Raw genomic sequence first — 57,671 nt, forward strand, 5'->3', positions numbered from 1 at the left:
TCCCCTTGCTGCCACATGAATCCTTTCATGCGGCATTTCATTCTAATTACTTTCAATAAACAGTCTCATTTTCTATCTTTACCTAAAAGCATATAATAATGATGAGTAGATCGTAATAAAGTGATTATTCAGATGAAAAAGGGCCTTTGGATAATATCGTAGTTTTTAGGATGTTTGATTTATGATTTTTAACCACAGGAACGGATTCGTGTGACAGCGGGAGGGGGTAAATTTGTAGTGTATGAATCAAGGATTCATATTACTAATATTGTATAAAATAGAATTTTAATATTCCCATTGTATTTACTTCAATTTCGTTTTATTTTTACTGAAAATATATTTTTATGAAAGATTATATCATTTTATTTCGTGAGCCTGATGGAAGAATGGATGAGCATGAGTATGAAGATGTACGAGTTCATCAACAACATTGGAGCGAGTGGCTGGAACGGTTAAAAGCTGAAGGCCGTTTAGTCGGGGGAAGTTCTTTAACATTAGAAGGAAGATTGATCACAGGAGATGGAACAATAATCACAAATGCAACCCACAAAGTAGGAATGGAGATCGTAGGAGGATTTCTATTATTAAAGGCAAACAATCTGGATGAAGCTACAGAAATTGTATCATCATGTCCAATTTTTGAATTTGATGGCTATGCGGAAGTTCGTGAATTTAAGAATTGAGGTTGACTACATATTTTTAATATATAAATTGATAGAGAAGGCTTTTTTGCAGTTGATTTATTAGTAGTCAATTTTATGATTAAGTTCAATAGGATTATTTTCCCTTTTTATCCCTTTTTGCACATCACTAATTATTTCTTTGTCGTCTTTAGGATTGCCATCTTTATCCAGAAAAGTAACTTTACCATAACCAAAAGGTTTTTGATAATAGGATTTTGCTAATTCTTCATACTTACTCCAATTAATAGGTAATGCTTTAACCCTTGCATCATATAAATCTTTAAACTTTTTAGTTTGTATTAAATGAAAATTATAATCTCCTGTACTATCTGCAATAGATACTATTAATCCAGGTAAACCATTAAAAATATACGGACCATCATGAATAGAGATATCATTGGTAAACCATGCCGTCCATTCTCTACCCCCATACGTTAAAGTAGCTTTTTGAGCGTTATAAGTACCTATCTTTTTCTTTTCCGATGAAATATTCCATTGTAAGTCATCTTCGATGGGAAGAAGGAAATCATCTTCTCTATTAGAAATTATTTTAGATATTTTATTTTTTGCCAGATCTTTTTTTACATAAAATTGATTCTCGAATCCAGTTTGTAGCCAACGGTTTCCTTTATGTATTCTTGTAGAGTCTGCGGTTCGGCCATGATTTTCTCTGAATATAGAGGTTTTTTCCGCAACATCTAACATCATATAACTGGTTTCAAAATTATTGGGTTTTTCAACATTGATATGATACTTCATTTCATAAACAAATGACATATTTTGAGCTAAACAAAAAGAATTACATAGTATTAAAAATAAAACTTTCATAGGTTGTTTATAATATAACATATACGTTTGATGAAATATTAATTCCAAAGATAAGAATTGATTTTGCTCGAAAATAATATGAATAAGAAATCATAAATATCACACAAGAATCGGATATATAGTTAGTTGGATGTAATCGTTAATCCTCATTCATAAAAATACCCCCGCCTAAATATTTCAGAAAAATGGATAAGTGTAAAGATACAGGTCTCCACGGATGAAGTAGCGAATGTGGGGTTGTTTTGTTTTGTACTCCATCATATAATGAAAATAATTTAAGTTGGGAATAAAGTTTGGAGTGTGGTAAAATAAAAAACACTGTCAATCATTGATTAACAGTGTTTTCAGTACCCAGTGCCGGAATCGAACCGGCACATCTTTCGATACTAGAGTTTGAGTCTAGCGCGTCTACCAATTCCGCCAACTGGGCTTGTTTTAAATTGGTGTGCAAATATAAAAACTTTTCTTACAATCTGAAAGCTTTTTATGAACTTTTCTTTAAAAATTTAATTCCAAACCATCGTAAGCAAGGTGCATTCCGGCTGGAAGTAATTTATCCTCAACGTCATGCAGTCCCAAATGATGACTGATATGTGTTATGAATAATTGTTTAGGCTTCAGTTCTTCATGCAATTGAATAACATCAGGAAGGATAAAATGGGCTGGATGGGGATCAAATTTTCGAATAGCATTTAAGATGAGAATATCCAGATCTTTTAATTTCTCTTTTTCTGTTTCAGAAATAAAGCTGGCATCTGTAATGTAGGCAAGCTTTTTAAACTTATATCCAAAAATAGGAATTTGATGGTGCATCACTTCGATGGGGGTGATTTCTGTGTCTAAAATATGAAAAGGTTTATTTTCGATTTCATGCAGATCAAAGGCAGGAGCGCCAGGATATCTCACATCAGCAAAAGCATAAGGGAAACGTTTTTTAATTTCGTTTCCAACCCTTTTATTGCTGTAAATGGGCATGTTTTCTCCACTTTTGAATATAAGAGGTCGCATATCATCGAGACCGATAACATGATCATTATGTTCGTGCGTGATAAGTGCTATGTCTACTGTATTTTCGTGATTTACCAACATCTGCTGCCTGAAGTCCGGGCCACAGTCGATCAGTATTTTTCGGTTTTCCTCAGTAGAGACCATTACCGAAGATCGTAAACGGTTGTCTTTTGGATTATCCGAAGTACAGACCTCGCAAGTACAGCCAATAACGGGTACGCCTTGGGAAGTACCAGTTCCTAAAAATTTCAACTTCATTTTGTTTTGAGGTTGGTATTATTTTGGTAAATTTACAAAAAATTTCATGTCCTAATGTATCAGAAACTAACTCCTAAACAAAAAGCATTAACAATTAATCTAGATCCTACTATTTATGGTACTTTCGCGGAAATTGGAGCAGGGCAGGAGACTGTTCGACATTTTTTTAGAGCAGGTGGGGCTTCCGGTACAATTGCTAAGGCGATGTCCGCTTACGACAAAGATTTTAGTGATGCGATTTACGGAAAAGAGGCTAAAAACAGATATGTTACTCAAAACCGACTTCGTAAAATGCTTCGATATGAAGTAGCGCTTATCGAAGAAAGGATTTCCAGAGAAAATAGCCCAAATAGAAAGTTTTTTTCCTACGCTAACACAGTAACTACCATTAATTTCGATAAAACCCTTAAAGGGCACGGATGGGTAGGAATTCGTTTTCAGGTAAAAGAAAATGAAGGATACAACGAGATTGTGATCCATGTGAAGTTCAAGGAAAATGATGCTACTTTACAACAAGAAACACTTGGAAACTTAGGGGTAAATCTTATTTTTGGAGCCTTTACTTACTATGACAATCCTCGAACATTAATCGAATCTTTATATGATGATGTAGCAACCGACAATCTTGAAATTGATATGATTGATTTCAGTGGGCCTGCATTTGATTATGTAGACAACAGGTTGATGTCTTTGCAGCTGGTAAAAAATAATATGACGGATGCCGTTATTTTCAATAGCCAGGGGAATAATATGTTACCAGCGGATATTTTGTACAAGAAAAATATCTTTGCGGTGCGAGGAAGCTTCAGACCTGTGACCAAAGTAAATATTGACATGCTGCAAAACGGTATTGACATGTTTATGAAAGACGCAGCCTGTACCCAGGAACAGACAGAGATCCTAATTGAAATTACCATTTCCAACCTTCGGGCTGATGGTGATATTGATGAAAGGGATTTCATGGATAGAGTTGATATCCTTGGTAAACTGGGGTACACTGTAATTGTTTCTAACTTCTCAGAATATTACCGATTGATTGATTATTTTGCTTCCTATACTACAGGAGATATTGGTGTTGCAATGGGAGTGAACAACCTCTTGATGGTATTTGATGAGAAATATTATAAAAATCTTTCTGGTGGAATCTTAGAAGCTTTTGGTAAATTCTTCCGTAATGGGATGAGAGTATATTTATATCCATATAAAGATCCTGAAACCCATGAATTATTAGATTCATCAACACTTAAAGTGGAAGAAAACCTAAAGGAGCTTTATAAATATTTCAAACTGAATAACCGTATCGTAGATATCAAAAATTATAATCCGGAATTCCTGGAAATTTATTCCAGAGAAATATTAAGGAAAATAGCTTGTAATATCAAAGGTTGGGAAAGTCAGGTACCAGAAGGTGTTGCAGAAATGATCAAAGAACGCGGAATGTTCGGTTATAAAGAAGAACTTTCGCTAAAACAATTTTCTTAAAATAATAATATAATGTCAGAATTAAAGAAAAGACTTTCTTCTATTCTTGAAAGTCCAAAACATAATACAGAAGAAAAGCTTCAGAAAGTTTGTCATTTGTTGGATCAGGAAATTTCCTATTTCAACTGGACAGGTTTTTATTTTAAAAATGGGGATAAAGAAGAATTGATATTAGGTCCTTATGTTGGAGCGGAGACCGATCATACTATTATTCCATATGGAAAAGGAATTTGTGGGCAGGTTGCAGTCTCTAATGAAACATTTGTAGTGCCGGATGTTCATCAGGAAAGTAATTATCTAAGCTGTTCTATTGATACCAAAGCGGAAATCGTAGTTCCCATTTTTAAGAATGGAGAAAATATCGGTCAGATCGATATTGATTCACACAAAGTAGACCCATTTACAGATGAAGATCGCGAATTATTGGAATGGCTTTGTAATGAAGTTTCCAAAATTTTGTAATAAAGATATCTTAAAGAAATAAAATCCGACTTTAGTCGGATTTTTTTATTTTACAATGTTGGTGTTTTCTTGCAAGCTCGTGCTGATTTAGCAAATCAATAACAATAAAGATCTACGTAATCTGCAAAATCTGCGAGCAAAAAAAGAAGAGCTGTTATTTAATCGGAATAAACTTCAGCTTGTTTGTAAAAATGTTTCAATCAATTTTTTCTCTTGCAGATCAAGCTGATTTAGCAGATAAATGAGCATAGAAAAACGCACTATCAAGCAAACATAAAACATTTCATCTATTCAATAGAAACGGGCTTTAGCCTGTTTAATAAAGAAGTTATACAATTGGCTTTAGCCAAAACTTATGGATTAGAATTTACATCACCTATCAAACTCCTAAAATAATTTTCACATTTCGCAATATGGGTTCCATACCAGGAAAAAGCCTCTCCATCAACGATCATAATTTTTTTATCAGGATAATATTCTTTTAACTCTGCAATATGCTTTTCCTTAAATGGGAAGGGTTCCGAGGAAAGCATGATAATATCTGTATCAGCAAGATCTCCAATGGTGATTTCCGGATAACGGGTTTTGTTTTTAAAACTATTTTCAAAACCTATTTCCTTTAAAATTTGATGGATAAAAGTATCAGATCCTATGGTCATATATGGATTTTTCCAGATCAGGTAAGCCACCTTGATTTTTGAATTAATCTTTGCCTGGTTCAGTACCTCATAAATCTTTAGATTGTATGCTTTTGCTTTTTCCTCTTCGTGAAAGATATTGCCCAGATTTTTTAATAGATAGTAATTGTCTTCAATCGTTTCTATGTTCGTTACAATTACTTTGAAATCTGTCATTAACGCTTCTACCTGTTCTTTAATATTCTCTTCTTTGTTGGCTAGAATAAGATCAGGCTGAAGACTTTTAATTTTTTCAATATTTAGATTTTTTGTTCCACCTATAATAGGAATGTTTTTTACTTTTTCTTGAGGGTGAATACAAAATTTCGTTCTTCCAATAACCTCATTTTCCGTTAAACCCAAATCAAATAAAGCCTCCGTAATAGAAGGTACCAGAGAAATAACTTTCATTGTTAGACTTTGTCTAAAATTACAAAAGTTTACCGGTTAAGAAAAGTCCGGCTACGGAAAAGTAAATAATTAATCCCGTAACATCCACTAAAGTAGCTACAAAAGGAGCGGATGAAGTAGCGGGGTCAAGCTTTAATTTTTTCAATATAAATGGAACCATAGAACCTGAAAGCGTTCCCCAAAGTACAATTAATACAAGAGATACGGCGACGCTTAAACCTACATATACCCAGTGGGCACCATAACTAAAGAAGCCTGCTTCATGCCAGATCATAATTCTTAAAAAACCTATCAGACCGAGTATTCCTCCCAGGAATAGTCCGGTGAAGATTTCTTTTCTCATTACGTACCACCAGTCTTTTAAACCTATTTCCTGAAGGGCCATGGCTCTAATAATAAGCGTTGCTGCCTGAGAACCCGAATTTCCCCCACTGGAAATAATTAAAGGGACAAATAGGGCTAATACCACGGCTTTTTGGATTTCATCTTCGAAATATCCCATTGCTGAGGCGGTAAGCATTTCAGAAAAGAATAATATGATCAACCACATTCCTCTCTTTTTTACCATCTCAATAAGAGAAGTTTGTGTGTAGGGCAAATCTAATGCTTCAAGACCCCCGAATTTTTGGATGTCTTCGGTATTTTGTTGCTCAATCTGGTCAAGAATATCATCAATCGTTACAATCCCTACAAGGACTCCTGATTCAGTAATAATGGGAAGTGCAGTACGGTCATATTTTTCAAAGTAGGTAACAGCATCCTCTTTCGAGGTCATTGTGGTGATGGCAACGAAATGGTTATCGGTGAGTTCAGAAACCAGAGTGTCCTCTTCTGCTAATAATAAACTTCCTAATGCTAAGTCATCAATAAGGCGATTTCTTTCATCCACCACATACAGATGGTTCATCGTCTCCACTCGCTTTCCTACTTTCTTGATCTGTTGCAAACATTTTTTTACAGTCCATTCCTTACGGATCTGAATGTAATATGGAGTCATCAGACGGGCAATGGAATCAGAATGATATCCCAAAAGTTTCAATGCAATCCTCCTTTCCTGTGGATTAAGATGATTGATAGAGTATTTAATAAGCTCATCCGGGAAATCTTCAAACAAAGCCGTTCTGTCATCCGGAGTCATCGCATTCAGGATTTCGGAAACCTCGTCACTTCCAATACTTCTAATGGTTTCTTCCTGGAAATCAGGATCGAGATGTGAAAAAACCTCTGCTTTATATTCTTTGGGAACCTTCAAAAACGCCAGGAGCCTCTCATCAGCAGGAAGGTTGCTAAGAGTTTCGGCAATGTCGGCAGGATTTAAGATAAGTTCGTCAGTATAATTCAAAGCGTGAGATTTTAGGATATGCAAAAATAATTCAATTTTTTAAAATTGACCAATGAAGTGGCAAAATTAAGGATTTATTAAAGTTTTATTCTTGCAAAGATTGTTAATTGATATGTGTTTATTGGGATAGATCAATAACAAAAAACATCCGCAGAAGCGGATGTTTGAGTAGTTTTAAAGTTTCTGTTTATTATTCAATAGGTTCGCAAACCGGAAAAGGAGAAGCGATGCACATTCCTCCGCTACAGCATTCTCCAGCCCAGCACTGGGTTGAATCTTTGCATTTTCTGATAGGTCCGCTACCATTGATTTCTTTTTGCATCGACCTGCTCAGTTTCTTTAAATTTAGATTTTTCATGTATTTCAATTGTAGGGGTTAATCTTCAATACAAGCCTGAGGTACACAGATTCCATTACAACACCATGCTCCAAAGCATTGTGAGTGGCTGGTGCATCTTTTAAGGGCCCCGCCATTAATTGCTTTTTGTTCTTGTCTGTTAAGTCTTTTTAAATTTTTCATAATATCTGGTTTTAGGTTGTACAGTTAATAAAGGATAGGGTTAAACTTCGATGCATGCATCTATCATGCAGAATCTGTTGCAGCAAAATCCGCCAAAACATTGTGAATTTTCTGTACATCTGATAATTCCACCACCACTAATTGATTTTTGTTCCTGTCTGTTGAGCTTTTTTAAATTTTTCATAGGGTAAAGTATTTAGGTTTTAATGTGTAACTAAAATAATGAAAAATATTAATATAAATCACATGTTTGTAGAATTAATTACTCATTATCAGTGTTTTAAAGGGTGGTAGGCAGATGTCAAAGAACAGCTGCAAACAAAACACCTGCATAAAATATGCAGGTGTAATAATGAATTTAAAAAATGAAGAGATTTATTTGTATTGGATTATACTTTAAGGGTGGGTTGGAGTAGGTTTACTCGCTGAAAACAAATCCGTTATGAAACTCTAAATGTTCAGGATATCTGAAAAATGAATTCAATTTGGTTTGTTTTGCTCATTTGATGAGACTTTTGATTCTTTTTATTGGTTGTTAGTTTTTTTAAGTTTTAACTAAATTAACAAAATTATTTGAATTATTCACAAGTAATTTTCATTTTTTTTACAAAATAATATGCATATCTTGATTTTTTGTAATTGTTTGGAAAATGAAAATATGTGTATTTGCCTTTAAGTGAGCGATTTATCAGGATTAAAAACCAGTCTCAGCAGAATGCTTTATTTTTCTTAATTTTTTAAGAATAGCTTTAATAGCTCCGTTAGTTCCAATTTTAATAGAATTTTCTGCAGAACCTAAAAGACGCATATTTTTACGATAAGTATCATAATCTGATTCGGTAATAAAATTTCCTGAAGCATCAAAGAGTTTCATGCTTACAATCACCTGATTAGAGAAAACATATTTTCCTATACCTACTTTGAAATACTTTACTTTGGGAACAATAGCAAAATCTGCATCGTTATTAACGCAATAATCTGCAATAGTTTGTGTATCTACACTGTCAAAAGGAATTTGAACTTCAGTACGAAGCATTTTATTTTTCGAATAACCACTTAAATTATCTGAAACAGCACTAAAAAATGCATGATTGGTAGGCTCCTTTATTTCTTCAATATCAGGCTCTACCTCAGGATTGAAGTAGAGGATCTTTTTTATTTTATCTTCTGAAGCACCTTTTTGTGCTTTTATTGAAGTGATACCGATCAATAAAAAAGTAGAAAACGTAGTAAAAAGTAAAATTTTTCTCATTTGTATTCGTTTGCAAAATTACTGTCTTTTAATGGGATTGCATAAAATTTATTAAGAAATTTTTAACATTTTTTTCTATCAATTTTGATACATGAAATCAATAATGTTTTGCTAACTTAAAAAATAGTCGTACTTTTGCACCCGTTACATAATAATCATTAAACAATATTGGAATGTACTTAACAACAGAAAAAAAGCAGGAAATTTTCTCAAAACACGGAAAATCTGCACAAGACACAGGAAGTGCTGAAGGACAAGTAGCTCTTTTCACTTTCAGAATCAATCACTTATCTCAACATTTAAAGGCTAACCGTCACGATTTTGCAACGGAAAGATCTTTGGTGAAATTAGTAGGTAAAAGAAAAAGTTTACTAGATTACCTTAAAAATAAAGATATCGAAAGATATAGAGCAATTATTGCTGAACTAGGTTTAAGAAAATAGTCTACAAAGATTTTCAAAATAAAAAGCAACTTCGAAAGAGGTTGCTTTTTTTATGGACTTTACTAAGTTACTTGTAAACTCACCAAATCAATTAGCAAGTAAGGCTACATAATCATTTCTGTAAATTCCTAATTGCCATGATAATAGATCAAAAAAATGAGATACATACAGCATCTCATTTTTTAATATTTTGAATATCTGGGACAATCCAGGTAATTAATGTCCCGACTTTGTTTCAGTACTACTTTCTACATGGCCGAGATATTTGGTACAATAAGCTCCGAAGATCAGAATAATAAGGTAGCAGAATACAGGAATAATAAAAGAATGTTGCACACCAAACTGATCCGCAAGATATCCCTGAAAAATTGGAACAATAGCACCTCCTAAAATCGCCATTACCACTAAAGACGATCCTTGACTTGTATATTTTCCTAATCCTGAAATGGCCAGTGTGTAAATATTTGAGAACATGATTGAATTGAAGATTCCGATTCCCAAAATACTATACATAGCTAGTTCACCGTGGTTTACCATTGCTGAAATTAATAAGGCAACATTCACAGCAGCGAAAATAGACAGGGTTCTTGCAGGAGCAGCTTTACCAACAAAGAATGCGATAAAATTGAGGACAATGAAAACAAGGAAAAAGCTAACCTGAGAGAAAGTAAGGTTGACGATACTGAAGATAACAAGGAAGACAACACTTGCAGCACCCAGCATATAAATAGCTTTCTTTCCTTGGCTGATGGATTGATTTAATGAAATAGCCCCTAAAAAGCGTCCGATCATAGCACCTCCCCAATATAAAGCAAGGTAGTTCTTACTGATGATCTCGTTGAAACCCATCACTTGTGGTTGCTCCAGAAAACTGATGATAAAACTACCAACAGCTACCTCACCACCTACATAACAGAACATCGCAAAAACTCCGAATTTCAGATGGCTGAATTCCAATGCTCCCCAACCTTTTACAATTTCCTCTTCTTCAGTCTGAAATGATGGAAGCTTTACTCTGGAGATCAATAAAGCGACTAATAAAAGGATAGCGGCAAAGATCAAATAAGGAATCCTTGTTGCTACAGCACTGAATGATCCATCAGGAGATGAGAAGAATTCAAAGATCAAATGACCTCCTAATACCGGAGCGATTGTGGTTCCGAAAGCATTAAATGCCTGGGTCATATTTAAACGGCTTGAAGCAGATTCTTCACTTCCTAATAAAGAAACATAGGCATTGGCTGTAATTTGCAATACGGTAAAACCCAGTCCCAGGATAAATAAAGCTCCCAAAAATAAAGGATAGTATGAGAAAGTAGCAGCAGGGTAGAACAAAATGCATCCAAAGGCTGCCAGAAAAATACCAAATATAATTCCCTTTTTATATCCTACTTTATTAATAGGATCCCCTTTAGAAATTGAGATAAAGAAATAAATTAATGAACCAATAAAGTACGCTCCGAAAAAACAGAACTGAACCAACATAGATTCAAAGAAAGTAAGATTAAAAAGCTGTTTCAGATAAGGAATTAAAATATCATTCATACAGGTAATAAATCCCCACATAAAAAACAGTAAAGTAATGGTAATCAAAGGAACTGTATAATTTCTGTTTTGTGTCTTTACTTCTTTATTAATCATATACATTTATTTAAAGGAAAGAGATCAATATCCCTCTTTCAACAGGTTGTAAAATTTGAGAGCTTTTGAACTATTGTGTTCTGTACAAAATAGATTTTAAAAAGCAGGGCAAATATAGGGGAACAACTTTTTTTTCTGCAAGCTTTTTATGTTAATTTTACCTTTAAATACAATTATTATCTCTAATTGAGACAAAAAAACAACAAAAAAGATATTGTCTGTTAAAATAAAAGTCAAAAAAGTGGAGATATCCTAAATTATATACTTCATATTACATTTCTTATTTCTTTTATATTTTACATATGTAATCCAAAATTGAACATGTTTTAAAAAAGAAGAAATAAGTGATTGATGGATAGTTGTTTAATAGCTAAATGTCTTTTCTTTTTTAAAATGGTAGTTACCAAGAAAATAGTTTATCTTTGCAAACAAAATTTAGACGAATTTATATCAATCACACTCAATACGGAGTGTTTAAACAAAAATTATTTATGAGTATACCTCAAGCGTTTACAGAAACGATTACTCTTGCAGACGGCAGAGAAATCACAATTGAAACAGGTAAATTAGCAAAACAGGCTGATGGTTCTGTAGTAGTAAAAATGGGTGGAACAATGCTTTTAGCAACTGTTGTAGCCAATAAAGAAGCTAATCCTGGTGTAGATTTCTTACCATTAACAGTAGATTACAGAGAAAAATTCTATGCAGGAGGAAAGATTCCTGGAAATTTTTTCCGTAGAGAAGCAAGACCTTCAGATCAGGAGATTTTAACAATGCGTTTGGTGGACAGAGTTCTTCGTCCGCTTTTCCCTGAAGATTTTCATGCTGAAGTTCAGGTGATGATTTCCCTTATTTCATATGATGGACAATCTATTCCTGATGATTTAGCTGGTTTAGCTGCTTCAGCTGCAATCGCTATTACAGATATTCCTTTCAACGGACCAATGTCTGAGGTGAGAGTAGTAAGATTCGATGGAAAACTTGCTATAAACCCAAGTTATGAAGATCTTAAGAACTCTGAACTTGATATCATGGTTGGAGCGACTAAAGATTCAATCGTAATGGTAGAAGGAGAGATGAAAGAGATCTCTGAGCAGGAAATGTTGGAAGCAATTATCTTCGGACATGCTGAAATTAAAAAACAAATCGAAGCTCAGGAAAGATTAGCTGAAAAAGTAGGTAAAGCTTTCCCGAAAAGAGAATATAGCCACGAAAATCACGATGAAGCTATCCGTGAGAAAGTGTGGAAAGAAACTTACGATAAAGTATATGAAGTTGCTAAGCAACCTTCAGGAAAAGAAGAAAGAGGAGAGAAGTTCAAGGCAGTTCTTGATGAGTTTTTAGCTCAATATGTTGATAATGCAGAAGAACTGGAAAGAGTAACTCCTTTCGTAAAAGTATATTATCATGACGTAGAAAAAGAAGCGATGCGTCAGATGATCTTAGAAGACAATATCCGTCTAGATGGTCGTGATCCTAAGACGATCCGTCCGATCTGGTCAGAAATTGATTATCTTCCGGGAGCACACGGCTCAGCAGTTTTCACCAGAGGGGAAACTCAATCATTAACAGCTGTTACTTTAGGATCTGTAAAAGATGCTAACATGGTAGACAGTGTTATGGCAAACTATGATGAAAAATTCTTTTTACATTATAATTTCCCTCCATTCTCAACAGGTGAAGCAAGACCTTTAAGAGGAACTTCAAGAAGAGAGGTTGGACACGGAAACTTAGCTCAAAGAGCTCTACAGGCTGTTATTCCTGAAGAAAATCCATACACGATCAGAATTGTTTCTGATATTTTAGAATCTAACGGTTCTTCTTCTATGGCAACTGTTTGTGCCGGAACATTAGCATTAATGGATGCTGGGGTACAGATTACAAAACCGGTTTCTGGTATTGCAATGGGTCTTATCACTGATACTAAATCTGGAAAATTCACAGTACTTTCCGATATCTTAGGAGATGAAGATCACTTAGGAGATATGGACTTTAAAGTAACAGGAACTGCAGATGGTATTACAGCTTGTCAAATGGATATTAAAATCCAGGGACTTTCTATGGATATCATGGAGCAGGCTTTAATGCAAGCTAAAGACGGAAGATTACACATCCTTAATAAAATCACTGAAACAATTGCTACACCAAGAGCAGATGTGAAACCTCATGCACCTAAAATGGTGGTTATGGAGATTGCTAAAGACTTTATTGGTGCAGTAATCGGACCTGGTGGAAAAATCATTCAGCAGTTACAGAAAGATACAGATACCGTTATCGCTATTGAAGAAGTAGGAGAAATCGGACGTATCGAGATTGCAGGAACAGACAGAGAGAAAATCAATGCTGCTGTTGCTAAGATCAACGAGATTACTTTTGTACCTGTAGTAGGTGAAGTATACAAAGGAAAAGTAGTGAAAGTAATGGACTTCGGAGCTTTTGTTGCTATTGCGAAAGGTACTGAGGGTCTTCTTCACATTTCTGAGATTGAATGGTCTCGTTTAGATAAAGTTCCTTACGCAGAAGGTGATGAAGTAGAAGTGAAGTTTATGGGTTATGATGATCGTAAGAAAATGAAGTTATCCCGTAAAGTTTTGTTGCCAAGACCTCCAAGACCGGAGCAAAAGCCAAGACAAGAAAGACCAGAAGGTGAAAGACCTGCAGCTCAGGCTCCACAGGAAAATCAAAATCCTTCAACTGAAGCTTAAGATTTGAACCTTAATGATAAAAAAATCCCTCTTTTTGAGGGATTTTTTGTTATATGGTTTTGAATAACCGATCCACTTCCTTTTTAGCAGCATCATTTGGACATACTTTATAGAATTCTAAAAGTAAGTCAAGACTTGTTGGTTTTTTAGGATACTGATTATTCAGAAGGAAATTTTTCAAAGCTGTGTTTACTTTTTCTTCTCCAAGTATATCACTTAGTTTTACCATTGCAACAGCTCCTTTGGAATAGGAGATATGTGTATTGTCATTTGTTACTCTATAAATGGGTTCATTTTCCGATAACCCTTTCTCATTATCATAAATCTGTTGATGCATTGTTATTCGGTCCATCATTTTTTCTTTTCCGTGCATTTTCTTATACAACATCATTTCTGTATACATTGCCAACGTTTCGGTAAGCATCACTGAGCCCTGTCTATCATCGGGATTGATTTGGCTGTTTCCCCACCAGAGATGGGACAGTTCATGACCGGCGAGTTCATTGATCACATCCTGCTTTTTATCTGCGTAAATATTGGCATGAAAAATCATATCCTCAGGCATAAATATCGCTGAAGGATATGCGGTAGCAGCAAAGCCTTTTGTGAACGAAGAAATTTCAGCAAAATTGATAGATTGAAACGGATATTTTCCAAAATTGTGAATACAATAATCTAAAGTATTTTTAGCATTTTGAATAAGATGGTCTACATTTTCATTATGTTTTTGATGGTAAAATACATTGATAGAAATGCCTTTGTAATGAATGCTTTTATGAGCATATTCTGCAGAGGAAACAGCAAAGCGAAACGGAATCTGACTCACTTTATATTTAAAATAAGATCTGTTATCTGTATCCCAATTACTCACAAGATCTCCTGTTCCAATTGCTGTTTGCCCCTTTTCGGTCGAAACAGTCATATCAAGATTAATAAAATCTTTCTGGAATACTTCTGGTGCTTCCAGTTTTTTAAGTTCTGATGCTTTTCCCAGGTTGAACTCTTTTCTTTTTTCCTCATCCTCAATCTCTCTATTTTTTTGATATCCAATAGTAGGATAGTATCGACTGATTCTCATAAAAGAACCATTTTTAATAATGGCATTGAAAGATTCATGACCATTTACGGCATACCATTGATAGGATAATGTGAAAGCTAAAGTAGCTGTTGTATGAGGTTGTAGAGGTTGTTTTAAGCGGATCTCATTTGTATCATTGTTGATTTTTTTTGATTCTGAAGAAACCGTAAAAACAGCAGATTGTATTTTTAGGTTAGGATCAAAATTTAATAGAACCTTATCAATAGGTTTATCAGTGTCATTAATAAGCGTATATTTCCCCTCGATTATATAAGAACTTGTTGAAGGATATAATGTAATTTCGGTTACAACATCAGTTATACTAGGTTGGGGAATATTTTCGTAAACCCTGAATTTTTTTTCATATTCGGCCGCTTTTGCAATAGCCAGGTCTTCATTTTGAGGTATATATCCTTTCATAAAAAGAGACCCGGTAAAAACTCCCAAGGCTAATAAGGTAAGTGTGAAAAATGACTTTTTGATCTCCCACTTTTTAGTGTTAATTAATGTATTGATCATCCATAAAAAAGCAATTAAACCTACACCCAATAAAAGTCTTTCCAGAAATGGCATGATATAAATCCCATACCCATTGAAATCACTGTAAACTCCTTTGAAATCCGAAAATATTCTCAACATAGGATACGGAATAATTTTCTTTGAAGCAGGACCAGCTAGGATAAAAACGGATAAAACAGAAACACCCAATGCGATAAATCTATTTTTAATAAAGTTATTGACCAATAAAAGAAAAGCCGAAAACAGGATCAATGGAAAAGTATTGAAAAGAATTGTTCCCCAATAGGCATTCCAATCGATATGAAAATAACCATACCCTAATTGAAAAATAATTCCTTCAAGAATAAGAATTCCGGTAAAATATAATAATAGAATAGCTGATGAAAAAAGATGTCCTGTTAGTTTATTCCCGGAAAAGAAGGTGCTTTTTTCAATCAGGGAAAATCCTGACAAATGGCTTCTCCAATAAAGATCATTCACGAAGTAACACATCACAAGTAATCCGATCAGGTGAAAATTCTCAGAGATGGTGGTGGCCATCAATCCTGAACTTGCATACTTCTGTGGTAAACGGATCCCCTTTTCAATTTCGGCATACATTTCCATACCTACCGCAAATAATAAAAGGATGGAAACGGCTATAATTGTAATGCTCTTAAATAAGTAAATAAGATCAATTTTGGCAAAAGAGAGAATAGATTTGAAAGAAGTTAGATGGGTAAAACTTGATGGTGTAATATGATAATCTGATTGGGTGTGTGAATTAGTAGTAAACGATTCGTTTCCCTTTTTAATTCTTTTATTTGAAATGGTAGTGAATGAAAATAAACGATAGGAAAGGAACAAGAATAATCCGGAAATCAGTATGAAAATAAGCCTGTTCATCAGTAGGTATCCTGAAAAAGGTACCAGGAGTTTATTTTTTTGATGAATGGAATAGTCTTTGGCCTCCAGGAAATAAGCTGATATTCCAAAAGGATCCAACAAAGCGGATAGTTGTTGGGTATCTGTAGATTGAGGTAAACTGCCGGCCATAAAAGGGGAATTGGAGAATAATAAAACAATCATGTAGAGGACGTACAACAATAAACCACCGATTACTACCAATAATTTTCTCTTTGTGCTGAAAGAAATAAAGAATAGAAAACTACATACTACAAGACAATTGAGAAAGCCAAAAATAAAAAGCGAATATATATAATACCAAAGATTGTAATAAGGTTGAATTTCACTTCCGGTTCTCATATTCTGACCTACGGCAAAACCGCCTATTAATAGTATAAAACTAATAAAGGTTTGTAGTAAATAGATGGTAAATTTGCCTTTTAAATAACTCCATTTGGAGAATGGAAATGAAAAAAGAATGCTGTCAAATTTCGAATCCCAATCTTTAAAAAGCTGTTTTCCAGCATAAATAATGGCAAAAAATATGATAGATAAGCTCAGTATTCCGATCATAAAACCAATCGTATAAGGTGAGTTAAGGAAAATGCCTTCACCAACACTAAGGTTGAACTGGTTTCCACAAAAAATTCCAAGAAATAGCAGGATTAAGCCAATAAGATAACTTGGCCAATGCTTACTGCTGCGTTTGGCTTCAAATAAAAATATAGTATTCATGATTATGGTTTTTGAGAGAGAGTATGAAAGTAAACATGTTCCAGAAGAGGGGAAACAGGAGTGAAGTCTTCTGGCTGCTTTTCAGAAAATGTAGTAATGTACAATTCTCTTTCGATCAGTTGTTGGCTGATGATCTGATAGTTTGATTGACAGGATTCCCATTCATCTTTACGAATAGGTTTGGACCAGATTCTGTTTTGTAACTCAGCAATAAGTTCATTCGGTTTTCCTTTTCGGAGAAGCTGACCTTTGTGCATAATAGCCATTTCTGAGCATAAATTTCTAACATCTTCCACAAGATGGGTAGAAAGGATGACAATAACATCTTTACTGATATCATTCAATAAAGAATTGAAACGGTTACGCTCTTCAGGATCCAGACCAGCTGTCGGCTCATCTACTATAATGATCTTTGGATTTCCCAATAAAGCCTGAGCAACTCCAAAACGTTGCTTCATACCACCAGAAAAAGTATGAACTTCCTTATTCCTGAAATCAAGTAAATTCACCTTTTCCAATAAATTCAGGATCTGATTTTTACGTTCAGAATGCTCTTTTATTCCTTTTAAAACAGCAATATGATTCAATAGATCATAAGCTGAGACTTTTGGGTAAACTCCGAAGTCCTGTGGCAGGAATCCAAGGTTTTGTTTGATAAAATTGGGATCCTTGGAAATATCAACACCATTAAAAATGATGTTTCCTGAACTGGGTTTCTGTAATCCAACAATTGTTTTCATTAAAGAAGATTTCCCAGCTCCGTTAGGCCCCAGTAAGCCGAACATCCCGTTTCCGATTTCCAATGATAGGTCTTTAATAGCCTGAAAACCATTTTTATAGGTAAGGCTAAGATTGTTAATAGATAGTGTATTCATAATCTTGAGTTTGGGTAATAGAATAACCGGCAATGTTTCCATTGCTTTGTAAATGTTGAAAATTAATGTGTTGATGTATTTATGTATTCATGAGAATGGGGAATTGAAAAATGGAAAGTTGAAAGTTGAAAGTGAAAAGATGGGTTTGAGTTATGAATTATAAGTTATAAGTTATGAATTATGAATTATGAATTATGAATTATGAATTATGAATTATGAATTATTTTTGCTAAACCCTAAACCCTAAACCCTAAACCCTAAACCCTAATCTCATACCTCTCACCCCGAACCTCCCAACTCGAACCCCGCATCCCTACTCCCTATACTCCAGAATATCCCCAGGTTGGCATTCCAGGATTTTGCAAATTGCCTCCAGGGTATCAAAACGGACACCTTTGGCTTTCCCTGTTTTTAGGATGGATAAATTGACGGGAGTGATTCCTAATTTTTCTGCCAATTCTTTACTCTGCATTTTTCGTTTGGCAAGCATCACATCTAAGTTGACTATAATTGGCATATTATATAAATAAGTCTTGTTCGTTTTGCAAATGTAGTCCTTGCTTAAAGATATTAGCAAGAAACAGACAGAAAATTCCTAACATGAAATGGATAAAAACCAATCCCCATATCATACTTTCCACCTCTACAAAAAAACTTGCTATAATGACAATAGGAAGAGGAAAGAAGATATTATATATGTAAAATCTTTTAAGTTGAAGAATATTTTTCTCATTGAATAATTTTGCTTGAAAAAATACCTTGAAAACACTCGCCGAAAACCAGAAAAAGATACCGTAGGTCACTAAAACAGTCATAAATGAAAAGAAAATATACGGATAATTATTTTCAATATTCAGAAAAGGCTGGTTTGTAAAAGGAAAATTAATGTGAAGAAATTTATTTTCTTTATAAGGAGTGATGGCAATGCCAGTCATCAGGCAGAAGACAGAATAAATTGCCGTTAGCAGGTAGCCCGCCGATAAAACAAGACAGAGATAATAAAGAATTCTTGAAATAATTTTAGTCTGGTTCATAACATGATGATTAATTAATAATGCAAATGTATAATTAATTATCGTAAAACAATAATTAATTTAAATTTTATTTTAAAAAATTAATAAATAAAAAGCCTCCGACAACTCGAAGGCTTTGTTAATAGGCGTAAAGTATTGCTTTTTCCTATTTACTATCATGAACAATTGTTATCTGAAATAACCCAAAGTAAATAAAAACAGAATATGTCGCTAAACAACTATTTTTTGAGCAGTTACTTTGGGTATAATAATCAAATAATCGTAACCACTCAATAAATTTTTAAGCGTGGACGATTTTACTGAAGTTTTTTGTTTTTTGATCTCTTCATTGATCTTGGTGAGATCAAATAAAAGCCATTGATTTTCTTTATTCACCAATCTATAAAACGGTCTTAAGAAAAGAACATATTCAGCATCATTGCTATCGGAGAAAAAAGAACCGGTCTTTCCTGATTTTTGTATAATAGCGATATGCAAAGATTTTTCCTTTTCCGATCCGGCTAAAGAAGATGCGAGATTTCCAATATCAGAACTATTTTGTAATAAGCTTTTATCTCGGGCTGCATGGTTAGCTCCAAACTTAAATAAGTTTCTTTTTCCTTTAATTTTATCAAGGTTTTCCAGAAAATTCTCCTTCATTGAGGAGGTTCTCAAAAAATTGGATTCGGCTTCTTTTTCATTATTTTCGAGAACATATATTTCGTTGCTTATTTTCAGTTTATTGATGGCACGGTATTCATAGTCAGATAATTCTAATTTTTGAAGCTGCATAAGATTCTTACCCAGATCATTAGAAAATAGATAAGGACGATTGGAGCCATCTTCAAGCGGAGACTGATTCACTTCTTTTTTATAACGATCCCATCGGGCCGTGGATTCCTTTAATAAAGCCTCATATTTTGCTTTTGCTAATGGATTGGATGTTCTTTTAATTAATTCCTGGAAAATAACCGCATCAGAATTATAATAAACCTGATCAAGACCTATAACGGTCTTATTGTTCTGGAAAAAATAATCTAAGAGGTCATGATCTTTATCAAATGAAAAAAATGAAAATTTACCATTCGAGTTAGAAACAATAGATTGGTATTCTCTATTTTTCTCACAATCCTTTTTAAGGATGTCAATAGTAAACTGGTCAGTTTCTGTAATGTAATTATCAAAGTTGATATGATTAGTAAGATAGCTTGTGAAATCTAGAACTTCATTGTTAAGATGGTCCTCACCAATTAAAACATATTTATGTTGTGCAATGGTCTCAGTCAGGTTACGAATTCCTTCACCCGAGAAATGATTATTCTCGAAATTGATGATTTGATAGTGTTGTGAAGCAATTTTAGTAACTAAAGAATCTTGAGCCTGAACAGTACAGGCTAACAAGAAAATCGTTATAAAATAGATAACCTTCATTATTTTTCTTACAAATTTAAATTTCTACGCAGCGCAAAAATTGTAAAAATGTAAAGGGAAATATCATTGCAAGGAACACACAACGAAGCAGTCTCTAAATTAACCTCAAATGGTTAATTTATGGTATAACTGTTCCCTTATTTCAACCAGGATTTTCGTAGTCCTTTTCAAATCCGGTTCTGCTGGTAGAGTAGAGATTGAATAATAATGCTCTATAGACTTGATAAGATCTTCAGCCTTTTTCATAACATGATCATAAGACCAGTTCCCGGCTTTGATATCCAGTAATTCATCTCGATTTTCAACACGGATCTGCATTGAACCTGTTTTAAAGATATGCTCACAAGACTGTAATAGACGAATGGTATGCATCATGTTTTTGCTATCATAATTTTGTCCATGATTTTGATTCACATTGTAACGATCTTCATTTCGCTCAGAAACCCATTTCCAATATTCTTTATAATCCTTGCAATAGGTAGAATAAGCATCCAGATTACAAAATAAATATGCTACAGACTTTTCCTCTTTTGGAATTGAAGATACTGAAACCTGGTTAGCTTCTTCATTTTGAATAATTCCTTTATAACCTAATGAATAATTTTCATCGTAGAATAAAGCAAACATACCTTTCGTATGATCAATGGCAGATAGTCCACATTTTTCCTGAGTTTTATGAGCTCTCGAAAGCCATTCTTTTAGAGGTAGTGAACTGCTATTCTCAAGAATAAAACAGAAATCAAGTATAGATTTCCTTTCCTTTTCTACTGGATTCAGGATTTTCTTATTGAGACCCTTCGCTTTTTTAATCTGCGAAATGGCATATCCTGCAAAAGTATCTTTACATAATTTGGAAAGAAAATCTTCAGGTTTTAAAAGATCTATTAAAGAATGTTTCTTTTGTATACAATCTTCAGGACTTGCCAAAATCTCCAGAATATTGGGGTTATTCTTTTGCAGCAACTCTATCAGCCTTCCAATTTCATAATAGGTAATATCATCCGTTTCATTGGAAATCTGCGGAATATAATTGAGTCCGAAAAAATCTTCTTTTGGTATGTAGTATATCCCCCGGATATCAGTATCTGAATTTTCCGTTGCCAATCCGAAAGCACGGCTTCCGGAAATGGCTTCGAAAAGGATGAGGTTTTGGGTTGTAAGATCCTTGATTGTCATGATGATTTGTTATTATTAATGTGTTTTTTCAGCGCTTTAATATATTGAAATACCTGCAGCTTTTTTCTATTTTGCTAGTATTTCCCTAAAGACGCTCTCCATTTCTGCTTTATCTGCTTTTCCTCCCACTAAAGTTTTTGCTTTTTCCTCAGTTTCATTAACTACATTTTCTAAGAATCCAAATAGTTCCCAATCATTAGTGTGATAATAAGATTCTCCTTTGGTAGCCTTTAAAGCAACAAGGTTCTCTATTTTCGTTCTTGTAAAATGATCTACTAAAACCAATAGATCACTAAACAATACGGGCGGAACCGTCCCTTTTTCCAATATCCATTTTCCTGTAAGTGCTGTCCTAAGACAATAGAAATAACTTTTTAGTTTCACTTCATCATGTCTGCAGGCCTCCAGATATTTCTTACTCATGCTTAAATAATGATAGGAAACTGCTATCGGAGAAAAACAGGAATCTGCTATAGGTTTAAATAATTCTGTAAAACTCTTATTTTCCATATAAACGATAGGAGAGTAGAACCAGCTTAATAAAGCGGCGTTGGATTTAAGTAAAAGATGAAAAGTCTTTCGTAGATCCCAACCGGAACCATCCAGATCATCTTCTGTCATAAATTCTATCGTTTCATCTTTATCCCAGGGAGAAAGATACCAGTCTTTTTCGTGTCTGTATATAAAGCGTATATCATAATCACTGTCAGGAGATGCAAAACCCCAGGCTCTGCTTCCGGACTCTACAGCAAGAAGTATTTCTATGCTGTTCTTTTTCTCAACTTCTTTTAGTTTTTCTAATATTCTCTTTTCCATTGCTGTTATTTTTTGATGATACAAAATAACATGTCAATTACGCAGTCTTTTTGCGTATCTTTTTTATAGATGAAAAAATTGTTTGATTATAAAAATTGGGGTCTTCAGAAATAGGTAAATCACTTATAATAATTAATCTCTCGCTGATTAAACGGATTAACAAATGATAAAAATCTGCGTTATCTGCTAAATCAGCGAGAGAAAAATATTTACTATTGCATTTATTTTGAGGAGGTGAAAATCCTGATGAAACTATCTTTATCCAGAGTTTCCAGAGAGAAATCAAAATCGGCTTCTTCTTTATCCGTGGTGATCGTTGCTCCAAGCTCTTCTGCAAGAATATTGAAAGATAATGGCTCATACCATTGTTGATAAAGAGCATCTGTTGCCATTTTCGATACTTCTGAGTTTCCAGAAACATGAGAATGCCCGGCCCCGAAATTCAATAATGTAAAACATTGCTTTCCTCCTTTTAATAAAAGCATTCCTAATATGGTTTGTTTTTGTGGAGATGTACATTTAATTTCAGCAAATAAATTGTTAGGATTCATCATATAATCACGTGAAATGTCATCTCCGTTTCCAATTACAATTTTATAACCACAATTACTATCTCCATTATAAACGTTATTCATAATAAGAGTGGGGGTATTAAATCCTTTATTAGCATAAAGATATTCTACAGCACCTTTAGGAGCAGAAGTCATATCTCCGGAGTACATAAGTTGTCCGTTATCAAGATTATAAGATGCATTCCATCCAATTTTCCCTGCGATATTCAGTCCGGAAAGGTCCAGATCGAAAGCACCCCAGGCGTCTTCCCAATAAATGCCAACAGCTAATCTATCTCCATAGAACCTTGTTCCTGTTGGAATATTCCCTACAAACATTTTTTCAGAAGTAGGTAATCCATATTCTACATTAGCAGGGAAATAGATGGTCTTTCCTGAAAGATTATATTTTGATTGTAAGAAATCCAAAATGAATTCATAATTCAATTCATTGACATCCGTACTTTTCCCCTTTTTAACCCAGGATTTTCCATTTCGGACTCTATATACAAAAGTATTCTGACCATACATTCTTGAATAACAGGCTGATAAGGCCTTAAACAATGCAAATGGTGTAGCATTTTCCAGCCAGTGCAAATCACCTTCCTCCAGTAAATGATGGGTTGCATCATTCAATGGGTTTGAAATCAAAGGCTGATGATAAATTTTTGAGAGTTTGGAAATCTTGTTGATCGTTTTTGGAGACTTCTTTTTATAAGCCAGAAACAAAGGTTTGAACCTATTGAAAATCTCTGCAAGTCTTTCCAATCCAAAATTCTCAAATAATTGAGTTGCATTGAATTTACTTTCTTTAATGGCAGTAATCAGTTCATCATTTTTGATTAAAAGAGTTGTATCTGTAGTTTTATAGATTACATATCGGAAAAACTCTACTGGACTTTCTGGATAGACATTAAATAAATCAGCAATTTTTACAATGGCTTCTTTATTTCTTATGTTTTCTTTTCCGGTGAAAATATATCCCAGTTCATCATGCAGAATATCCAGAAGATCATCGATCGTTTCTTCTTTTAAAGCAATCCCTGATCTCAATAAAGAAAGACATTTTTCCTGCATTTCTTCTTTGGTATAGGCTTTAATTATCTTGAATGTTAGCTTTAGACCTGGAATATTGAGTACTTCATCCGGCAGATAAACTTCTTCCTGGAAATCACTTCCATAAGTAGAAAAATAATGCTCAATTTGCTCAAGCAGTAAATCAAACCGACTGGTTTCTTTGATTTTTATCCAGGATTTATGAAAGGTTTTGTTTAGATCATAACCATTCAGTCTTTCCTTTGAATAATAATCAATAATTCTTTGCTTTGCCCATATTGCAGAAGGTTCAATGATATAACCATCATTTGAAATAAATGGGTTTTCTGTAGATTCCTGGGCTAGTACAGCGTTAAATAATTTAAGTGTTTTCATTGTTGTAATAAAAAATAATAAGTGAGGAGTAATGCTGTGTAATCTTTATAGGAACTCCTTTTACCTATGATTTTAAAAGAGCGGGGAGTAAATTTCTTAAAAAAAGTATAGGAACTCCCTTTGCTCAAAATTTTTTTTAAAAGCGGAAAGTAATAACCAAAATATAGGAACTTTCTTTGCCTTTGTTTTTTTAATCATAAAAAGCAAATGATAGTTAAATATAAATGTTTTTTATCATTTTGTAGAGTAGCCAGTAATCGAACCTGTGACACACGCTATAGGAACTTTTTATGCCAATAGCGGAAAGTTATTGTTGCTCTACCCACTGAGCTACTGCTTCTGATTTATTTCATTTCTCGCAGATCTTACTGATAAAATGTTTAATCCGCGAGATTAAAAATAGATAAGTAATCAATTCAATTTAGCATTATGCCTTTTTGAATTTTCTTTTCTTTTTCCATGGTGCATTTTTTCCTACATCACCTGCCATAATACATCCATAAGGCATTACCTCATCCAATACCTCACATAATCCATATTCCTCAATTTGAGCTCGTACATTTTTAGCACTTTTATAGGCAGTGGGTAATTCAGAAATATCAATTTCATTGGAGAAGAACCGGATATCCAATCCTTCTGTTTCCTCAGCGAAAACTTCTTCAATGGTTTTATGAGCCAGGGATTTTTTATGTTGAGTTCTGCTGAAATTTCTTCCTGCTCCGTGAGGGGCAAATCCTAAGTTTCTTTCATTGGTCTTTCCCTGAACGATTAAAACGGGCTCTGCCATGTTTAATGGAATCAATCTTGGTCCTGTAATATCAGGCATAAATTTATCATCCAATGGAGTAGCTCCTTTTGCATGGTAGAATAAATCTCCATCTTTAAATACGAAGTTGTGTTCGTTCCAGTATCTATTCTCTTTTTCAATTTCCATTTTATGTAAAACAGCATCATGAATAGAAGTATGATTTTCTTTCGTCCATGTTCTTATCAATTGAAGGGCTTCCCAATAAGACTTTCCTTCTTCAGTATCATAAGGGATCCAGGCATTTTCTTTCAATGTTTCCGGGGAAATATCTTGTCTGAAACGATTGGCTACTTTCATTCCTTTATCATATAATGCGGCACCAGGAGCTCTTGATCCATGATGAGTTACCAGCATTGTATTTCCTGTGTTTTTAGAAATACCAACGAATAAGAAATGATTTCCATCCCCCTGAGTTCCCATATGAGAACGGGCAATACTGATCAGCTTTTCATCATTCAGGAAATAATTTTCTCTAAATGCATCCATTAATTCCTGAGACATTGGCATTTGCTCTCCTCTTGCTCTTCCTCCGTATCCAAAATGGGTTATAGAATGAGCAGTATCCAATACTTTCTTAGGATCAGCTTTCCCAAAATCTGTCAACATCACAGAACAGCAGATATCTGCGCTATGAAATCCCGGGTGAATAGCATTTTTAGCGACTACAACTCCTCCCACGGGAATATGACCTTCCGGACCTGTTGGACAGGCATCAGGCATTAAGGCTCCATCAACCAGAGTTGGTGTTCTCATTAAAACCCGCATCGTTCTGATCACCTTTTCTACATTATCATTTTCACTTTCGTTTTCAGCTCTGATGTTAATGATGAAATCCTTTGGAGTTTCACGCAAAGGAATGATCTCTGCTTGCTTAAATTGCTCCAGATATATTTTGATTTCAGATTCATCCAGTTTATTTTCATTGATATATTCGATGGCTTCCTTAAACCATTTTGCTGGTCTATATCCTAATTCAATTAAGTGATTTCCATTAAATTCCATGTGTTCTCTCATTTTGTTGATGCAAAGTAATGAAGCAAGTGTGCAATCTTTTTGCGTAGATAATATTTTTTTTAATTATTTTTACAAAAGCGGAAAGCAAAAAAGCAGAAAGGCTGAAAGGCGAAATTGCAAAATCGCGGAATCGTCAAATCGTGAATTGAGGTTGCAGTTTAACGATTCTGCGATTTAACGATTTCACGGCTTAACAAATTCGCTTATTCGCTTATTTGCCTATTCGCCCTTTTGCCTAAAAATAAACAAATATGCTATTAGAACAATTAAAAAACTCTCCCGAAACTATTCAATTCAAAGAAGTTATTGCCTATATTGACGGGAATTACGACTTTACACCTACAAAATTTAAAAATGGAAATACGGTAAATGAAGCTGATCAAAATAACGGTTCATGTAAAGTATTTAGTTTTGCAAAACTGAATAATTTATCCAAAGATGAAGTGTTACATCTTTTCGGAGAGTTCTATAGAGAGGATGTTCTTAACAATCCTGAAGGAACAGATCATCAGAATATCAGAAATTTCATTGAGTTCGGATGGGATGGGATTGCCTTTGAGGGTGAGGCATTAAGAAAAAAGTAATTTTAGTTAATCGCTAAGACGCAAAGTGAATTCTGTCATTGCGAGGAGTAAAGCGACGAAGCAATCTTTAGATCATTATGGAGATTGCTTCACCTTCTGTTCGCAATGACTATGTAACCTAAACAAGTACAAAGCAAATACGAAAATATGTCATCCAATAAAAATGCACTGATCCGCTACAAGACATTGGACAAATGTCTAAAAAACAAATACCGCCAATATACATTAGAAGACCTGATCGATGAGTGTTCTGAAGCGTTGTTTGAATTTGAAGGCAAAGAATCCTTTGTCAGTAAAAGAACTGTGCAATTGGACCTGCAGAATATGCGAAGTGAAAAGTTTGGTTATGAGGCTCCTATTGAAGTCTATGACAGGAAATATTACAGATATAGCGATCCCGAATACAGTATTCATAATATTTCTGTGAACGAAAGCGATCTGAAGGCGATGAATAATGCTGTTCAGATCCTAAAACAATTCAAAGATTTTTCGATGTTTAAAGATATGAATGGGGTCATTCAGAAACTAGAAGATTCTATTCATTCTACGAATCAGAAATCCATTATACATCTGGACAAAAATGAAAGGCTAAAAGGGTTGGAGCATATTGACATTTTGTATGAAAGTATTTTAAACAGGAATGTGTTAAAAATTCTCTATAAGAGCTTTAAGGCAAAAGAATCAGATAGCTATATCGTTCATCCGCAATTGTTAAAAGAGTACAACAACCGTTGGTTTCTTATTTGCTGGCACAAGAACAAAATGTACAATCTGGCATTAGACAGGATGGAAGAAATTTCTATTGAAGCAAAGATCACCTACATTGATAAAGAGTTTGATTCTGACCAATATTTTAAAGAGGTAATTGGCGTTACTGTTTCAGAAAATCTGCGTGCGCAGAATGTTATTTTTAAAATTAATTCAAAGCATGCTCCCTATGTAAAAACAAAACCCTTTCATCACTCACAGGAAATTATAAAAGAGGACGAAAGTGGAACTACATTTAAAATATATGTTCAGTTAAATTTCGAATTGGAAAGAATGATCCTGGGATTAGGAGAGTTTATAACGGTTTTAAAACCTAATATACTTAAGAAAAGGATTCAGGCCAGTTTACAAGAAGCCTTTCAGAATTATCAGCATCTTAATGAGAGGGAAGATGCCTGATTGTATGAATGGCTCAAAAATTGTAATTATTAATCAAAATAAATAAATATGAAATCAAGAATTCTTAAAGCAGTCATTGCTATAGTTGCACCACTAGTTATTGAATATATCGTAAAAAAAGTGAGTGAGAAATTAGATAAGAAAGAAGAAGAAAAGAAACAAATTACAGCTTAATAGAGCTTAATTTATGATGATAAGAAGAGGCTGCTTGTTAAAAGCAGTCTTTTTTTATGCTTGCTGTTTTTCGAGAGCCTCTGCCAGTAAGCGATAATGATAGGAGACGAAATAATTTGTTCTTATTTAAGTGTCAGAAAAATCATCATTAATTTTAAACAAAAATAAAATATCTCTGGTGGCTGAAGCTCCCGAAGCCGCCTTGGATATTTTTCATCCCTTTGGGTCGGGTTTTGAAATTTTTTCACATTTTTAACTTCTTTTTGTTAATGTTAATTAAACATTTATTTAAATTTTAACAAAAATTAACTATTTGATTTTCATTGATTTGTGTATTTTGTTGATGTTAAAACGATGAAAAAGTGCCTGCTTGGCATGATTTTTACATCATACAGAATAGTAAAATTTAAAGATCAGAAATTATGAAAATGTTTAAACAAGCAGTTTTATTGGCTGGAATTTTAACAGCAGGTGTAGCAAGTGCACAGAGCGTACAGATGAACAATATGCTTAAAGTAGGAGCTAACGTTGGATTAGCTGTTCCATCTGATAATCTTTCTGCGGCTGTAGGAGTAGATGTAGCTTATCAAAATCTGATTACTCCGGGATTCGGATTAGGTATCGCAACGGGTTATTCCCATTATTTTGGAAAAGAAAACAATGGATATAAAAATAATGATGTAGGGGTAATTCCTGTAGCAGCATTAATCAGAATTTATCCTAAACAAACAGGTTTCTATTTTGGAACTGACTTAGGTTATGGATTCTTGGTAGGAGATGATAAAGTAGCTTCAAATACTTTGGTTGACAGACCAAGTGGAGGTTTTTATATCAAACCGGAAATCGGATACCATAACAAAGACTGGAATTTCTTCGTACAATATCAGAAGGTATTTACTGGAAGTAAAGGTGATTTAGTAAATCAGGACTACAATGTGGGTAACATTGGTGTCGGATTTTCTTACAATATTGCACTAGGAAAGTAGTTAGATTTATATATAAACAATTATTAGCCAAAACCTTTTCATCTTTTTGAAAAGGTTTTTTATTACCCTACAGGATTTCCGAAAACTATTATTATATTTGATAAAATTTGTGATTATGAACTTAAATCCAAAATTTCCCCTTTATTTACCGGGCGTAAAAGACAGTAATAATAATGATGTCTCTATCATTGGGGCAAACTTGCGTGAAGATGTTACTACATTAGGTTACTATATGTCTGGTAACGGAGGGCTCGATATAAAACTACAAACCAGCTATCCTACAAAAGAATTTTCTTCTTTCTCGGAAATCCTGAAAAAATTTATTCAGGAAAATCAGCTAAGTAATGTAAAGCGTTTAGGAATAGCGGTTCCAGGACCGGTTCTTAACGGGAAAAGTAGTCCTGTCAGAATAGGATGGAATTTCGATGTTGAAGAATTTAAAAATGAATTCGGATTCGAAATGGTAGGGATGATTAATGATTTGGAGGCTTCTGCTTATGGAATGGGGCTTTTAGAAGATAGCGATTTAGATCCTATTTATACCAGCGGACACCTGGAAAAAGGAAATGTTGCTATTCTTGCACCTGGAAATGGGTTGGGAGAAGCAGGGTATTTCTTTGATGGGAAATATTTGAGACCTTTTGCAACAGAAGGAGGGCACTCTGAATTTTCACCGAGAACCAACGTTGAAGTAGAGTTCTATCAGTTCCTGAATAACATCTATGGAATTGTAAGTTGGGAGAATGTTCTTTCTAAAACAGGACTCTTTAATATTTACAGATTTTTAAGAGACGTTAAAAGACATCCGGAGCCTGAATGGTTAGCCGATCGTCTTGCTAACGGTAACTTTTCAAAGGAAATTTACAGAGCAGCTGTAGAAGATGATGTATTGATCTGTAAAATTGCTTTGGATACTTTCCTTGAGTTTCTTGCAAGAGAAGCCAATAACCTTACATTGAAACTTAAAGCTACTGGAGGTTTGCTGATTTCAGGAGACATTCCTCAGATGCTGAATGATTATATGGATAAAGGTAAATTCTATGAAAAATTTAAGATAAGTGATAAAATGGAGGATATGCTAAGAAACATTCCGATCTATCTGATCAAGAATAATCTTACAGGCCTTCATGGCGCCGCACTCTATACAGCTTATTATCAATAACAAATATCAACTCCGGAAATTCCGGAGTTTTTTTATGCCTGATATTATTCATGAAAATAATTGATTTTATTGATGTACATCAATAAAATCTATCAAATAAGATAGCTACATTTGTGTCGTTAAATAAACAATTAAATAACTTTATTTCAATGAAAAAAATATTATTACTAGCAGTATTGGCTAGCGGTTTAGTTTTCGGTCAGTCAAAAAAAGTAGTAGCATCTGATGTTCACTGGTGGGGATACAAAGTAGCAAAATCTGAGGCAAGTTCTCACGATGGTACTGTAAAAGTAAAGTCTGGAAACCTTGTAATGAAAGGGAATGACCTTGTAGGTGGATCTTTCGTTCTTGATATGACTTCTATTACATCTACAGACCTTTCCGGAGAATATCAGACAAAATTAAACGGTCACTTGAAAAACGGAGATTTCTTCGAAGTTGAGAAATATCCTACAGCTGCTTTTAAAATCACTTCTGTAAAGAAAAACGATGATAAGGTATATAACTCTTTAGTAACCGGAGATCTTACTGTAAAAGGAAAAACAAACAGTATTTCCTTCCCTGCAAAAATCGCATACAGCAAAGGAGTTGCAAGTTTAGTATCTAACAAGTTCTCTTTCGACAGACAGAAATTTGATGTTGCTTACAAATCAACTATGCAAGACGTTTTTGTGAAAGATGATATCGATATGCTTGTAAAAGTGACTGCTAAATAATTTAATCAAAAAAAGATTGTTAAAAGTGTAGAAGTTCTACACTTTTTTTTATTTTTGTTGAATTGTAAATAAAAAAGAATGAAAAGACTACTATTGTTTGCTATGATGTGTATAAGCATATCATTTGTTTCTGCTCAGAGAAAATTTGATAAGGTTTCTAAAGTGACTTCTTCCGAGATCAGATGGTGGGGATATAAGGTTGTAAAAACCGTGGCTTCATCACATTCCGGTACAGTAAAACTGAAAAGTGGGAAGTTCAATTTTGATAAAACGGTTTTGGTAGATGGTGAATTCACAATTGACATGAGAAGTCTAATGGCAGGAGATGTTTCTGATGAAGATCAGATTAAGCTAACAAACGACCTTAAGAGCACTAATTTCTTTGAAGTTAAAAAGTTTCCGATTGCGATCTTCCACTTAACTAAGATTATTCCTTTGGCAAACAGTGAGTACAATTCAACAGTATATGGTGATGTTACGATAAAAGGGGTTAGAAAAACAATTACTTTCCCTGCTAATGTATATGTTACTCAATTTACAGTAGTCGTAGAGTCTGCTAAATTCTCATTGAACAGAAGAGACTTCAAAGTATTCTACCAGTCTTCATTGAAAGATTACTTCATTAAGGATGAAATGGATATTCAGTTCAAAGTTTCTACAGAAAAGTTAGATAACGATAACAGGGTTCCTGTAAAGAAAAAATAAAAGGGACTACTTTTAACAATAAATTAGATATGGATAACTTTAAATAGTTATCCATATTTTTTATTTTAGCATTATGAAAATCTATATAGTAAGCGGACTTGGCGCAGATTTTAAAGTATTAGAGAAGTTGCAGTTTCCTGCACATCTCGAAGTGGTATTTATAGATTGGCTCATTCCGGGACTGAAGGAAAGTTTCCCCCAGTATATTGAAAGGATGTCTGCTAAAATTGATGATTCAGAACCGTTTTATCTTTTGGGATATTCTTTTGGAGGAATCATGGTGCAGGAAATTAATAAAATAAAACCGGCTGCAAAGGTCGTGATCCTGGGAAGCATAAAGTCTGATAAAGAAAAATCGAAATTAATAAAGGCGGGACAGATTACCGGAATTCCCAAAATGTTACCGACTCGTTTTTTTAATGAGAAGAGTGCTACAGCCTATTCTGTTATGAGAAAATTCTTTGATCCAAAGAATCCGAAGGTTTTACAATATTTCAGAGTGAAAGATCCTTATTATCTGAAATGGTCTATAGAACAGATTTCTGATTGGAGATTTGAAGAAAACCCTGATGTGATTCAGATATTGGGGGATAGGGATATCGTATTTCCTTTGAAAAACTCAAAGCCTGATTATATTATTAAAGGTGGCACCCATCTTTTTCCAGCCACAAAACATAAAGAAGTTTCCAGAATTCTGGATGAAATATTTTCGTAAAATATACATTATTATAATTTTTGATTAAAAATTTATGGGTATTTTGTTTTGAAAGTATGTTTTTATAAAATTTATATCTATTTTTGATAGGGTTAAAATTAAATTTTATGAAAATAGGATTGAAGTGGATGGTCTCCTTTACTATAATTTCAATAGTTGCCATTGGTGGTTTATTCTGGACTCCCACAACTGATTTACCTAATTCTGGTGAGTTTTTAAGTGAAGACAAAATTATAGGAGCTGACGTCGCATGGATTTTAGCAGCGGCAGGTCTTGTGTTGTTAATGACTCCCGGACTGTCATTTTTCTATGGTGGAATGGTAGGTAAGAAGAATGTAATTTCCACGATGCTGCAAAGCTTTATTGCCTTAGGAGTTATTTCTATCTTGTGGGTTGTAGTTGGTTTTTCTCTATCATTCGGTGATTCTCTCGGTTTTGAAATAAATGGTGAGCATTACGGATTGATTGGTAATCCTTTGAGTTATCCTTTTTTCAATCATGTAGGTGTTTTGCCTCATAAGACAATGGCTTCTACCATCCCCTTTATTTTATTTGCTCTTTTTCAAATGAAATTTGCCGTTATTACTCCCGCATTGATTACCGGTTCTTTTGCAGAAAGGGTTCGGTTTATTTCTTATTTGTTATTCATGGTACTTTTCAGTATCTGTATTTATACTCCTCTTTGTCATATGGTGTGGCATCCCGACGGTCTTTTAAACAAATACTTTGGGGTGAAAGATTTTGCTGGCGGAACAGTAGTGCATATGAGTGCGGGATTTGCGGCTCTTGCCGGAGCGATGGTTGTTGGAAACAGAAAAAATCCACACCATGAACCGTCTAATATTCCTTTTGTTCTTTTGGGAACGGGTATGCTTTGGTTTGGATGGTTCGGCTTCAATGCTGGATCTGCTCTGGGAGCTAATGCTACTGCGGCCACAGCTTTTGGAACCACTACGATTGCCTCAGCCTCTGCAATGATGAGCTGGATATTTTTTGACCGTATCAACGGAAGAAGTGTATCGGCATTAGGAGCCTGTATTGGTGCAGTCGTAGGATTGGTTGCCATTACTCCGGGATGCGGATTTGTTTCTATTCCGGAAAGCTTATTTATCGGGTTCATTTCAGCTATTGTTTCTAATATACTAATGAATTGGAAAAAGCTGAAGAAAATTGATGATACACTGGATGTTTTTGCCTGCCACGGAGTAGGAGGAATTATGGGAATGATATTGACTGCTATTTTTGCACATGGTGAAAAGGCAAGTCTTTTACACGGTGGAGTTGAGGTTTTTGCTCATCATATGATCGCCTTAATTTTAGTCTCTCTATTTGCTTTCTTCGGATCTTTGATTTTGTACAAACTGACCAATAAAATCATCACTTTAAGAGTGTCAGAAGAGTCAGAAAATATAGGCTTGGATATGTCGCAGCATGAAGAAAGTCTGAAGTGGTAGCACTTGTTTAAATATTTATTCAATCCTAATATTAAGAGAAGCATAATAACGATTTATCATGTATCTTTGTTATGAGGAAAAATGATGAATCTTTTATGGAATCAATATCAGTATTTGAAATTATTAAAGTAGGGATCGGTCCCTCCAGTTCGCACACAATGGGGCCTTGGAATGCAGCTTCTGCATTTATTAGAATTATAAAAAGGGAAAGATCCATCGCAGAGGTGAAGGAAGTTTTCCTGGAATTTTTCGGTTCATTAGCTAAAACGGGAATTGGGCACGGTACAGATATTGCCGGAATGCTTGGGTTGAATGGTGAAGATTTTAAAACGATCAACACTTCAAAAATTGATGAAAAAATTGAGAAAATAAAAAAAGATCAAATCATTAACCTGGGTGGAGAAAAAGAAATTCCTTTTATCTACGGATATCATTTGGTTTTAAATATGCAAAAATCACTTGATTTTCATCCCAATGGAATGATTTTCAGAGCTGTATTTGAAGATGGTACCGAGCTTGTTCAGGACTTTTATTCTGTAGGAGGTGGGTTCATTGCAAGCCAGGAGAAAAATTCTATAGAGAAGCAATGTGTCAGAACATTGTACCCTTGTCATCACGGGTCGGATATTGTAAAATATTGCGAAAAGTTAGGATTCAAAAAGTTTTCAGATCTGATCCTGATCAATGAAGAAAGCTGGAGAACTCAGGAAGAAACCAGACAGGAAGCACTGAACATCTGGAACCAGATTAAAGAGTGTATCTATAAAGGTGTTAATAAAGAGGGAATTCTGCCTGGAGGCTTAAATGTTACCAGGAGAGCAGCCGGAATCAACAGAAAACTTTTAGGAGATAAAATTTATAAAAATATCGATGAATGGTTTCAGCAGGTGGTTGATGCCGAAGAAAACTTTACCAATATCAATAAATGGATCGCATGTTTTGCCTTGGCTGTAAATGAAGAGAATGCGAGTTTTGGAAGAATCATTACTGCTCCTACAAACGGAGCAAGTGGTGTTATTCCTGCCGTTTTAATGTATGCTCAGGCTTTCACTCCTTTTACAAGCGAAGATGATATTGTAAGATTCTTATTGGTTGCCGGAGAAATCGGGACCTTGTTTAAAAAGAATGCTACCATTTCCGCTGCAATGGGTGGATGTCAGGCTGAGGTAGGTGTTTCTTCTGCAATGGCAGCGGCTGGTCTTACTGAGATTTTAGGTGGAAGTGTAGGTCAGGTACTCATGGCAGCTGAAATAGCAATGGAGCATCATTTAGGTTTAACCTGTGACCCTATCAAAGGATTAGTACAGATCCCATGTATTGAAAGAAATACAATGGGTGCTATGAAAGCCATTACAGCAGCGAATATCGCTCTTGAAAGTGATCCTACAAAAGCAAGAGTGACACTTGATGAGGTTATTCAGACCATGTGGGAAACAGCACAATCGATGAGTGACCGTTTTAAGGAAACTTCTGAAGGGGGATTGGCTATTGCGGTGAATGTTCCGGAGTGCTAGAAATGATGATATGATCTTGTTGATTTTTTAACCACAAAAGTCACAAAAGCTTTAAAACACTTTGTCATTGCGAACGAATGTGAAGCAATCTCAGTTTACAACATTAATTATAAAAATTTTTAAACACTTAAGTATTTTAAGTACCAAAATACGGTATAAGAAATACACTTAAGTTTCTAAAAAATCTTTGATTTTTGTTGATCATTTTAATTTTCCATCCTTGTCATTCTGAATGAAGCGAAAGCGAAGTGAAGAATCTCAATATAGCAGACTACGTAAGTTTTAAAACACTTTAGAACACGTAAGAAAGTTTATAGTATTACTGCATAATGAAGAGCACATAAGCTTCTTAAAAATCTTTGATTTTTATTTAATGTAACCTTTATAAGCGAAGCAATTCTTTGCCATCTTAATATCATACAGTGGTATTATAAAATCTTTGCGTCTGAAAATTAATTGTAAAGACGTGCTTAATTCGTTAGAGATAAATAGAGCAAATCTATATGAGTTTTTTGAACCACAAAAGTCACAAAAGTTTTTAAACACTTTGTCATTGCGAACGAATGTGAAGCAATCTCCAGTTTACGACATTAATTACAAAAATTTTAAACACTTTAGCTATTCTAAGTTTAAAATATACCGCATAAGAAGTACACATAAGCTTACAAAAAATCGTAGATTTTTATTAATGACTTAGGAACCGGAGGCGTTAAAAAAATGAATTCTGTGAACGTTAAAAAAATTCTACTGTTTGAGTGCGAGTTGAATAGTAAATAATAAACATACTTCAAATCCGCACGAGTTTTAGAATTTTTAGAGAACAGGATTTATTTTTAGCTGAGGATTCCAGTCTTGAATTTTTGTTTCTTTTGTTTTAAGACAAAAGAAAAGGTACAATCAATTTTTAAAGTAACCAAGAGATTTCTCCTTCGTCGAAATGACAGAGAAAAAAAATTCAATAAGAGGGTGCTTTATTGTTTTTGTCATTCAGAGCGAAGCGAAGAATCTCAATATAGTAAACCAAAAAGTTTTAAAACACTTTAGAACATGTAAGAAAGCTTACCATATTACTGCATAATGAAGAGCACATAAGCTTCTAGAAAATCTTTGATTTTTTATTTGATATAACTTTTATATTTGAACCACAAAAGTCACAAAAGTTTTTAAATACTTTAGTTTCTTCAAGCTTACAATTTTGAAAACAGAAAGTACACATAAGTTAAAAAAATCGAAGATTTTTTGATACCGACCTAGGAACCGGAGGCGTTAAAAAAATAAATTCTGTGAACGTTAAAAAAATTCTACTGTTTGAGTGCGGGTTGAATAGTAAATAATAAACATACTTCAAATCCGCACGAGTTTTAGAATTTTTAGAGAATAGGATTTATTTTTAGCTGAGGATTCCAGTCTTGAATTTTTGTTTCTTTTGTTTTAAGACAAAAGAAAAGGTACAATCAATTTTTAAAGTAACCAAGAGATTTCTCCTTCGTCGAAATGACAGAGAAAAAAAATTCAATAAGAGGATTACTTATCAAGTATTCCTCTTATTTTATTAGCATTGGAGATCAATTCAGTTAAATATTCATAATTCTCTTTTTCCAAAGCTGCTTTAAACTTTCGAAGTTGGGAGATATGTTCATTAAGAACATCCAAAACATTCTCTTTATTTTGCTTAAAGATCGGAACCCACATTTCCGGATGGGATTTTGCGAGCCTTACTGTACTGGAAAAACCAGAACTTGCCAATTGAAAAATGGTATCTTCCTCACGTTCTTTTTCTAAAACCGTATTGGCGAGGGCATAAGACGTAATATGAGAAATATGAGAAATGTAAGCGGTATGAACATCATGATCTTCAGCATTCATGTAGATAAGGTGCATATCGAGACCTTCTACAATTTTTTGAACAAGCTCCAGAGCGTCGGTAGCTGATTCTTCTTTATTGCAGATCACTCCGGCTTTTCCTGAGAAACTCTCAGCAATGGCAGATTTTGGGCCACTATTTTCCGTACCCCACATTGGGTGAAATGCAACAAATCGGGATCTTTTTGGATGATCTTTTACCCCGTTCACAATCCCCGCTTTGGTAGACCCAGCATCCATTACTGTTTGATGATCTGATACCAAATCTAAAACACCAGGCAATAGTTTTCTTGCGGAATCTACAGGAATGGCTATAATGACAAGGTCGGAATTTTTAATTCCATACTCCAGATCTACCTTAGCATCAATGATTTTTAAGCTTAATGCCTCATCAAGGTGCCTGCTGCTGTTATCAATTCCGTATATAAAATCTGCAATTCCTTTTTCTCTTAGTTTTAAAGCAATGGATCCCCCAATGAGTCCGACACCAATAATACTTATTTTCATCTTTTTTAATTTTAAAATAAAAAACCCCGTCCGAGGACGAGGTTGTATATCATATATAAGAATCTCTATCCCAGTTCTGAGTTAAACATTCTATAGTAATATGTTCCGTTATTTGTAATCACGAAGCGAAGGTATAAAATATTTTTGAAATGATAAATATGATTTTTGTCTAAAGTAACAAAATGATAAATTTTTTGCAGATGATACTTTATTTATTCATAATTTAACCTTCAAATACAGGCAATAGTACCATTATGGAAACCAGTAAGATGATCAATCAATTGAATTTTTTATTTGAAAGGTTAGACTTTAAAACAATATCAACTTTAGATAATAAAGATTTTAGAATACTAGCGCATAGTTTCTTCATAGAGATCAACAAACTTAGAGATGAAGGCTTAACTTTAAATGAAGATTTTAGGAAATTTATCAATGATAAGCATATTGAATATGATCATGATGATTATGGTGGTGATTCAATTTATGAAGAGAGGATGCAACATATTCTCCGTGAATTAACAGAGTTCTGCTCACCTCCATGGTTTTGGAATACTCCATTTGATGAATATCTAGCTCATAAATGGTAATAGAAATCTAATTTCATTTACGAATTTCAGTAAAACCAACAAAAAAAGACCAGCTTAGAGCTGGTCTTTTATACTTATATAAATCCAAACAAGTATCGATCAAACAAATTATGGATTAGATATTATAAGAGCAGAAGGAATATCAGATAACCATATACTTTTGGTATCGATCAATCCTTTCCAGCTTTTACTGCTGATGAGCATAAGATCCTGGGAATTTAAAAACTCCTTTTCGATCTTTTTCTCATTATATAGGGTGATGTGATTAGGGGCTACCTGTTCGATGCTTCTGATGAGCTCTTTTACTTCGATATTATTGCGGATCTGTCCAGCGACATCCAGAATAATGATCTGGGAGTTGTTATTGTTGATCAGCCTTTTGGCATATTCTAACAAATAGAAATCGCTAAGGTTGAAGATCGGTACAAATACTTTATCTGCACTCTTGAAGTCTTTTTCTACAAGAACTCCTACAGGGATATTGGTTTTATCTAAAATCTGTAAGGTAAAGTCGTCGAAAGGAGAATTGTTGAAAATATAACCTTTTCCTTTTACCGTATTCAATAATTTTTCAGGATTGATAATTTTTGTGGTAAAACCTAATAGTCTGCCCAGTAAACTTCCTTCATACATAGATTTTCCAAGCATGATGAGAAGAAGATCGTAATTTCCTTTATTAGAAATATTGGTAAGATCATTTTCAATATCCGTAGAAGCTTTGAAAAGAGTAGTTACTTCCAGTTGAAGATCGTGAGAAGTTTCGATGACATTTTTAAATTGTTCATTCTCATATTCATTGATTTCATACGCATGCATTTCATCGACCGGAGCAATATTCATGGCAGTTATGCTTTTATTCCCGTTCATTTTATTGGTAAAATCATGAGCAAGCTTCAGTAAAGTACTTCCTGATTCAGGATTATCAAATGAAAGCAAAACACGGTATTTGGAACCACTATGATCCTGTATAGTGTCCTCTTCTTTTTTAGATTTGAAAATATAATTAATAAAATCAAGTGCCGGGCCTGTCATAAAAGTAGTGAATAAAGCCATAATAACCAGCATTGCAAAGATCTCAGGGCCTAATACACCAAGGTCATATCCAATATTCAATACAATCAATTCCATTAATCCTCTTGTATTCATCAATGCTCCGATTGTTAGACTCTCTTTCCAGTTGATTCCGAGGAATTTGGCTGTTAAAGCACTTCCAGCAAATTTACCGGCAGTCGCAATAAGGATAATAAATCCGGCTGTCATCCACAGATGTCCGTCATTTAATAAGCCAATTTGTGTACGAAGTCCAGTAAATACGAAGAACAACGGCAGTAATAAAACCAATGCAACGTCTTCAACTTTATCGATAAAAAGTGTTCGGAATTTAGCATTCTCAGGCATGATCGCACCAGCCATAAATGCTCCGAATAAAGCATGGATCCCAATTACTTCTGTAACGTATGCAGAAAGGATAAGAGTCAAAAAGAAGATAGCAACCATTGGCTTATTAATGGTATTTTTACCAGCCTGTAAATCTCCGATTCTTTTAAGGAAAGGTCTTACGATTTTGATCATGAAAAATACATAACCAATAGCCATTAAAATCACATAGATAGAACTGGCAAATGAACCTGCTTTTACAATAGCGATCACAGCAGCAAGAATACACCAGGCAGTAATATCATCTGCTGCTGCGCAGGTGATAACAATTGTTCCTAGTTTAGTTTTCTGAAGGTTTCTTTCCTGAACAATCCTTGCCAATACCGGGAAGGCCGTAATACTCATCGAAATAGCAATGAATAAAGCAAAAGAGGTAAACTGTATACCATCAGGTGCAAATTCCTGGTAGATATAATAGGAAAGGCCAATACCCAAAGCAAATGGAATAATAATACTAGCGTGACTGATCACTACCGCATCATGGGCTTTTTTTCTCAAAACACTCAAATCAAGCTCCATCCCAACGATATACATGAAGAGAATCAATCCTATCTGACTCAGGAATTGTAGGTTCCCTAACGATTCTTTTGGAAAAAGAAATGATGAGAATTCAGGAAAATACATTCCTAATAGGGAAGGCCCCAGAACAATACCGGCAATCATTTCTCCGATCACTGTCGGTTGTTTTATTTTCATGCAAATCCATCCGAATAATCTGGCAACCAAAATAATGGTAACAATCTGAGCCAGTAATAAAGCTAATGGGTGATGGAGGTTTGTTTTAAAGGATTCCACAAAGCTTTCCCAGGTAGATCCTGTACTTGTTTTCACAACAATATTTTCTCCCACTTCTAATGTCTGCCCTTCAATAATGAAGAAATACATCAGGCAAGAGAAAACAGCAATCGTGACTATATAAAAAATTATATTTCTGTATTTCCCCAAATTCATAGTACCGTTATTTTAGTGTAAATTTCTAAAGAATATATGGATGGTAGATATTTTTTTTCGCAAAATGTAATAAATACCATAAATAATGTAATGAAAGTTTTATTTTAAAGAATAGCCTAATCCAATACCTACTCTCCAGTTTCCATTTTGTGTGGAAGTCTTGGTGTTATAGTAGACAGGAACTTGAAGGGCAATCTTTTTATAAACAAAAGTAAGGCCTGCTCCCAACGTCGGCATAATAGCACTGTTTCTGGTTCCCTCGGATTTGTCTTCTTTTATTCTTAGGGATGGAAGCATTCCCAGAATGAATTTTGTGTTGTGATAGGTGAGGTTAATATTAGGCCCTGTAAAGTTGATGAACGCCCCATGATCTACATATCCGACTACTGCCACTCCGTCAAAAAATGCAGCTTTTACTTTTGGAGTTGATTCCTGAGCAAGACAAAAGCCAGATATGAGAAGTCCGCAAGCATAAAAAAATCCTTTCATTATCAAATCATTTAATCAGGTACAAAAATACGGTGACTAAATATTTTAAATCGGGGATGTGTAATGAAACAGGTGAATTTTGGAATGAAAACCAAATCCTTTGAAAGATCTACTTTCCAAACATTTCCAATAAAGAGTTTTTATAAGTATCTCCGATTTGAAGTTTGAGGAAATTTTCATCTTCTGTAAGGATGGTTGTAATAATTTCATTGGTAGAAAATACTTTGATAGAAGATAAAGCAACGATCTCTTTTTTATTGACCTGAGCGAAATCTTTAGCAGGAAGCATTTCCAAAAGATTTTTAAAATTTAGATTTTTCAAAACGATATTAGTACCATCATTGAGGATAATGTCCTTATCGCGACTATCGATCTCAGACGTTTTAATATAAGCGATCTGTTCTGTAAAAATAATGGTTTTCCCAATGTTGGTATTCCACTCTATAAAGTCTTTCTTCTGTGGAGAAGAAACAAGTTCTTTAGCTTTTTCAAAAGCCTGTATAAGCCTTTCTTTTTTAATAGGTTTTCTTACATAATCAACCACATTGAGATCGAATGCTTCAGCAGCATATTCTTTGTAGGCTGTTGTAAAAATGATCTTTTTGGAATCTGAGATTAATTCTGCAACCTGAAGTCCTGTCATTCCAGGCATTTCAATATCCAGAATACAGACATTACAATCTATTGAATTGATTTCATTGAGGAAGATCTTAGGATCATTAAATGCTTTTACCACTTCCACATTGTCGATCTGTTCGCATAGAAGTTTTAGATAGCTTATCGCCAGCAACTCATCATCAAGAATAACGCATTTTATCATAAAATTCTCCTAAATTGATTTGTAATTCTGCAGTGAAGATACCGTTTTTTGAACTTTTATGAAGCTGATAATGGGTATTGTAAATCATTTTCAGCCTCTGATCTAAAGACTGGCTTCCAAAACCACTTTTCTCTTTTTCTAAAACATTTTTTAAGGATGCTTTATTGCTAACCTTCATCGTATAAATGCCATTTTCCAATTCTAAGTAAATGGATATAAATGAATCCGGGGCTAAAAAATCCGTATGTTTAAAAGCATTTTCAATAAGATCCACAGAAATTAAAGGAGCAAAAACCTTTTCCTCAAAAATCCGATCTGTTTTGTCAATTTTAGATTTAATCCTGAAATCAAAAAGGGGATTGATCTTGATTTTATTAATTTCAATCAGGCTCAGGGCAAAAGTAAGTTCTTCTTTTGGACTTACAAATTTATTATTGCTTTCGTATAAAATATAATCCAATACATTGGCCAGCTTATCTAATGACATATACGTCTGATAGGCATGGGACTGAACCGAATTAAGAATATTCTTAAATAAGTGTGGGTTAAGCTTAGTACCAATATGTTCCAGCTGAACTTCGTTTAACCGCTGCTCAATAATCTTATTGGTTTCAGAAAGCTTGGTATTTCGTTGTCTGTATTTTTTGTTCTGCGCGAACAGATAAATACTTACTGTAAGAAAAAAGAAAATAGCAAAGACTCCAATGAATATCAGATAATCATGAATCATGTAGTAATTGCCATCCATCGTAATTTTCTTTAAATGATATCCGCTTACTTAAGTTTTTTTAAACTGTTTAACATGAGATTTTCCTCACATTTTTCGTACTCTATTTCGTAGATTGGATTGGTTTCCGGATAGATCAGCACATAGCTGGGGCAAGGTTTTTTTTGTGCATGACTTTTGTCAAAATCTACTTTTCCTTTAGTAATGATGCTATCTTTTAAAAACTTCTCATCAATCTTATACATTTTCATTTCATTCGAGAAGCTCTCCGAATATTTGAAATCCTTTGAAAGTGATTCGGCAATAACACGGCTGTTCGGCAAATAACCAGAGCAGCTTGCGCCTTTCTTGTTTAATATAAAAAATACAATGATAAGCCCTGGAATAAGGCCAATTAAATAGAATTTCAGTTTTTTCATTAGAAAATTAAAAGATTGATATCATGATAAGTAAGTCCGAAACGATCACAGATTATTTTTTTAGTGTGTCTGCCTTTATACATATAAAGACTTTGTTTCATTTCATTCTTACGGATCAGCATGTTTTCGAAACCTCCCTCTTCATCATAATTTAAAATATAGGATAGGAAGAAATTAGAAATTGCCTTGGTTGTTGTTCTTGGCATTTTTGAAGTCAGGTTGGGAAGCCCACAATGGATCACTCCATGTTTTATGATATAAGGTTCTTCCATGGTCGTAAGTTCTGATGTTTCGATTACTTTACCATTATCTATAGTAATATCAATAATCACACTTCCTTTTTTCATCTTCATTACCATATCTTCTGTAACGATTGGCTGCATGTTCAACCTTGGAAGGGCACCGATCACAACATCGGCACGTCTTAAAGCTTTACCAAGCTCTTTAGGATCAATAATTGAAGTTGGTACTCTGCTGTCTACGATAGAATGAAGTCTTCGTAATTTAGAAAGGGAATTATCAAAAACTCTTACACTGGCCCCAAGACCGATAGCCGCTTTTGTTGCGAATTCACCTACGATTCCCGCTCCCAGAATAAGGACTTCCGAAGGACGTACTCCAGTGATTCCACCTAGCATTAATCCGTTGGACAAAGCCAATAGTTCTGAAGCATATAAGATGGAAACAGTTCCGGCAATTTCACCTACAAGTCTTACCAAAGCAAGTTGTTTGTATTCGTCAACGATAAACTCGAAAGCAATAGCGTTGATTTTTTTATCTGCCAGTTTTAGGAAATATGCTTTGTCTCTTAAGTTGATTTGAAGAGCAGATACCAAATAGGTATTAGGCTTCATATAATCAATCTCTTCTTCTGTAGGTGGATTAATTTTTAAAATTAAATCCTGTCCGAAGGCTTCTTTAGGATCTGTAGTGATCTTTGCTCCTGACTCAGAATATTGTAAATCTGTAAAAAAAGATCCTACTCCGGCTCCCGCTTCAATAATGATTTCGTGGCCGTGGTCTACCAATACCTGTACTGCATCTGGTGTTATACAGGTTCTTCTTTCATGAAGACACGTTTCTTTGGGAATACCAATACTAAATTGTTTGCCCTTTTTTATAACTTCCAATTTTTCCTCTTTCGGCATCAATTCTTCTTCAGTAAAAGGAGTGAAAATATTTGTAGTACTCATTCTTTACATTAGTTATGTCTTACAGATAATTGTTTTATAATCGAATTCAGTAAGCAAAGATACAATAATATTTACTCGAATGTAATTTCTCTGTTTTCTCCGGTATTTGTAATACTCATATCGTGGTATTGTAAGCCATATAAATCTTCTTCATATACTTCCGGCCATTCTATAATGCATAAAAAAGAATTGTCAAGATATTCCTCAATGCCTATGTCATAGACCTCATCAATATTTTTTAAACGATAAAGATCAAAATGATAGACTTTTCCTTTCGGAGTATTGTATTCATTGACGATCGAATAGGTAGGAGAATTGACCTCATCATCACTTCCAAGATTTTTAAGTAAAAACTGAGTGAACGTTGTTTTTCCTGCTCCAAGATTTCCTTTTAACAGAAGAATATTGTATTTCAACTGAGGGGTAATCTGTTCGACAACACCCTGCCAGTCTTCGAGACTATTTATATTGAATTGCATGAAAGTAATTTGTTGCAAAAATAATGAATTTTGGTGTGTTTGTTTTTTTTATGTTAGAAGATTGAAGGCTGAGAGTTGGAAGTAATTGCAGGATTTGTTGTTATGTTCTGGATCTAACATCTAACTTCGGGTATCTAACATCTCCTTAAATTTCCTTATTTTTACATCATGATTTCCAAACAGACCATAGATAAAATATTCTCCACGATCAGGGTTGAAGAGATTGTGGGTGAATATGTGCAGTTGAAGAGGGCAGGGTCTAATTATAAAGGGCTCAGTCCCTTCCATGAAGAAAAATCCCCAAGTTTTGTAGTTTCACCCAGTAAGCAGATCTGGAAAGATTTTTCAACGGGAAAAGGAGGAACTGCCATTTCCTTCCTTATGGAAATCGAAAATTTTACGTATCCTGAAGCGCTTCGTCATGCTGCGAAGAAATATGGGATTGAAATTGAAGAAGATCAGAGGGAGTTTTCTGAAGAAGCAAAAAATGCTCAATCCGAAAAGGATTTACTGTATAAAATTCATGAAGTTGCGAATGACTATTTTCAAAATTTTCTATGGGAGGCTGAAGAAGGCAAATCAATTGGTTTGGCTTATTTCAAAGAGCGTGAGCTGAAGGATGATATTATTAAAAAATTTCAGCTAGGATATTCTCCCGAGAAGAAAAATGCATTTACAGCGTATGCTCTGGAAAAAGGATATGCTAAGGAAGTTCTTGAAAAATCAGGACTTTCTATTTTCCCTGAAAATGCACCCAACGGTATCGATCGTTTTCGTGAAAGGGTAATCTTTCCTATTCATAGTTTTTCAGGAAGGGTATTGGGATTTGGTGCACGTATTCTTAAGAATAATGTCAAAACGGCAAAATACCTCAATTCTCCGGAAACAGAGATCTATCATAAATCAAATGTTCTTTATGGCTTAAACCAGAGTAAGCAGGCTATTTCCAGAAAAAATATCTGTCTTCTGGTAGAAGGATATATGGATGTGATTTCGCTTCATATGTCAGGAATTGAAAATGTGGTAGCCAGTTCAGGAACCTCTCTTACAACAGAGCAGATCAAACTCATCAAAAGGCTTACAGAAAATGTAACCATCCTTTTCGATGGAGATAATGCTGGGATCAAAGCAAGTTTCCGAAGTATTGATATGTTGCTTACCGAGGGAATGAACATCCGGGTTCTTCTATTCCCTGAAGGTGATGACCCCGATTCTTTTGCCCGAAAGCATCCACAAGATTATGTGGAAAAATTCATCGAAAATGAAGCGATGGATTTTATTGATTTTAAAGCTGAAATACTTTTAAAAGAAGCTGGAAATGATCCGATCAAAAAAGCTGAAGCAATACGAAATATTGTAAAGTCGGTTGGATTTGTTCAAAATGCACTGAAAAGAGAAGTTTACTTAAAAGAAGTATCCAATAAATTTGGGCTTTCTGAGCAAAGTTTGTTCAATGAGTTGGATGTTCAGAGACAGATCAATCAGAATCAAACGCAACACGTTCAGCAACAAAAAGAGAATGCTCCCGTAAAGATGGAGGTCGTGCCTTTAGAAGATGATAAAGGTGATCCTTTTCTTTATGATGTCTTATTTATGGAAAGTAAGCTGGTTGATCATATGCTTATGTTTGGTGATGTGGTTTTAAAAAGAACAGACGAAAATAACACTGAATACCAGATTACAGTTATCGAAGAAATTTTGCACCATTTTGAAGAAGAGCAATATGAGTTTTTAGTCAAAGGAAATGAAATCATCATTGACCAGGTAAAAGAAGGAATTAAAGAAGATGAGCTTAGAAGCGGGAATTTTTTTGTAACTTTTATGGATGAACAAATTACTTCCAAAGTTGTAGATGCATTGATTCCCCTGGATGAACTTGAAAACTGGGCTTCCAGAAATATTTATCCTCCCAATTATGGAGACAAGGTAGCAGAGCAGATTAAAGGTGATGTTTTATTGCATAAATACAGATACATCGACTATCTCATAAAAGAGACCGCCAAAGAACTTGATCATAGCGCAGATGAAGGAAAATATTTTGAGCTTATAAAAAAGATTACCTTACTGAAACAGGCCTCAATGAAACTTAATGATATCATAGAGTATTCGCCTATTAAAGGCATTTATAGAGATAGAAAGAAGTAGTATTCAGACAAATTGCAGCCGAAAGAAGAAATCATTTCTGACAAAAAGTCCTATAAAATTTTAGGAATAAAAGTTGTAATTTAAAGTTTAGAAAATTTAAAAATAATACCAATAGAAATATGGACATTAAAAAAGAATTCAGAGATTTCTCTGTAAAGCATTTAGGAAACAGCGGTTTGGTTACCGATCAGTATATGGGAATGTATGGTCCAACAAATCTTACCCCTTACATCATGGAGGAAAGAAGATTAAACGTTGCTCAAATGGACGTTTTCTCCCGTTTGATGATGGACAGAATTATTTTCCTTGGAACCGGAATCGATGACCAGGTAGCTAATATCGTAACGGCACAGCTTCTATTCTTAGAAAGTGCAGATCCTTCAAAAGATATTCAGATCTACATCAACTCTCCAGGGGGTAGTGTTTATGCCGGTTTAGGAATTTATGACACCATGCAGATCATTAAGCCAGATGTAGCGACAATCTGTACAGGTATTGCTGCTTCAATGGGAGCTGTATTATTAGTTGCTGGAGAAAAAGGGAAACGTTCTGCGCTTAAGCACTCAAGAGTAATGATTCACCAGCCTTCAGGAGGTGCACAAGGTGTTGCTTCTGACATGGAGATCAACTTAAGAGAGATGTTGAAATTAAAGCAAGAGCTTTATGACATCATCGCTGAACATTCAGGTCAAACATACGAGTGGGTTGAAAAATCTTCTGACAGAGACTACTGGATGACTTCAGAAGAAGCTAAAAACTACGGAATGGTAGATGAGGTTTTACAAAGATCTAAAGAGAAGAAATAATCTTCTTTTAAAATACTAATGAAAGCGTACCGATTGGTGCGCTTTTCTTTTTTTTACAATCCTATGTCATTGACTACGTCCAATCTTCGATTTCAGAACATAGCTCATGCAAAGTGAAGGAATCTCAACACCACATGTCTTTTAAACCACAAAAGTCACAAAAGTTTTTTAAACACGTTAGCTATTTTAAGTGCCAGAATGCTGCATAAGAAGTACAGTTAAGTTTTTAAAAAATCTTTGATTTTTATTGACTTCATTTTAATCAACCACCTTTGTCATTCTGAATGAAGCAAAGCGGAATGAAAGAATCTCACCATGGTAATGCAATCACAAAAGCCCAAAAGTTTTTTTAACACTTTAGCTGTTTTAAGTACCAGAATGCTGTATAAGAAGTACACTTAAGTTTTTAAAAAATCTTTGATTTTTATTGGTTTCATTTTTAGTTGAGGATTCCAGTCTTGAACTTTTGTTTTAAGACAAAAGAATTAAGTAATATTTAAAATACAATTATTATTCAATTCAAGATAAGTTCATACGTGCTGTCTACATTCGCATCCATAAAAAGTAAACATGAAAAAACTTCTTCTTTCATCTCTTATCCTTGGTGCTTTATGGTCTTGTAATGATAGCGATGACGTCGTAAACAATCAGGATATCAATTATTCTAAACTGCCACAGGAATTTCCATTTACAACAGTGGCTACAGTAAATGGAGTAGCGGTTATTAATGGTGGTTTTGGTTCCGGAGCAACGGCACATCCAACCAGAAAAGGGGAATTTTACGTGATCACAGATCGTGGTCCTAATACAGCTTATTTAGATGGGATTAAATTTCTTGTCCCGAACTTTACGCCAACGATCATGCATTTTAAGATCAATGCTGATGGAAATATCGAAGTTTTAAAATATATCAAACTTAAAAACCCTTCGGGTCAGCCTATTACAGGTCTTCCAAATCCTGCAGGAATGGGGAGTACCGGCGAAATCGCGTATGGTGCCAATGGGAATCCTCTAGGTACAGATAATTATGGATTAGACAGTGAAAGTATTGTAGCAGCTCCTGATGGTACATTCTGGGTTTCCGACGAATATGGACCTCATATTGTGCATTACAATGCAGATGGTGTTGAGATGGAAAGAATCAGTCCTATCGGAGTAAATACCGGAACCAGAAAATTACCAGCTGTTTTCGCCAAAAGAAGACCCAACAGGGGGATGGAAGGAATGTGTATGACGCCAGATGGAAAAATGTTGGTAGGCACTATGCAATCGACAATGTATGTTCCGACAAAAGTTTTGGCAACGAATACCACTTTAACGAGAATTGTAACATTTGATCTTGTGACAGGAAAGACAAAGCAATATTTATATAAACAAGATGGAGGAGCTTCTGACTCTGTTTGTGATATTACGGCAATCAGTAGCACTGAATTTTTAGTGATTGAAAGAGATGGAAAATTCGGATCTCAGGGAGGGCTAAAGAAAGTATATAGAATTAATCTGGCAGGTGCTTCTGATGTTAGCGGGACAGATCTTGCGGCTGTTGATGGATTGAAAATTAATGGGAATAAAGCTTTGGAAGAATCCACATGGGCAGAGATTGCAGCAGCGGGATTGCAACCAGTTTCAAAAACTTTAGCTGTTGACTTAGTAGCGAAGATAGGGTATGAGCATGATAAATTTGAGGGAATTGTTTATTTAGGTGGAAATAAGCTGGCTATTTTCAATGATGATGATTTTGGAGTTACAGATGATGGAAACGGAAATCCAAAAGCTAAGATCCTTCCTAAGACAGGAAAAGTAGATAAAGGAACGATGTATGTTGTCGATATTCAATAATTAGATTTTTTAAAAACCAAACGGCAGAATAAAATTCTGCCGTTTTTTATTTTTATGATATTTCAATAGAAATATTTTAGGTAAGATAAATTACTGTGTGTAAAACCTAGCACCTAATATCTGCTATCTACTACCTGATCTTAATTAAATCCTTCGATAATTTTAGAAAAATCTTCCAGTTTCAACGCAGCTCCACCAATCAATCCACCATCAATATCTGGTTGAGAGAAGATCTCTTTTGCATTATCTGGCTTTACAGAACCACCATAAAGGATGGAAACTTCATCAGCAACTTCCTGTCCATATTTTGCAGCAATGATGCTTCTGATATGAGCATGGATTTCCTGAGCCTGTTCTGGAGTCGCTGTTTCACCTGTACCGATTGCCCAAACGGGTTCGTAAGCGATTACTACTTTTTTAATTTCTTCAGCTGAAAGAGTAAATAGAGCTACTTCCGTTTGATTTTTTACTACTTCAAAATGCTGACCTGCTTTTCTCTGTTCAAGAGTTTCCCCATTACAGTATACAGGAATCAAACCTTTATCAAGAGCTAATTTAATTTTTCTATTGCAGTGTGAATCTGTTTCACCATGATATTGTCTTCTTTCAGAGTGTCCGATTAAAGATCCGGTTACATCAATAGATTCCAGCATATCTGCAGAAAGCTCACCTGTATAAGCACCGCTTTCATGCTCACTCATATCCTGAGAAAATACTCCGATTTCATCTTTTTCAAAGATATCTTTAGCCATCATTAAATATAAAGACGGCGGAGCGATCCAAACCTCGCAGTTGGTTGTATTGCTATTTTTATAGCTTAGTAATTGGATCATTAATTGCTGAGCATCAATTACATTTTTGTTCATTTTCCAGTTTCCTGCAACTATTTTTCTTCTCATAATTATTTTTATTTTAATCTTCTTCTATTTTAGTATCCGTGAATTTGTAGGTATTGTCTTTTTTACCCATCATTTCAATGGATTGAAAGTTTACATTACCATTGTCTAATACCTGGTAATTGTATATATCAATGACATTATCGTATTTGTGAAGTTCGTAATATTTACCGGATTCTGTCCACCAGCTGCCATTTTCAGTTTCCTGTTGTACCTTACCATCCGGATCAATAGCAACAAACAAAAGCATGCTTTTTCCATCTTCCATTCGACATGAAACCCAGTACTTTGAGAATCCATCAATCTGTTGATTCTCTTCAGAGCCCTTATAACATCCTACCATCTTTGGATCATGAGCCTTTTGTTGTGCAGTTAGTCCTATTCCAATGCAAATCAAGGATAGGGCAAATAGTTTTTTCATAAAATTATTGATTAATTCCTTCTAATTTAAACATGAAAGCATACACCAGAGAAGTATCCTTCAGGTAATCAAATCTTCCTGAAGCGCCACCATGACCATATGCCATATCTGTTTTTAAGAATAATACGTTTTTATCTGTTTTCATATCCCTTAATTTGGCTACCCATTTTGCAGGCTCAAAATACTGTACCTGAGAATCATGCAATCCGGTTGTTACCAAAAGATTAGGATAATTTTTCTTTTCTACATTTTCATACGGAGAATAAGACTTCATATAGAAATAAGCCTCTTTATTATTAGGATTTCCCCATTCATCATATTCATTGGTCGTCAATGGAATGCTTTCATCAAGCATGGTATTCACGACATCTACAAACGGAACGTGAGCAATCACTCCATTCCATAAATTAGGGCTCATATTGGCAATAGCTCCCATAAGTAAACCTCCTGCACTTCCTCCCTGGGCGTACATATGTTTTGGTGAGGTATATTTTTCTTTAACCAAATATTCTCCGGCATCGATGAAATCAGTAAAAGTATTTTTCTTTTTCATCATTTTACCATCTTCATACCATTGTCTGCCCATCTCCTGACCTCCACGGATATGAGCCATTACATATACAAAGCCTCTGTCTAAAAGACTTAATCTGGGGCTGCTGAATGCAGCATTCGAAGAGCTTCCGTAAGAACCATATGCATAAAGTAGTAGTGGACTGTTTCCGTCCTTTTTGAATCCTTTCTTATACACGATCGAAAGAGGGATCTTGGTACCATCTTTTGCTGTTGCAAAAAGTCTTTCTGTTACATAATTTTCCTTATTGTAACCTCCCAGAACCTCTTGCTGCTTTAATAAAGTCCTTTTTCCGGTTTTCAGATCCTGCTCAAACTGAGAGCTTGGAGTAATCAAGGAAGTATAACCAAATCTGAAATTATCTGTATTATATTCCGGATTTCCAGCAGGAGAAACTGTGTAGGTCGGTTCGTCGAATTTTAAAAATTCTTTTTTACCGGTTTTTCTGTCATAGATAACCAGCTGAGAAAGTCCGTTTTGTCTTTCACTAAAAACGAGATAATTTTTAAACTCGCTGATTCCCTGCATCAGAACCTCTTTTCTATGGGGGATAAAGTCTTTCCAGTTTTCGACTCCTGTTTTATCTAGTGGAGTTTCTACCACTTTAAAATTTAAAGCATCTTTATTCGTTGTGATCAGGAACTTATCTTCTAAAGGAGTTACATCATACAACACATCTTTTATTCTCGGTTGGAAAATTTTAAAAGTCCCATTAGGATCATCTGCATTCAGGTATCTTGTTTCGGATGAGGTGGTTGCGGCAGAATAAATCATAATGAATTTTTCATTCTTTGATTTTCCTACTCCAATATAATTGGATTTATCCTTTTCTTCATACACCACAACGTCTTTTGCCGGGTCTGTTCCAAGAGTATGTCTTTTGATCTTTTCAGATAATAACGTTACCGGATTATTTTCTGTATAGTAGATTGTTTTATTGTCATTAGCCCATACAGCTTCACCTTCAGTATTTTTAATACTGAGATCTGTAGTTTTACCTGTTGACAGATCTTTTAGAAATAATTTATATTGTCTCCTCGAGACATCATCTACACCGTAAATCAGTTTTGTATTATCAGTACTTATGCTAAATCCGGCTGCAGAATAGTAAGGGTGTCCTTCAGCAAGCTGATCAATATCCAGAAGGATTTCTTCAGGTGCATTTAGGTTTCCTTTTTTTCTGCAATACTTAAAATATTGTTTTCCTGTTTCTGTACGGGTATAGTAATAATATCCGTTTTTGAAAGAAGGTACAGATTCATCTTTTTCTTTGATCCTGGCTTTCATTTCCTGGAACAGTTTTTCTCTGAAAGGTTCTGTATCTTTCATCATACCTTCCCAATAGGAGTTTTCAGCTTTCAGATAATCAACGACCTTTGTGGAGTCTTTTCCTTTTTTGAAGTAATCGATCATCCAGTAATAGGGATCATTTACTTTGTCTCCGTGTATGGTTCTGATATGTTCCTTTTTTTCAGCAACAGGAGCTTTAAGATCAGGAAATTTTTGAGATTGAATTGTAGAAGCACTCATGATTAATAGACCTAGATATAAATTTTTCATGCTAATATTTTGTTTTTTTGATGTAGGTGCTTAGCTCAACTGCCACATATTTTTTAAAAGTTTGTAAAAAGTATGCTCTTCATCCGTTACTTTATTATCAGCTTTTATAAGTGTTTTAGCGAATTCTGCAAATTTTACGCGTTCTTCCTCTGTAGAATCATCATGAAAACAACGTGCGTGGAATTCAAAATGATCTTTCCATTCTTCAGGCTGGAGCAAAGCAATTGTTTCTAATTCATTATCTAAATTCATTTTGAATGGAAATTCGTCTGCAAGATACTGCTGAACAAGCATTCCTTCTTCAGGAGCAAATTCTCCATCTACAGAAGAAAGGATCATTAATAAGTGATAACCGGCAATAGGTTTATTTGATTTTTGCATGAGTTGTTGAATGTTTAGTGTTTAAAGTTGATCGTGATTATACATCACGGTCATCTGTATTTTATTTTATATAGTCTTTTGCAGGGAGCTTATTTACGATTACTCCGTTGTTCAGTATTAATACAAATGGATTGCTTCTCGCTATTGTTTTAATAGCGGTTCCGTCCATCATTGTATTTTTGATTGTTTTAAAAGTATTGTGATCAGTTGAAACCCCATAAATAAGAACTCCTTTTTGAGCATTTACTTTAGCCTCCACTTTTTGAAGAAGATCAGCAGAAACTTCTTTTGGATGGTATGAGAATACTAATATAGCTTTTGGAGCTTTAATAATTTCATCAGTAAGTTCTGCTCCTGTTGGATCCTCGATTTTGAATTTAACGATTTCAGATTTATATCCTTCTTTAATCAGAACAGATTCATTTTTTCCTTCTTCTATTTTCCATGGAGAACCTTCTGCCCAATATTTTGTTTCTTTAATATAATCGTCCTGATTTACTTTTAAAACCTCCCCGGTCTTTTGGTTTTTCAGAGAATAGAAAGTTTTGTATTCAGAGGGATTTTTATTAATTTTTTCTTTTTCAGCTTTAAGGTTTGTACCTATTTTGTAATCCCTGAAATCGATCATAGGTTCATGCATCAGTCCCTGTGCCATAATATAGATCATAACAAGGGAGAAAGCTCCTAATAAGTAATATTTGTATTTGCTGGTAGATTGTCTTGTATTGCTGTATTCGTCTCTTTTAACAAACTCTTTTCTATAGAAAACAAAAAGAATAATTAAACCGATCAGAAGTACCACATCTTTAAAGAAACTTTGCCACGGGGTGAATTTTATAGCATCTCCAAAACATCCACAATCAGTCACTACATTATAATACGCTGAGTAAAATGTGAGGAACCCAAAGAAAATACAAAGTACAATTAAAGCGGATAAGGTGAACTTAAGTTTTAATTTTATTAATAACATAAATCCAAGGAAAAGCTCCAGAACGACCACAATGATCGAAAATAGTAAAGCAAACTTTTCCAAAAACGGCATGTTGAAAACTGGCGGAGCAAAGTATTCTTCCATCTTGAATGAAAAACCTACCAGATCCACTGCTTTTACAAAACCCGAAAGGATGAAAATAATAGCAATAATAAAACGGAGTACACCTTTGATCATTTTTAAATAGTTTTAGGTTCGAAATTGGTTTCAGAGAATTTTATCAGACAGAAAACGGCATAATTGAGCATATCAAAATAATTAGCATCCAGACCTTCAGAGACAATTGTTTTTCCTTGATTATCTTCAATCTGCTTTGTTCTCAAAACCTTCTGATAAATAAGATCAGTTATAGAAGAAATTCTCATATCTCTCCATGCTTCTCCATAATCATGATTTTTTCTTTCCATTAATGCCTGAGCTTCCGTGGAATATTTGTCATAAAGATTGAGGATCTCTTCATTATTTTCATTGAAATCATTGGAAAGACCTTTTTCAAGCTGAATAAGACCAATAATAGAGTAGTTGACAATGGCAATAAATTCATCTTCTTCACTTTCATCTATCATTTTTTTATCAGTCATCTGCAACGTACGGATCCTATTCACTTTAATATAAATCTGATCTGTAATTGAGCTTGGTCTCAAGACTCTCCACGCTGCACCATAATCCTGTAGTTTTTTGCTGAAAAGATCACGGCATTGATTGATAACTTTCCCGAACTGTATTGAAGTTTTTGACATAAATTCTCTTAATAGCCCAAATATACAAAAATACGTATTAGGTTGTGGGAATTGGAGCGTGATTTTGAGCAGAAATGCTTTCAGTGTTGAGGGTGAGAGTGGGAGGGTTTTAGGGTTGGAGAGTTGGAGAGTTGGAGTGTATGAGGGTGTTGGGGTTGAAGAGTATAGAGTTAGGGATGAAAGGATTCTAAATATTGAGTAAAGAGTACATTCTCAAAAATTACTTATTATCTGGTACCCATTGCTTATCAATAACCTTGCTCATATTACTTTTACTCCTTAGCTTTGCATTACTAAATTCACTAGTACATTATAACCTTTATCGCTCGCACTCACAAGACCTCATACACTCAAACCCTAAAACTCTCAAACTCTAAAACCCTCCCACTCTCATGCTCTCCAACCCTCCAACTCAGAAACTTTTTCACTCTATCAACTGCAATGGAAGAATAGTCGATTTAACGGTTCCAAAAATTATGGGAATTTTAAATTTAACACCGGATTCTTTCTCTGATGGAGGGAAGTTTAATGATGAACAATTAGCGTTGAAGCATACTGAGAAATTATTGAATGATGGTGCTGAATTGATCGATATCGGACCTCAATCAACTCGTCCTAGTGCTGAATTTCTTAGCAGTGAAGAAGAAATCAGAAGAATTGGAAATTTGATTTTTCAAATCAAAAAAGAATTCCCTGAGGCCTTAATTTCTTTGGATACATTCTATTCTCAAACTGTGAAATTTGGTTTCAATGAAGGCATTGATCTGATCAACGATATTTCCGGAGGACAATTTGATTCAGCAATGTTTGATACAGCTGCTGAAACTCAACTTCCCTATATACTAATGCACGTAAATCCATCCTATGAAGCGATGCATGATAAAATAAAATTCGAAGACATCACATTAGAAGTTAATAGGTATTTTTCTGAAAAAACAAATGAGCTTTTGCAGAAAGGGGTTAAGGATATTCTATTGGATCCAGGATTTGGTTTTGGGAAAACTGTTGCAGATCAGATGAAAATGATTGATGAAGTAAGATATCTGGAATTCGGAAGGTTTCCTTTATTGATTGGTATTTCAAGGAAATCATTTATTTATAAACCGTTAGGAAAATCTCCATTAGATATTAATGAGGAAACTCAAAAACTGCATTTGAAAGTACTAAAACAGGGAACTAAGATATTGAGAGTACACGATGTGGCAGCAGCTAAGAAAACATTGGAGATATACCGGAATGAAAATTATTGATAGAAGTTTTGGTTAATCGCAAAGACGCAAAAGCTTTTTGAAAGGTAAACGTTTTTAAGGCGCAAGGCTTTTTATCAAAGATAAAAATTTAAAAGATCTGCGTAATTAGCAAAATCTGCGAGAGATAACACTGGCAATATCGATGCAATCTGTATCTAAAATAAATGTAATAAGCAATAAATACACGTTTAGATTCTTTCAGAATGACAATGAAAGCGTCTCAGCCTGTCATTGACTACGTCGAATCTTCGATTTCAGAATGTAGCGAAAGCGAAGTGAAGTAACCTTAACGTCACAGGTCTTTTTTAAACCACAAAAGTCACAAAAGTTTTTAAACACTTTGTCATTGCGAACGAATGGTGCTTGTGCTGAGCCTGTCGAAGTAAAGCAATCTCAGTTTATAGCATTAATTACAAAAAATTTAACACGTAAGCTGCTTTAAGTTTAATATACGCTGCATAAGTAGTATACTTAAGTTTCTAAAAAAATCTTTGATTTTTATTGATTTCATTCTAATCCACCACTTTTGTCATTCTGAATGAAGCAAAGCGGAATGAAAGAATCTTATCATGGTAGTGCAACCATAAAAGTCACAAAAGTTTTTAAACACTTTATCATTGTGAACGAATGGTGCTTGTGCTGAGCATGTCGAAGTAAAGCAATCTCAGTTTATAGCATTAATTACAAAAAATTTAACACGTAAGCTGCTTTAAGTTTAATATACGCTGCATAAGTAGTATACTTAAGTTTCTAAAAAAATCTTTGATTTTTATTGATTTCATTCTAATCCACCACTTTTGTCATTCTGAATGAAGCAAAGCGGAATGAAAGAATCTCATCATGGTAGTGCAACTACAAAAGTCACAAAAGTTTTTAAACACTTTGTCATTGCGAACGAATGTAAAGCAATCTCAGTTTATAGCATTAATTACAAAAAATTTAACACGTAAGCTATTTTAAGTTTAATACTCTCTGCATAAGAAGTACACTTAAGTTTCTGAAAAATCTTTGATTTTTTTTTTTGCTATGCAACTCTTCTTTTGGAACTTAAATCTTAATAGCATCATAAAAAAAACTTTGCGTTGAAAAGATCCAACGCAAAGCTATATTTAAAATTACAAATCTACATTTGTATTTTGTCTTTATCTTTCCAATGTAAAATTTGGGATCACTTTTGGACGTTCATTTTCATTAGCTACTTTCCAAGAAGTTCTGTACATCCACTCCGTCATTTTATATAATTTTTTATAATTGATATTTTCAGATTCATCCTGTGGAGTATGGTACTGATCATGTAAAACACTGGTGAAGAAGATGGCTGGAATTCCCACTTTAGCATAAGGTAAATGATCACTTCTGAAATAGAAATATTCTGCGT

Annotated in this window: 52 protein-coding genes and 1 tRNA gene (1 of these 53 running past the window's edge); 20 read left to right on the forward strand and 33 right to left on the reverse strand. The window is 34.4% G+C overall.

Annotated features, from left to right (window positions below):
- The first annotated feature begins 344 nt into the window (after positions 1-344).
- Positions 345-683, forward strand: coding sequence for a YciI family protein (locus JHL15_RS07720; protein WP_200244755.1), 339 nt, complete (start codon positions 345-347; stop codon positions 681-683).
- A 60-nt stretch (positions 684-743) separates the two neighbouring features.
- On the opposite strand, the gene JHL15_RS07725 is transcribed toward JHL15_RS07720, so the two are convergent.
- From JHL15_RS07725 to JHL15_RS07735, 3 genes are all read right to left on the reverse strand, one after another.
- Complete coding sequence (locus JHL15_RS07725) at positions 744-1,532, reverse strand: GLPGLI family protein (protein WP_317193023.1); 789 nt, start codon at positions 1,530-1,532, stop codon at positions 744-746.
- A gap of 327 nt (positions 1,533-1,859) precedes the next feature.
- Positions 1,860-1,941: transfer RNA gene (locus tag JHL15_RS07730), tRNA-Leu, on the reverse strand.
- Between the two features lie 68 nt (positions 1,942-2,009).
- Positions 2,010-2,777 (reverse strand): MBL fold metallo-hydrolase, encoded by a 768-nt coding sequence (locus JHL15_RS07735; protein WP_200244759.1) that lies wholly within the window; start codon positions 2,775-2,777, stop codon positions 2,010-2,012.
- 54 nt (positions 2,778-2,831) lie between these two features.
- Here JHL15_RS07735 and JHL15_RS07740 point away from each other — a divergent pair, with 54 nt between their 5' ends.
- Entirely contained in the window at positions 2,832-4,259 is a 1,428-nt protein-coding gene (locus JHL15_RS07740; RefSeq protein WP_200244761.1) for a TonB-dependent receptor, read from the forward strand.
- Positions 4,260-4,271: 12 nt separating this feature from the next.
- Positions 4,272-4,721 carry a GAF domain-containing protein gene (locus tag JHL15_RS07745; protein WP_200244763.1) on the forward strand — a complete coding sequence of 150 codons (450 nt, stop codon included), beginning with the start codon at positions 4,272-4,274 and terminating at the stop codon, positions 4,719-4,721.
- Between the two features lie 353 nt (positions 4,722-5,074).
- Here JHL15_RS07745 and JHL15_RS07750 read toward each other — a convergent pair whose 3' ends face one another.
- The 5 genes from JHL15_RS07750 to JHL15_RS07770 all read right to left on the reverse strand — a co-directional run bounded on the left by JHL15_RS07750 (position 5,075) and on the right by JHL15_RS07770 (position 8,923).
- The gene (locus JHL15_RS07750; protein WP_200244765.1) at positions 5,075-5,809 is read right to left on the reverse strand and encodes an ABC transporter substrate-binding protein; all 735 of its coding nucleotides are present in this window, start codon (positions 5,807-5,809) and stop codon (positions 5,075-5,077) included.
- Between the two features lie 19 nt (positions 5,810-5,828).
- Positions 5,829-7,151, reverse strand: a complete 1,323-nt coding sequence (gene mgtE / locus JHL15_RS07755; protein ID WP_172276892.1) for a magnesium transporter — start codon at positions 7,149-7,151, stop codon at positions 5,829-5,831.
- Between the two features lie 190 nt (positions 7,152-7,341).
- A complete protein-coding gene (locus JHL15_RS07760; protein ID WP_200244766.1) occupies positions 7,342-7,509 on the reverse strand; it encodes a hypothetical protein in 168 nt (55 codons plus the stop codon).
- A gap of 202 nt (positions 7,510-7,711) precedes the next feature.
- Positions 7,712-7,855 carry a bacteriocin-like protein gene (locus JHL15_RS07765; RefSeq protein ID WP_200244767.1) on the reverse strand — a complete coding sequence of 48 codons (144 nt, stop codon included), beginning with the start codon at positions 7,853-7,855 and terminating at the stop codon, positions 7,712-7,714.
- A 510-nt stretch (positions 7,856-8,365) separates the two neighbouring features.
- On the reverse strand, positions 8,366-8,923 hold the full coding sequence (locus tag JHL15_RS07770) for a pyruvate decarboxylase (protein ID WP_200244769.1): 558 nt from the start codon (positions 8,921-8,923) through the stop codon (positions 8,366-8,368).
- 173 nt (positions 8,924-9,096) lie between these two features.
- Between JHL15_RS07770 and rpsO the strand changes: the two genes are divergently transcribed.
- Positions 9,097-9,366, forward strand: coding sequence for a 30S ribosomal protein S15 (rpsO, locus tag JHL15_RS07775; protein ID WP_089029486.1), 270 nt, complete (start codon positions 9,097-9,099; stop codon positions 9,364-9,366).
- A gap of 216 nt (positions 9,367-9,582) precedes the next feature.
- Here the strand turns inward: rpsO and JHL15_RS07780 are convergent, their stop codons facing one another.
- Positions 9,583-11,007 carry a sugar MFS transporter gene (locus tag JHL15_RS07780; protein ID WP_234047713.1) on the reverse strand — a complete coding sequence of 475 codons (1,425 nt, stop codon included), beginning with the start codon at positions 11,005-11,007 and terminating at the stop codon, positions 9,583-9,585.
- 491 nt (positions 11,008-11,498) lie between these two features.
- Between JHL15_RS07780 and JHL15_RS07785 the strand changes: the two genes are divergently transcribed.
- On the forward strand, positions 11,499-13,712 hold the full coding sequence (locus JHL15_RS07785) for a polyribonucleotide nucleotidyltransferase (RefSeq protein WP_200244771.1): 2,214 nt from the start codon (positions 11,499-11,501) through the stop codon (positions 13,710-13,712).
- Positions 13,713-13,761: 49 nt separating this feature from the next.
- On the opposite strand, the gene JHL15_RS07790 is transcribed toward JHL15_RS07785, so the two are convergent.
- The 9 genes from JHL15_RS07790 to JHL15_RS07830 all read right to left on the reverse strand — a co-directional run bounded on the left by JHL15_RS07790 (position 13,762) and on the right by JHL15_RS07830 (position 26,032).
- Positions 13,762-16,929, reverse strand: a complete 3,168-nt coding sequence (locus JHL15_RS07790; RefSeq protein WP_200244772.1) for an ABC transporter permease/M1 family aminopeptidase — start codon at positions 16,927-16,929, stop codon at positions 13,762-13,764.
- A 2-nt stretch (positions 16,930-16,931) separates the two neighbouring features.
- Positions 16,932-17,804, reverse strand: a complete 873-nt coding sequence (locus tag JHL15_RS07795; protein WP_200244773.1) for an ABC transporter ATP-binding protein — start codon at positions 17,802-17,804, stop codon at positions 16,932-16,934.
- Positions 17,805-18,117: 313 nt separating this feature from the next.
- Positions 18,118-18,321, reverse strand: a complete 204-nt coding sequence (locus JHL15_RS07800; RefSeq protein WP_040995723.1) for a helix-turn-helix domain-containing protein — start codon at positions 18,319-18,321, stop codon at positions 18,118-18,120.
- A 1-nt stretch (position 18,322) separates the two neighbouring features.
- Positions 18,323-18,838, reverse strand: a complete 516-nt coding sequence (locus JHL15_RS07805) for a DUF2975 domain-containing protein (protein WP_200244775.1) — start codon at positions 18,836-18,838, stop codon at positions 18,323-18,325.
- A gap of 210 nt (positions 18,839-19,048) precedes the next feature.
- Positions 19,049-20,248 carry a hypothetical protein gene (locus JHL15_RS07810; protein ID WP_200244777.1) on the reverse strand — a complete coding sequence of 400 codons (1,200 nt, stop codon included), beginning with the start codon at positions 20,246-20,248 and terminating at the stop codon, positions 19,049-19,051.
- Between the two features lie 105 nt (positions 20,249-20,353).
- Positions 20,354-21,424, reverse strand: a complete 1,071-nt coding sequence (locus JHL15_RS07815; protein ID WP_200244779.1) for a nucleotidyltransferase domain-containing protein — start codon at positions 21,422-21,424, stop codon at positions 20,354-20,356.
- Positions 21,425-21,490: 66 nt separating this feature from the next.
- On the reverse strand, positions 21,491-22,240 hold the full coding sequence (locus JHL15_RS07820) for a nucleotidyltransferase domain-containing protein (RefSeq protein WP_200244780.1): 750 nt from the start codon (positions 22,238-22,240) through the stop codon (positions 21,491-21,493).
- Between the two features lie 221 nt (positions 22,241-22,461).
- The gene (locus JHL15_RS07825; protein WP_200244781.1) at positions 22,462-24,222 is read right to left on the reverse strand and encodes a hypothetical protein; all 1,761 of its coding nucleotides are present in this window, start codon (positions 24,220-24,222) and stop codon (positions 22,462-22,464) included.
- A 427-nt stretch (positions 24,223-24,649) separates the two neighbouring features.
- On the reverse strand, positions 24,650-26,032 hold the full coding sequence (locus JHL15_RS07830; RefSeq protein ID WP_200245054.1) for an RtcB family protein: 1,383 nt from the start codon (positions 26,030-26,032) through the stop codon (positions 24,650-24,652).
- Positions 26,033-26,295: 263 nt separating this feature from the next.
- Here JHL15_RS07830 and JHL15_RS07835 point away from each other — a divergent pair, with 263 nt between their 5' ends.
- The 10 genes from JHL15_RS07835 to JHL15_RS07875 all read left to right on the forward strand — a co-directional run bounded on the left by JHL15_RS07835 (position 26,296) and on the right by JHL15_RS07875 (position 35,221).
- Positions 26,296-26,628, forward strand: coding sequence for a HopJ type III effector protein (locus tag JHL15_RS07835; RefSeq protein WP_200244783.1), 333 nt, complete (start codon positions 26,296-26,298; stop codon positions 26,626-26,628).
- Positions 26,629-26,775: 147 nt separating this feature from the next.
- Positions 26,776-27,795, forward strand: coding sequence for a helix-turn-helix transcriptional regulator (locus JHL15_RS07840; RefSeq protein ID WP_200244785.1), 1,020 nt, complete (start codon positions 26,776-26,778; stop codon positions 27,793-27,795).
- Between the two features lie 48 nt (positions 27,796-27,843).
- Positions 27,844-27,969, forward strand: coding sequence for a hypothetical protein (locus JHL15_RS21285; protein WP_262484872.1), 126 nt, complete (start codon positions 27,844-27,846; stop codon positions 27,967-27,969).
- A 422-nt stretch (positions 27,970-28,391) separates the two neighbouring features.
- Positions 28,392-28,955 (forward strand): transporter, encoded by a 564-nt coding sequence (locus JHL15_RS07845; RefSeq protein WP_089029498.1) that lies wholly within the window; start codon positions 28,392-28,394, stop codon positions 28,953-28,955.
- Positions 28,956-29,070: 115 nt separating this feature from the next.
- Positions 29,071-30,117: a glucokinase gene (locus JHL15_RS07850; RefSeq protein ID WP_200244792.1), complete on the forward strand. Its 1,047-nt coding sequence runs from the start codon at positions 29,071-29,073 to the stop codon at positions 30,115-30,117.
- Positions 30,118-30,266: 149 nt separating this feature from the next.
- A complete protein-coding gene (locus tag JHL15_RS07855) occupies positions 30,267-30,833 on the forward strand; it encodes a YceI family protein (RefSeq protein ID WP_200244793.1) in 567 nt (188 codons plus the stop codon).
- Positions 30,834-30,911: 78 nt separating this feature from the next.
- Positions 30,912-31,538 (forward strand): YceI family protein, encoded by a 627-nt coding sequence (locus JHL15_RS07860; protein ID WP_089029501.1) that lies wholly within the window; start codon positions 30,912-30,914, stop codon positions 31,536-31,538.
- 73 nt (positions 31,539-31,611) lie between these two features.
- Complete coding sequence (locus JHL15_RS07865; protein ID WP_200244794.1) at positions 31,612-32,253, forward strand: alpha/beta hydrolase; 642 nt, start codon at positions 31,612-31,614, stop codon at positions 32,251-32,253.
- A gap of 107 nt (positions 32,254-32,360) precedes the next feature.
- Positions 32,361-33,707 carry an ammonium transporter gene (locus tag JHL15_RS07870; protein ID WP_200244795.1) on the forward strand — a complete coding sequence of 449 codons (1,347 nt, stop codon included), beginning with the start codon at positions 32,361-32,363 and terminating at the stop codon, positions 33,705-33,707.
- Between the two features lie 95 nt (positions 33,708-33,802).
- Positions 33,803-35,221, forward strand: a complete 1,419-nt coding sequence (locus JHL15_RS07875) for an L-serine ammonia-lyase (protein WP_200244802.1) — start codon at positions 33,803-33,805, stop codon at positions 35,219-35,221.
- 1,524 nt (positions 35,222-36,745) lie between these two features.
- Here the strand turns inward: JHL15_RS07875 and JHL15_RS07880 are convergent.
- A complete protein-coding gene (locus tag JHL15_RS07880) occupies positions 36,746-37,591 on the reverse strand; it encodes a prephenate dehydrogenase (RefSeq protein ID WP_200244804.1) in 846 nt (281 codons plus the stop codon).
- Between the two features lie 254 nt (positions 37,592-37,845).
- On the opposite strand from JHL15_RS07880, the gene JHL15_RS07885 reads away from it, so the two are divergent.
- Entirely contained in the window at positions 37,846-38,178 is a 333-nt protein-coding gene (locus tag JHL15_RS07885) for a hypothetical protein (RefSeq protein ID WP_200244806.1), read from the forward strand.
- A gap of 108 nt (positions 38,179-38,286) precedes the next feature.
- On the opposite strand, the gene JHL15_RS07890 is transcribed toward JHL15_RS07885, so the two are convergent.
- From JHL15_RS07890 to tsaE, 7 genes are all read right to left on the reverse strand, one after another.
- Positions 38,287-40,566, reverse strand: a complete 2,280-nt coding sequence (locus tag JHL15_RS07890; protein WP_234047714.1) for a cation:proton antiporter — start codon at positions 40,564-40,566, stop codon at positions 38,287-38,289.
- A gap of 99 nt (positions 40,567-40,665) precedes the next feature.
- Positions 40,666-41,055, reverse strand: a complete 390-nt coding sequence (locus JHL15_RS07895; RefSeq protein ID WP_200244807.1) for a hypothetical protein — start codon at positions 41,053-41,055, stop codon at positions 40,666-40,668.
- Between the two features lie 109 nt (positions 41,056-41,164).
- A complete protein-coding gene (locus tag JHL15_RS07900) occupies positions 41,165-41,875 on the reverse strand; it encodes a LytR/AlgR family response regulator transcription factor (RefSeq protein ID WP_200244808.1) in 711 nt (236 codons plus the stop codon).
- Complete coding sequence (locus JHL15_RS07905; RefSeq protein WP_200244809.1) at positions 41,853-42,623, reverse strand: histidine kinase; 771 nt, start codon at positions 42,621-42,623, stop codon at positions 41,853-41,855. The genes JHL15_RS07900 and JHL15_RS07905 overlap by 23 nt, the downstream gene beginning before the upstream one ends.
- 26 nt (positions 42,624-42,649) lie before the next feature.
- The gene (locus tag JHL15_RS07910) at positions 42,650-43,021 is read right to left on the reverse strand and encodes a hypothetical protein (RefSeq protein WP_200244810.1); all 372 of its coding nucleotides are present in this window, start codon (positions 43,019-43,021) and stop codon (positions 42,650-42,652) included.
- Positions 43,021-44,214: an alanine dehydrogenase gene (locus JHL15_RS07915; protein WP_200244812.1), complete on the reverse strand. Its 1,194-nt coding sequence runs from the start codon at positions 44,212-44,214 to the stop codon at positions 43,021-43,023. Before JHL15_RS07915 ends, JHL15_RS07910 begins: the two co-directional genes overlap by 1 nt.
- 71 nt (positions 44,215-44,285) lie before the next feature.
- On the reverse strand, positions 44,286-44,693 hold the full coding sequence (gene tsaE / locus JHL15_RS07920) for a tRNA (adenosine(37)-N6)-threonylcarbamoyltransferase complex ATPase subunit type 1 TsaE (RefSeq protein ID WP_200244817.1): 408 nt from the start codon (positions 44,691-44,693) through the stop codon (positions 44,286-44,288).
- A 168-nt stretch (positions 44,694-44,861) separates the two neighbouring features.
- Between tsaE and dnaG the strand changes: the two genes are divergently transcribed.
- The 3 genes from dnaG to JHL15_RS07935 all read left to right on the forward strand — a co-directional run bounded on the left by dnaG (position 44,862) and on the right by JHL15_RS07935 (position 49,483).
- A complete protein-coding gene (gene dnaG, locus JHL15_RS07925; RefSeq protein ID WP_200244819.1) occupies positions 44,862-46,838 on the forward strand; it encodes a DNA primase in 1,977 nt (658 codons plus the stop codon).
- Between the two features lie 119 nt (positions 46,839-46,957).
- The gene (gene clpP / locus JHL15_RS07930) at positions 46,958-47,644 is read left to right on the forward strand and encodes an ATP-dependent Clp endopeptidase proteolytic subunit ClpP (RefSeq protein WP_007842699.1); all 687 of its coding nucleotides are present in this window, start codon (positions 46,958-46,960) and stop codon (positions 47,642-47,644) included.
- 570 nt (positions 47,645-48,214) lie between these two features.
- Positions 48,215-49,483 carry an esterase-like activity of phytase family protein gene (locus tag JHL15_RS07935; protein WP_200244821.1) on the forward strand — a complete coding sequence of 423 codons (1,269 nt, stop codon included), beginning with the start codon at positions 48,215-48,217 and terminating at the stop codon, positions 49,481-49,483.
- Between the two features lie 140 nt (positions 49,484-49,623).
- Here JHL15_RS07935 and tpiA read toward each other — a convergent pair whose 3' ends face one another.
- The 6 genes from tpiA to JHL15_RS07965 form a co-directional block, all read right to left on the reverse strand.
- A complete protein-coding gene (tpiA, locus tag JHL15_RS07940) occupies positions 49,624-50,382 on the reverse strand; it encodes a triose-phosphate isomerase (RefSeq protein ID WP_200244823.1) in 759 nt (252 codons plus the stop codon).
- A gap of 13 nt (positions 50,383-50,395) precedes the next feature.
- Positions 50,396-50,800: a hypothetical protein gene (locus JHL15_RS07945; protein WP_200244824.1), complete on the reverse strand. Its 405-nt coding sequence runs from the start codon at positions 50,798-50,800 to the stop codon at positions 50,396-50,398.
- A 4-nt stretch (positions 50,801-50,804) separates the two neighbouring features.
- The gene (locus tag JHL15_RS07950) at positions 50,805-52,931 is read right to left on the reverse strand and encodes a S9 family peptidase (RefSeq protein ID WP_200244825.1); all 2,127 of its coding nucleotides are present in this window, start codon (positions 52,929-52,931) and stop codon (positions 50,805-50,807) included.
- Between the two features lie 30 nt (positions 52,932-52,961).
- Complete coding sequence (locus tag JHL15_RS07955; protein WP_200244827.1) at positions 52,962-53,312, reverse strand: TerB family tellurite resistance protein; 351 nt, start codon at positions 53,310-53,312, stop codon at positions 52,962-52,964.
- Positions 53,313-53,373: 61 nt separating this feature from the next.
- Positions 53,374-54,480, reverse strand: coding sequence for a BT_3928 family protein (locus JHL15_RS07960; RefSeq protein WP_200244828.1), 1,107 nt, complete (start codon positions 54,478-54,480; stop codon positions 53,374-53,376).
- A 2-nt stretch (positions 54,481-54,482) separates the two neighbouring features.
- A complete protein-coding gene (locus JHL15_RS07965; RefSeq protein WP_200244830.1) occupies positions 54,483-55,043 on the reverse strand; it encodes a DUF1599 domain-containing protein in 561 nt (186 codons plus the stop codon).
- A 476-nt stretch (positions 55,044-55,519) separates the two neighbouring features.
- Between JHL15_RS07965 and folP the strand changes: the two genes are divergently transcribed.
- Positions 55,520-56,293: a dihydropteroate synthase gene (gene folP / locus JHL15_RS07970; RefSeq protein ID WP_200245056.1), complete on the forward strand. Its 774-nt coding sequence runs from the start codon at positions 55,520-55,522 to the stop codon at positions 56,291-56,293.
- Positions 56,294-57,435: 1,142 nt separating this feature from the next.
- Here folP and JHL15_RS07975 read toward each other — a convergent pair.
- On the reverse strand, positions 57,436-57,671 hold the final stretch of the coding sequence (locus JHL15_RS07975) for a M20/M25/M40 family metallo-hydrolase (protein WP_200244835.1). 1,234 nt of this gene lie beyond the right edge of the window; only the last 236 of its 1,470 coding nucleotides appear in the window; its start codon lies off the right edge, out of view; it ends in the stop codon at positions 57,436-57,438.

Source organism: Chryseobacterium paridis (assembly GCF_016595215.1).
Classification (GTDB): domain Bacteria; phylum Bacteroidota; class Bacteroidia; order Flavobacteriales; family Weeksellaceae; genus Chryseobacterium; species Chryseobacterium paridis.

Excerpts from the sequence above, each read along its gene's own strand:
- JHL15_RS07720 (WP_200244755.1), top strand. The coding sequence starts at position 345 with ATGAAAGATTATATCATTTTATTTCGTGAGCCTGATGGAAGAATGGAT.
- JHL15_RS07725 (WP_317193023.1), bottom strand. The coding sequence starts at position 1,532 with ATGTTATATTATAAACAACCTATGAAAGTTTTATTTTTAATACTATGT.
- JHL15_RS07735 (WP_200244759.1), bottom strand. The coding sequence starts at position 2,777 with ATGAAGTTGAAATTTTTAGGAACTGGTACTTCCCAAGGCGTACCCGTT.
- JHL15_RS07740 (WP_200244761.1), top strand. The coding sequence starts at position 2,832 with ATGTATCAGAAACTAACTCCTAAACAAAAAGCATTAACAATTAATCTA.
- JHL15_RS07745 (WP_200244763.1), top strand. The coding sequence starts at position 4,272 with ATGTCAGAATTAAAGAAAAGACTTTCTTCTATTCTTGAAAGTCCAAAA.
- JHL15_RS07750 (WP_200244765.1), bottom strand. The coding sequence starts at position 5,809 with ATGAAAGTTATTTCTCTGGTACCTTCTATTACGGAGGCTTTATTTGAT.
- JHL15_RS07760 (WP_200244766.1), bottom strand. The coding sequence starts at position 7,509 with ATGAAAAATCTAAATTTAAAGAAACTGAGCAGGTCGATGCAAAAAGAA.
- JHL15_RS07765 (WP_200244767.1), bottom strand. The coding sequence starts at position 7,855 with ATGAAAAATTTAAAAAAGCTCAACAGACAGGAACAAAAATCAATTAGT.
- JHL15_RS07770 (WP_200244769.1), bottom strand. The coding sequence starts at position 8,923 with ATGAGAAAAATTTTACTTTTTACTACGTTTTCTACTTTTTTATTGATC.
- rpsO (WP_089029486.1), top strand. The coding sequence starts at position 9,097 with ATGTACTTAACAACAGAAAAAAAGCAGGAAATTTTCTCAAAACACGGA.
- JHL15_RS07780 (WP_234047713.1), bottom strand. The coding sequence starts at position 11,007 with ATGATTAATAAAGAAGTAAAGACACAAAACAGAAATTATACAGTTCCT.
- JHL15_RS07785 (WP_200244771.1), top strand. The coding sequence starts at position 11,499 with ATGAGTATACCTCAAGCGTTTACAGAAACGATTACTCTTGCAGACGGC.
- JHL15_RS07790 (WP_200244772.1), bottom strand. The coding sequence starts at position 16,929 with ATGAATACTATATTTTTATTTGAAGCCAAACGCAGCAGTAAGCATTGG.
- JHL15_RS07795 (WP_200244773.1), bottom strand. The coding sequence starts at position 17,804 with ATGAATACACTATCTATTAACAATCTTAGCCTTACCTATAAAAATGGT.
- JHL15_RS07800 (WP_040995723.1), bottom strand. The coding sequence starts at position 18,321 with ATGCCAATTATAGTCAACTTAGATGTGATGCTTGCCAAACGAAAAATG.
- JHL15_RS07805 (WP_200244775.1), bottom strand. The coding sequence starts at position 18,838 with ATGAACCAGACTAAAATTATTTCAAGAATTCTTTATTATCTCTGTCTT.
- JHL15_RS07810 (WP_200244777.1), bottom strand. The coding sequence starts at position 20,248 with ATGAAGGTTATCTATTTTATAACGATTTTCTTGTTAGCCTGTACTGTT.
- JHL15_RS07815 (WP_200244779.1), bottom strand. The coding sequence starts at position 21,424 with ATGACAATCAAGGATCTTACAACCCAAAACCTCATCCTTTTCGAAGCC.
- JHL15_RS07820 (WP_200244780.1), bottom strand. The coding sequence starts at position 22,240 with ATGGAAAAGAGAATATTAGAAAAACTAAAAGAAGTTGAGAAAAAGAAC.
- JHL15_RS07825 (WP_200244781.1), bottom strand. The coding sequence starts at position 24,222 with ATGAAAACACTTAAATTATTTAACGCTGTACTAGCCCAGGAATCTACA.
- JHL15_RS07830 (WP_200245054.1), bottom strand. The coding sequence starts at position 26,032 with ATGGAATTTAATGGAAATCACTTAATTGAATTAGGATATAGACCAGCA.
- JHL15_RS07835 (WP_200244783.1), top strand. The coding sequence starts at position 26,296 with ATGCTATTAGAACAATTAAAAAACTCTCCCGAAACTATTCAATTCAAA.
- JHL15_RS07840 (WP_200244785.1), top strand. The coding sequence starts at position 26,776 with ATGTCATCCAATAAAAATGCACTGATCCGCTACAAGACATTGGACAAA.
- JHL15_RS21285 (WP_262484872.1), top strand. The coding sequence starts at position 27,844 with ATGAAATCAAGAATTCTTAAAGCAGTCATTGCTATAGTTGCACCACTA.
- JHL15_RS07845 (WP_089029498.1), top strand. The coding sequence starts at position 28,392 with ATGAAAATGTTTAAACAAGCAGTTTTATTGGCTGGAATTTTAACAGCA.
- JHL15_RS07850 (WP_200244792.1), top strand. The coding sequence starts at position 29,071 with ATGAACTTAAATCCAAAATTTCCCCTTTATTTACCGGGCGTAAAAGAC.
- JHL15_RS07855 (WP_200244793.1), top strand. The coding sequence starts at position 30,267 with ATGAAAAAAATATTATTACTAGCAGTATTGGCTAGCGGTTTAGTTTTC.
- JHL15_RS07860 (WP_089029501.1), top strand. The coding sequence starts at position 30,912 with ATGAAAAGACTACTATTGTTTGCTATGATGTGTATAAGCATATCATTT.
- JHL15_RS07865 (WP_200244794.1), top strand. The coding sequence starts at position 31,612 with ATGAAAATCTATATAGTAAGCGGACTTGGCGCAGATTTTAAAGTATTA.
- JHL15_RS07870 (WP_200244795.1), top strand. The coding sequence starts at position 32,361 with ATGAAAATAGGATTGAAGTGGATGGTCTCCTTTACTATAATTTCAATA.
- JHL15_RS07875 (WP_200244802.1), top strand. The coding sequence starts at position 33,803 with ATGGAATCAATATCAGTATTTGAAATTATTAAAGTAGGGATCGGTCCC.
- JHL15_RS07880 (WP_200244804.1), bottom strand. The coding sequence starts at position 37,591 with ATGAAAATAAGTATTATTGGTGTCGGACTCATTGGGGGATCCATTGCT.
- JHL15_RS07885 (WP_200244806.1), top strand. The coding sequence starts at position 37,846 with ATGGAAACCAGTAAGATGATCAATCAATTGAATTTTTTATTTGAAAGG.
- JHL15_RS07890 (WP_234047714.1), bottom strand. The coding sequence starts at position 40,566 with ATGAATTTGGGGAAATACAGAAATATAATTTTTTATATAGTCACGATT.
- JHL15_RS07895 (WP_200244807.1), bottom strand. The coding sequence starts at position 41,055 with ATGAAAGGATTTTTTTATGCTTGCGGACTTCTCATATCTGGCTTTTGT.
- JHL15_RS07900 (WP_200244808.1), bottom strand. The coding sequence starts at position 41,875 with ATGATAAAATGCGTTATTCTTGATGATGAGTTGCTGGCGATAAGCTAT.
- JHL15_RS07905 (WP_200244809.1), bottom strand. The coding sequence starts at position 42,623 with ATGGATGGCAATTACTACATGATTCATGATTATCTGATATTCATTGGA.
- JHL15_RS07910 (WP_200244810.1), bottom strand. The coding sequence starts at position 43,021 with ATGAAAAAACTGAAATTCTATTTAATTGGCCTTATTCCAGGGCTTATC.
- JHL15_RS07915 (WP_200244812.1), bottom strand. The coding sequence starts at position 44,214 with ATGAGTACTACAAATATTTTCACTCCTTTTACTGAAGAAGAATTGATG.
- tsaE (WP_200244817.1), bottom strand. The coding sequence starts at position 44,693 with ATGCAATTCAATATAAATAGTCTCGAAGACTGGCAGGGTGTTGTCGAA.
- dnaG (WP_200244819.1), top strand. The coding sequence starts at position 44,862 with ATGATTTCCAAACAGACCATAGATAAAATATTCTCCACGATCAGGGTT.
- clpP (WP_007842699.1), top strand. The coding sequence starts at position 46,958 with ATGGACATTAAAAAAGAATTCAGAGATTTCTCTGTAAAGCATTTAGGA.
- JHL15_RS07935 (WP_200244821.1), top strand. The coding sequence starts at position 48,215 with ATGAAAAAACTTCTTCTTTCATCTCTTATCCTTGGTGCTTTATGGTCT.
- tpiA (WP_200244823.1), bottom strand. The coding sequence starts at position 50,382 with ATGAGAAGAAAAATAGTTGCAGGAAACTGGAAAATGAACAAAAATGTA.
- JHL15_RS07945 (WP_200244824.1), bottom strand. The coding sequence starts at position 50,800 with ATGAAAAAACTATTTGCCCTATCCTTGATTTGCATTGGAATAGGACTA.
- JHL15_RS07950 (WP_200244825.1), bottom strand. The coding sequence starts at position 52,931 with ATGAAAAATTTATATCTAGGTCTATTAATCATGAGTGCTTCTACAATT.
- JHL15_RS07955 (WP_200244827.1), bottom strand. The coding sequence starts at position 53,312 with ATGCAAAAATCAAATAAACCTATTGCCGGTTATCACTTATTAATGATC.
- JHL15_RS07960 (WP_200244828.1), bottom strand. The coding sequence starts at position 54,480 with ATGATCAAAGGTGTACTCCGTTTTATTATTGCTATTATTTTCATCCTT.
- JHL15_RS07965 (WP_200244830.1), bottom strand. The coding sequence starts at position 55,043 with ATGTCAAAAACTTCAATACAGTTCGGGAAAGTTATCAATCAATGCCGT.
- folP (WP_200245056.1), top strand. The coding sequence starts at position 55,520 with ATGGGAATTTTAAATTTAACACCGGATTCTTTCTCTGATGGAGGGAAG.